Source organism: Marinobacter sp., assembly GCF_965229985.1.
Lineage (GTDB): Bacteria > Pseudomonadota > Gammaproteobacteria > Pseudomonadales > Oleiphilaceae > Marinobacter.
Window position 1 is genome coordinate 2178497 of the sequence record NZ_OZ245935.1, and the last position, 57671, is coordinate 2236167.

Sequence of the window (57671 nt, forward strand, 5' to 3'; positions counted from 1 at the left end):
CTGAAACGCAGCCAGGCAGAGTTGCACGGGTGGACGGCCATCGTCTCTATTCTGCTGATTCTGCTGTTGGTCGTTGTGATCTGGTTCGGTATCAATCTGTCCATGCGCCCTGTCGTCGAACTGAAGGCCACGCTGAAGCGACTTCAGGATGGCAAGGTCTCGCGGATTCATGTCCAAGCACCTGAGGAATTTCGACCGCTGGTCCAGCAGCTCAACCAATTGCTCGACTCGCTGGATCAACGCCTGGAACGATCAAGGGATGCGCTGGCGAATCTGTCTCACAGCGTCAAAACCCCCATTGCGGCCGTCCGGCAGATTCTTGAGGACACCAGTCGTCCGCTCTCCAACGATCTCCGCCTTCAGATGACCGCGAGACTCAATGACATCGACAAACAGCTTGAAGCCGAGATGCGCCGAAGTCGCTTTGCAGGGCCACAGGTTGGGAAAAGCGCTTACCCTCTGAAACAGGCACGGGATCTAGTCTGGATGCTGGGGCGACTATACCCGGAAAAGTCCTTTGAACTGTCGAGCTCCCTGCCGGAGGACGCCCGCTGGCCGATCGAGGAGCACGACCTGAATGAAATCATGGGCAACCTTCTGGACAATGCAGGCAAATGGTCGGAACGATGCGTGGAGCTGTCACTCGTTCAACACTCCGGAAATCTGCAGATCGGCGTAACAGACGATGGGCTCGGCGTCGCGGACGCTGAAATCGGCAATCTGGGTCGACGGGGGTTGCGGCTGGACGAGCAGACCCCAGGCCATGGCCTTGGGCTGGCGATTGTTCGAGAAATTGTCGAACGCTACAGTGGAACCCTCAACTTCTCACCTGCTCCGAAAAGTGGGTTGTCCGTGATAGTTGACCTTCCCAGGGCGGTCCCGGTGATCAATCGTTGACCCGGCCACCTGGTATGTGGTTAAGCGATCACATGTGGATAGTGTTTGTATAGAAAACTTTCCTCACCGTAATGCCTTTTTCAAGCTAGATTCAGCTTCGTCTGTTGTTATAGCGGGTCGCTTGAAGTCCGGTCTCTTAGCTAATTTTGATTTGCTCTCGAGAAGGGCGACAGCCACAATTTTCCAACATCCAGAGACGGCGCTTATAGATGAAGGTTCTAATTGTCGAAGACAACGCGGTACTCGCAGAAAAAATCTCCGTTTGGCTTGCGAAGGAAAACTTTACTGTAGATGTTGCCCAAAACGGAAAAGAGGCAAATTTCTTCGTAGAGACAAGCAGTTATCAGGCGATCATTCTGGATATAGGACTGCCCGACGAGAACGGGCTTTCTTTGATGCAAAAATGGAGAAGCAGTGGCAGAGATGAAGCTATTCTTATTTTAACTGCCCGCTCCAACTGGACAGAGAGAGTTGAGGGCTTGAATGCCGGGGCAGACGATTATCTTCCAAAACCCTTCGAATTCGATGAACTAAAAGCTCGACTTAGCGCCATAATACGAAGAAAAGACGGGCGAGCAACTGATAAGATCATCGTGGATGGTTTTCTACTTAATGCAACCTATAGAACCCTAACAACTCCCGATCATAAAGAGTTCAGACTAACCGCAACGGAGTACCGCCTTTTACAATGCTTTCTTCGCTCTCCTGACAGAGTTTTCTCACAGGACGAACTTGTTGAAGCACTCTATAATATCGAAAGGTGCCCAACCAGAAATGTCGTTCAAGTCTACATAGCCAGGCTCAGAAAGATACTCGGAAAAAAACGAATAAAAACATTGAGAGGACAAGGATATTACTTTGCAAGAGATTCTCTTCAAAAAAGGGTTGAAGCTTAAATGATTTTGCTGTGATTTAACCATTTTCCTCAAGGACCAGGGCTCGCCAGATAAATGCGCTGGCCCACAAACCGGGCCAGCTTTCTCAACGATTAACCATTTCGGTGAAAAATACCAAATAGATTAAAAAGACTTAGTCCAGCCCAGCCAAAACTTCGGGTCGTCCGAACTGACCGAACCAAGTGCGTTACTTGAATCGATATCAGCGTACTCCAGATTAACACTAAAAGCTCCAAAGCTTCCCGCATCTTTGGTGACGTTAACAGCTGCATGTCCGTAGCTCGCCTCGCCAATAGACGCCTTGCCATCATCAGTGAAATCATAATAGCCAATCAAAACACCTGTGCTGAAATCGTCTTCCAGTGGCACATCAACTGATGCGTAATAATAGATATCGCCTGGAACGAACAGCCCTTCGCCGCTTACGTCGCTGTTTGCTGTGTAAGCAACACCTATAGATACAATGCTGTAACTCAACTCTCCGTATATTTCGCCAAAATCAATAGATTCAGGAGCATCAGGGTAAGAGTAATAAATGTAGCCAACATCGTAACCGATATCCTCAATTACACCGGAGAAGCCAGCATAAAGATCAAGCTCGTAGCTCGTCCCATCGCCGAAATCCACATTGGAGCCCCAGCCGCCAACATAAAGCCCCGACGCATGTTCGTAGTCAAGCCCGCCTTGCGTCGCCGTTGAGCCATCTGTTTGTGTCACACCGCGAAATAAGTAGTTGCTTGTTATGCCCAAATTAGCACTAACACCTGCGCTGGCAATTAACGGGACCGCTTGGAGAGTTACGAGCAAACCAACACTTAGCAAACAATCTTTAGTCGAGATACGTCTTTTCATCGTTTTTACCTTCTATTTGGGCAGCTTAGTTATTTGCGCATTGAATAACGCACCTATAATGCATACACGTTTTGTGCCACCTTTTAAAAAACTTATTCTATGAGCAATTATTGTCAAATCAGGGCCGCAGTTCATAAAAATGATTAAATATTTAACAATTCAATGCAATAAGCACTCTGCTTCAAGTGTTGCATTGCTCGTCGATAGTGCGCTCATCAATAATGCGCACCAAATAGGAACAAGAATTGAAAAAACGATGACTAAAATAGAACTATTTTTAACTTGGTAATTCTAGATTAGATATGGTTTTATGAAAAATCGAGGGAGGTCTGAATTAGCCATGAATACTGCAAAATATCTTAGTTAAGAATGCAGCTTTCCAACATTTTGCGCTCTGTCTTCCTTACGAGATTCATCAATACTAAAGCGCGACTTTCGCAATTTTGGGAAAATTAACAAAATCTACCATTAAATTAATCTTGGAGCCACGTAATTGCCCGTCTGGCTCCAAGTAAACAACGATAAATGTTATTGCTTTTCCAAGAGATCCCCAATCAACTCTTTAATCAATCTATGTTCTTCCTTCAGTTTTTTGATGGTCTCGCTCTCTTCCACACGATACTGGGAGGAACGTTCATCTATGCTCTTATTAGGATAGCTTCTTGCCTCGTTGTATCTGTCCGCTTGCCCTCCTGCGTGGGCTATAGAAGCACCACTTGCCACGAAAGAAGCTACTATAATCATGGATACTTTCTTCATAAAACGGCTCCGACATTTTTTTCAATTAGACCAGCAACATTCAATGGCCTTGGGTGTTTAGTAGAACATCGAAACTTTAAACACACTTGAAAATATATGCTGATGAAACGTTTTTTTCAGCGGCTACCACAAGCTCAAAAGCCATTTAGGTCGGCTTTGATTTGATGACACTAAATCAAGTTATTCAAATGCCTAAGAACGATAAGACCAAGCCAGACCGATCTGAAGACCAGAGCGTCCCTCGCTCCGGCTCGCACCCGTTGCGGCACGCTTCGATTCCAACTATGCTTTCCGATCAGAGCACCTCTATGTGCCTTCAACTGAAGCCTTCCGCTCAATCGACAAAAGCACCTTCATGACAGCGCAGAAAAGCATCCGAAAAACTGTCCTCCAATATGGCATCGCTTTCAGCCTCTTGTATTTTTTACTAATTTTTTTCTCGCACACTTATGTAATAGAGCAGCTTTCGAACGAGTCCAGAAAACATCGCCTTGACAAGGAGGTGGAGAGTTTTCAAACCATCATTAAAAACGAAGTTCCGACGCCCGACGAGATTGGCAGCATGATTGATCGATTCCAATTGCTACTAGAGCACGCCCTCGTCGTCGAAATGAAAGACGGAAGCATCATTGCCAGTAGCAACATAGATCAAACAACGTTGCGCATGGTTTCAAGAAAGCCGGCGGGCTTTGTAGAAATATCCCAAGGTGCAGATGGCCTTCTTGGATTGAAACGAGGTTTCGGAATTGACAGCCCGCTTTCGTCAGTCACCATCCTGGAAATGGAAAGTGGACTCGCCGAGCGATCCAGTGGGGCTCACCTGACCTTGCTGGCTGCCTCCGCATTATTACTTGTTGTTCTCTTGGCTCTGGTAGGCACCACTATTTACCTCGCTTTGAAACCGATCGAACACATCAAGGAAGACATGAGGAGACTGCAATCTGGCAAACAACCTCGTTTGAATCCTGACGCACCAGAGGAGTTCAGTCCGCTGATCAAACAGTTCAATAACCTACTTGAACTAGCAAGTCGTCGCCTTGACCGCCACCGCCGCCTCAATTCCGATCTTTCTCACATGGTCAAGACCTCGATCTCTGCCAATCTCGCAATCTTGTCAGACACTGGTTCATTACCTCCGTCCCGCGACGACATAGAGTTCATGACCTCCAACCTAAAGGATCTAAGCCGGTCCTTGAACTACCGCATGAGCAAGGCAGATATCTCCGGCAGGCAGATGGGGCAAACATGTTTGCCGATTGAAATAGCGAACAACGTCATTTCTGTCATGGAAAAAATCTTTCCCGATAAGAGTTTCCGTATTAATACATCCTTGCCGAATAACTTCAGTTGGCCCATGGAGCGTCAGGACCTATCAGAGTTATTCGGTAACCTGCTCGAAAACGGCGGGAAATGGAGTCAGGCTGAGATTGACGTTTCAATAAGCCAGACCGATTCCGGGCTAACGATAGAAGTTGCAGACGACGGCCCTGGGATTACTCCAGAAGCGGCCTCAAAAGTGATTGATAGAGGTTCCCGGCTTGACGAAACCGCTTCTGGATTTGGATTGGGACTGTCCATCGTGTCCGAAATACTAGAAGACAATTTCGGACGGATGAACATTGGCCCCTCAGAAGCAGGGGGCGCCAGAATTACAGTTGTGCTTCCTTTCCCAGAGTAGAGCACAACCATAATTCCTCCGCCCCGCTATGACGGAGGGATTACCCTCCCCTGCTCGCGATCAAAACTGTGTATTTCCACCTCTCTTCTACCGTTGCATATCATCGAGTTTAGCCCTTGAGAAGCGCGTGAATAGAGCCGGCAAAACAAAAAGCGTTAGGAAAGTCGCAGTCACGAGACCACCTACAATCACGCTGGCCAATGGCTTCTGGATTTCCGCACCCACGCCCGTCGACAATAGCATCGGTATCAAACCGAGTGCCGAGGTTATTGCTGTCATCAAGACAGGACGCAAACGGGAGACGGCACCTTCAAACACCGCAGTATCCACGTTCAACCCATCCTGTATTCGCTGATTGATGCTTTCGACCATTACGACCCCGTTAAGCACCGCCACACCAAACAGTGTGATAAATCCAACGGAACTGGGCACCGAAAGATACTGGCCGGAGATCCAGAGTGAAAAGACACCACCAATAACGGCAAGCGGCACGTTGACCAGAATCAACAGCGCTTGACCAACCGAACTGAAAGCAAAGTACAGCAACAGCGCGATCAGGCCCAGAGATACAGGTACCACAATGGTCAATCGCTTCTGAGCTCGTTGCTGGTTTTCAAACTGACCACCAATATCCACCGAATAGCCGGGGGGAAGGTTCACTTCTGTCGCGATGGTATCCTGAATATCGGCAACCACACTGCCCATGTCACGACCCTGCACATTAGACTGAATGACCACACGGCGCTGAACGTCATCGCGGCGCACCTGAGGCGGGCCGGACTCAATAGATACATCGGCCACATCACCGAGTCTCACCCAGGCTCCGGACGGCGCCTGTAACCTGAAATCGGCAATGGCATCCCGGTCTTCCCGGAAACGTTTGGCCAGACGCACATAGATATCGTACCGCTCATTTCCGTTGATGATCTGGCCCGCGGCGGCACCACCCAGTCCATCCCGGACGACACTCATCACATCAGACACGGCAAGTCCGTACCGGGAGAGTGCCTGACGGTCAGGCTGAACCACCAACTGCGCTTCACCAGCAATCTGCTCCATGGCCACGTCTCGTGTTCCCTGAACTGTTCGGACCGCCGCTTCAATCTGCTGGCCTTTCTCCGCCAGTACGTCGAGATCCGGGCCAAAGAGCTTGATGGCCAACTGCGCACGAACACCTGACAACAATTCATCAACCCGAGTCGCGATAGGCTGAGAAAAGTTAAACAGTAGCCCCGGGTGCTGTTCGAGCTTCTCCTCAAACAGGGCCTGCAATTCATAGCGATTACTGGCGCTGGTCCACTCCGAAGTTGGTTTTAAGCCAATATAGATCTCTATATTGTTAACGGGCTCCGGGTCGCCACCTATTTCTGCTCGGCCAGCCCGGGAGAGAGCGTAAGTCACTTCTGGAAACTCCATCAACATGGCTTCCAATTTTGGCGCAACTTCAAGCGCCGTATCAAGGCTTGATGAAGGGGCCAGCGTAACCCGGAGGTTGATCGTTCCCTCTTCCAGCTCAGGGACAAACTCAGTGCCGAGTCGAGGCACGACCAGAGCCGCCAGCACAACAAGAACAGCAGCAGCACCGACAACAGATCTGGTGTGTTTCAGCGACCAGTCAAGGCCCTTGCGGTAGAACTTCTCAAGAGGTTTTAAAACGAAGCTTTCCCGCTCCCGAATACCCTTGCGAAACATAAACGAAGCCAACGCAGGCACAACCACCAGAGCGACGATCACAGCGGACACAATGGCCAGCATGATGCTGATCGCCATTGGCTGGAAAAGCTTGGCTTCCACACCTTCAAAACTGAACAGAGGCATGAAAACGACCAGAATAATCGCCGTCGCGAAAAAGATGGGGCGCGCCACTTCCCGGCCTGCTTCCTGCAGTCGAAGCGCAATGCCATGGTCATCGTGTGACGCGTCCAACGGATCGGGGTCGTTTTCAACCAGTTCATCCCGATGGGCGTCATGCTCAGCATCCGGATGCGTCAGATGTTTGAACATGTTCTCGACCATAACAACAGAGCCGTCCACCAGCATGCCAATTGCCACAGCAATGCCGCCCAGAGACATCAAGTTGGCCGAGAGACCGAACCAGGCCATGATCATCAGCGCAATACCGATAGAAATCGGTATAGAAAGCAGCACGAGCGTTGTTGCCCGAAGATTCATCAGAAACAGGGCAAGCACGATCGCAATAAACACAAAAGCCAACAGAAGTGCATTGGTCACCGTCTCTACGGCCTTGGTTACCAAATCCGCCTGGTTGTAATAGGGCTCAAAACGAACCCCACTCGGAAGCGCCTGATTTATGCGATCAATGCGGGCCTCGATGCCGTCGATGGTGGCTTTTGTATTGGCCCCCATTCGTTTGAGTACAATGCCAGAAACCACTTCACCCAGTTGTTCAACCTGACCGTCTTCATCCTTCCGGGTCATGGTCACCGCACCCTGGCGAATTTCAGTGCCCAGCGCTACCTGGGCGACATCGCTCACCGTCACTGTAATGCCATCACTGGTTTTAACGGGCACTTGACGGATCTGCTCCAGCCCCTGCTCGCCATTACCCAGCCAGCCCATACCGCGAATAACCAATTGCTCCTGTCCACGGCCCATATACCAGCCCCCAACATTGGAGTTGTTGTTCTCCAGGGCGTCCATGACGTCGTTCTGTGATAAGTCATAGGACAGCATTCGCGCCGGGTTCAGATTGACCTGGTACTGGCGGACCTCTCCGCCAAACGACAGAATCTCTGTTACCCCTTCAGCAGGTATCAGCAACAGCTTGACCAGCCAGTCGTGCAAGCTGCGTAATTCCATTGCGTCGTACCCCGAATCCGGGTCCGCTATCAACAAGTACTGGTAGACTTGGCCGAGACCGGACGTATTCGGGCCCATTTCAGGCACCCCGACCCCGTCCGGAATCAGCTCCCGCGCGGCCTGCAACCGCTCGAACACCAGTTGACGCGCGAAATAGATATCCGTGCCCTCTTTAAAGACCACGGTGACACCGGACAACCCGGTTTTGGAAATGGATCGAACCTCCTCAACATCCGGCAACGCATACATCACCGCTTCAATGGGATAGGTGATCAGCTGCTCGACCTCCTCAGCCGCAAGTCCGGGCGCCTCTGTGTTAACAGCGACCTGGACGTTTGTAACGTCAGGGAAGGCATCAAGATTCAGTTTTGGGATCTGAAACGCGGCCGTGGCGATAAGCACTGCTAGCGCAATAAGAACCAACAGGCGGTTCTGAACCGCCCAGTCGACAACTCGGTTGAACATAATGGCTCCCGGAATCAGTGGTTGTGTGGGTCAAAGCCGCCTTTGGCAATTTCAGAGGCCACAAAAAATGCGCCCCGCGAAACAATCCGCTGGCCTGCAGTCAGGCCGGAAATTTCACGGAGTCCGCCAATTGAGCGGCCCAGTTCCACTTCCACAGGCTCATACTCCCCTTCAGCCTCTTCCACATAGACCGTCCAGTCGCCATCGGCCCCTCGCATCAAGGCGCTCTCCGGCACCGCAAGTACCGGCTCCTTGGTTTTAAAAAGGAAATACACATCTGCAAACATTCCGGGATGAAAACGATCTTCAGGATTGTCCAGCTCCAACCGAACAATCCGCGTGCGGGTCACAGCGTCAATGGTATGAGCTTCTTGGGATACCGTTGCCACAGCTACACGACCTGCAACTCTTACTTCCGCTTCTGCTCCTTGCTTAAGGACAATGTCGGAGTTTGCTGGCAGGTGAGCCTCTACCCAAAGTTCGCTTTCATTAGCCAGAGTCACCAGCGGTTGGCCTGCCTCAACTCTTTGTCCTTGCTCAAACTCATCGGTCAGCACTGCGCCGTCCACGCGAGCCCTGAGCGTGTATTCACCGAGACTACCTACGCCGCTGGCCTTCAACGCACCAATGTCATCATCGTTTAGTCCATAAGCAAGCAGAGTCGCCCTCGCCGCTTCAATATTGGCTTTCGCGGTATTGAACCGTTGATCACCCACCACGGAACGACCCAGCCCGCTGATTCGCTCCCATTCAGGAAAAGCCTTCCTGTAATCAGCCTGCGCCTGTGCCACCGTCTCACTGAACAGGGTTACCAGCGGCTGACCTTTGGTTACGTGCTCACCCAATTCCACGTGACGTCTCAACACCACCGAGGCAACTCGGGGGGACACGTGATAGCTGGTATAGCCGTTGGTCAGCAGCTCACCGGGAGCGTAAATTTCATAGTCAACGCGCTTGCTCTCGAGGGTTGCTACTTCAATGCCGGCAAGCTCTTTTTGTTTGGCATTGATGCTTGCGGAGGTTGCTTCTTCATGACCACCATCGCTCTCCTCTTCGTGGCCATGACCTTCTTCTTCATGCTCACGTTCTTCAGCATGTCCGCCCTCATGCTCATCCTCTTCACCGGTGCCTTCTCGATGATCGTCGCCACCGGCGGCATGATCGTGGCCCGCCTCGTTATGAGCATCTTCCTCGGCCTGCACCAGTGAAGGGGGAGCTATAAACAGCGTCAAAACAAATACTGAAATCAGAGTTTTTTTCATGATGAATATCCAGTTTCCAGAATATTATTGGAAGGGGGTGATCAGTTCGCCAGACTGGCTCAAGAGCTCAATCAGGCCCAGCTGCGCCAGCTTTTCCAGTTCAATACCGGTTTTCAGACTCTCCGCGCGCTGGCCCAGCGCCTGGAGATACTCAGAGGTGGAGAGGTCGCCGACCTGCCACTGCTTCTCAAGCAAATCGGCACTTCGCTGTACACGCCCCTGGGATAGTTCTTTCCATCGACGGAGTTGCTTGTCGTATCGCTTCCAGGAAGCGCGAGCGCCTGCCAGGTCATATTGTCGTTTCCGGTAGAGCGCCTGAAACCGCGCTTCCGCCTCCAGAGCCCGTCGATTCGCAGCCCGGGTTTCAGCGCTGTAGTTATTACGGACGTTCAGAGGGATCGAGAATGTCAGGCCAACCACGTTCTCGCCGCCGTCACGCCCTCCGCTCAGCCCTACTGTCGGCGATGCTGTGGCTTTGCGTCTGGCAACCTCTGCCTCACTTTTCAGCACCTGCCACTCGGCTCGAGCGGCAGCAATTGACGGGTGTGCCAGCAGATCAGCATCACCAATCTCGGACTCCAGCGCTGACCATATATACTCGGGGATTCCCCCATCCTGAGGCCTCCAGTCCGGCAGACGTTCTCTAACTTGAGTTTCTGCTCGATCAACTGCGGCCTTTGCCTGGGCGACTTCGCTCAACTGACGGGATAGATTTAAAAACAGAAGCTCTGCGTCGGCACGCCCCAGATCACCTGCCTGCTGGCGCTGTTCAACCTGGTCCAGCAAGGCATCCAGGCGCTGCTGTTGGGATTCAGCAATTTCCTCTAACAGCGTAGTGGTGCGCCACTCGACAAGCGCAAACAATGATTCAGACGTTTGTGTCAGGACTGCTTCGCTCAAGCCAGCTTGCGCAGAAAGCCTGATCAGCTTTGCCTTCTCCTTTAATGCGCCCTGTTGATCAGACCAATCGATCGTTTGTGACAGCCCTGCCTCAAAGTTATTCTCACTGCCCGTTCTGTCTGCTCCCACGGATAACTCCGGGTTATACAGCGGTTGTTCGCTTGCCTGAGCGTCCTCTTTCCGCGCTGCCGCCTGCTCTGTCGCTGCCAGTACCTCCGGGTGCTTACTTATCTGGCCTGTGAGCCAATTCGCCCAATTGACAGTCTCCGCTTGACCTAACAGAGGAATGGACAATAGTACTGAACACAGCAACGCCCGAGGCGAGTGCTTGCTTGCCTTCATCATCGTTCTCCCGAAGCAATTAGTAGCCAAAAATTATGGGCGGTAAGAAGCCCGTGACGAGGTAGGAAGTGATCGGAATCTTAAGTGTGAACTTTGAAATGAGTTTGAATTTGCAGCCTATTTTAGAAAAATCGCCTAGGGCCTGCGCGACATAAGCTTTTGACCTGCCATGTTTTGAACCGGTTCATCGCCCGACTGGCCAGCAGGTCAACCGGGGCGCCAGGATGGCTCACGGCATAACCCTCAGACCGAGTAATCAGGGAAAGGCTGTTAACCGTTTTCAGCCTGGTGACACCTTCCCGCACCATGAGCATTGACTATTGACTCGATAGTTACAGAGCCGTAAAGTTTATAGACAGAAATGCGAATTGTTTGCACCTGCATTACCACCAGCAAATGATAACGGAGAATAACCACATGTTTAAACCTTGCCGACTATCACTGGCCGTGGCAATCAGCCTTGCCCCGGGTCTGAACTGGGCCGCCGGAGATAACCAGCCCCAGATGCTTGAACCCATGGAAATCATTGGCGATGCTTCTGCCGTCCAGACCTTGCCAGGGTCAGGCTACGTTGTTGGTGAGCAGCAGATGAAAACCGAAGTTGAGACCGACATCAACCAGGTACTGAAAACCGTTCCGGGTGTCTATGTGCGGGAAGAGGAAGGCCTGGGTCTGCGACCTAACATCGGCATCCGCGGCGCCACGGCCGAGCGCAGCAGCAATGTCACCCTGATGGAAGATGGCATTCTTATCGCACCGGCGCCCTACTCCAATCCGGCCGCCTATTATTTCCCGACGCTGAAGCGGATGTCCTCGCTGGAAGTGCTCAAGGGTGCCCCGCTGCTGCGCTATGGCCCGCAAACCACCGGTGGTGTCGTCAACCTGATTTCCACACCCATTCCCGATCAGCGGCAGGGCTATATTGAGTCCGTCACCAACGACCGCGGCTCCACCGACGTTCATGTAACCTACGGTGACACGGCCGGCGACTGGGGCTACCTGCTTGAGACCGTCCAGCGCTCCGCGAAAGGCTTCAAGGAAATTGACCGCAGCAACCGCGATACCGGCTTTGATATCGAAGACTATGTCGGCAAACTACGCTGGCAGGGAGAGCGCCAGAGCGTGACCGCCAAGCTGCAATACTCCGAGGAAACCTCCAACTCCAGTTACCTCGGCCTGACCGATGCGGACTTCAGCCAGGATCCGAACCGGCGTTACGGGTTGTCCAGCATCGACCAGATGAACAATACCCACTCCGGTATCAGCCTGACCCATCAGTTCGATTGGAGTAACACCGTAAGCAGCACGGCCACCCTCTATCGCAACGACTTCAAGCGGAACTGGTTCAAGCTCAGCGGCGGCGGAAGCATCATCGACTCGGCAAACGGCGGCGACGCCAATGCCCAGGGTATTCTGGACGGCACAGTTGATGCCAGCGGTCTGGATTACAAAAACAACGCCAGGGACTACCTGTCCGAGGGCGTGCAGGTAAACTTTGATGTCGACATGGGCAGCCACCAGTTTGATTTCGGCGCCCGCTACCACGAAGATGAAATGGATCGTTTCCAGCCAGTCGATGTTTATGACCAGGTCAACGGCTCTCTGGTGTTCCAGAACACTGTCGCCCCCACGGGCAGCAATAATCGCTTTGAGACCGGCGAGGCCCTGAGCTTCTGGGCGCTCGACACCTGGCAGGCGACGGACAAGCTCAGCGTTAACCTCGCCCTGCGCTACGAGGATGTGAAAACCGGTCGCACCCAATACGCGGATCCCGGCCGCACAACCATCGACAGCACCCGCGCCAATGAGAGTGCTGAACTCCTGCCCGGCACTTCCTTTACCTATGACCTATCCCAAAGCTGGCAGGTTCTGGGTGGCGTACACCGGGGTTTCTCACCTCTCGGGGGTGGTGCCAAGGCAAACGAAGAGCCGGAAACCAGCAAGAACTGGGAGGCCGGCCTCAGGTACTTTGGCAATGCGTTCTTCGCGGAAATGATCGGCTTCTACAGCGACTTCTCCAACAAGGCCGAAAACTGTTCCGTGGGATCGCCGTGCAGCAATGGCGCCACCTCTGGCAGTTTTGTAACCGGCGAGGCTGAAATTTCCGGTGTTGAGTTCCAGCTCCAGACCGGCACGCGGGCGGGCGAGTTCTACCTTCCGGTTAGCCTTACCTACACCTTTACCCAAGCGGAAATCAGCAAGGACAATGCTGCCTCGGGCCTGACAAAAGGTGAGCAGCTCAAAGACGTACCTGAAAACCAGATGAGCTTCCGGACAGGCATGGAACACCCAAGTGGCTGGGACAACTACCTTGTGGCCACCTACGTCGATGAAATGTGCGTCAGCGCAGGTTGCAACAACACCGCCACGAAACTGGACGAGACCGAGTCCCTGTTCCTGGTTGATTTCATCAGCCGCTACGCACTGACCGCCAGTGCGGATGTCTTCCTGAAAGTGGACAATGTGTTCGATGAGCAGCAAATTGTCTCACGTTTGCCCGATGGCGCCATGGCAAACCTACCACGCACCGCTTCATTGGGGATAAGCGTCAACTTCTGACGAACAACCGGATGGCGCCTGATTTCCGGGTGGCTTCGCGTTTACGTCACGACAGCAAAGAGCCCGAGGCTGGGGCTCAGATTGCTGATAAACCCTCGTCATTACGGCGGGGGTTTGTTGTAGTTGGAGCCTCGACTTTTTAGAGACTGACCCATTCTCAAAGCGCCGCTTCCGCCGCAACACGAACATGAAGTGGTCGGCCGGCGCAACTCGCCGCTCAATCCACGGACGATGCTAAAGTTACTGATTTATGCCTACGCCACCATTGTCTTCTCTTCGCGCAAGATCAAACAAGCAATTTGAGCTTTTCGACTCGTTGCGGGCGGCCTAGGCGAGGTCTGAAATCTTTCAGCCGGGAATGGAGCTGTGATGGCGGCTCGCGCGACCAGCACAGCCGCGATGCCACCATCCAGCTTAAATAGAACTAGCTTGAAGTGGGTTGAAGTGCGCTTTCGTTGGCCGCACCATCCTCGATGCGAACAGCCCGAACCAGGCGGGATACCAGTACCTTGCCGTCCCCCGGGTGTCCATCCCGGGTCCTGCTCGTTCGCACAATGATGTCCACAACTTCATCGGCAACAGTTTCGGTCGCTACATCTACTTCCAGCTTGACCATCTTCACTTTCTCCAGAGGCGACTCATCACCGACCAGATGGCCAAATTCGTTGAGAGACACGACGGCAATGCTTGCCACTCCTTGGACTTTTGCTAGAGCATCAACCACATGCTCCGCCATCACCTCTCTGACATAAGCCTTTATTTCGTACATAAACCTTCTCCTGCCTATCAGACTTCAACGTCACGACGTTCGGATGCAAACCACTGGTACACACTGGGCAACACCACCAGCGTCAGCAGCGTTGAGGTGATCAGACCGCCAACCACAACCGTCGCCAGCGGCCGTTGGACATTGGAACCAATACCGTCGGCCAGCAACAAGGGAATCAGCCCCAGAATAGCCACCGAGGCTGTCATCAGAACCGGCCGCAAACGGCGTTGAGCACCCAGCTTGACTGCTTCAATGACTTCGTAGCCTTCGTCCCGCAACTGATTGATGTAGCTCACCATCACCACACCGTTCAGTACGGCTACGCCAAACACAGCGATGAACCCCACCGCTGCAGGCACGGAGAGGTAAAGCCCCGTCACAAAAAGCGCGACAATGCCACCAGTAACCGCAAAGGGCACATTCATGAAGATCAGCGCCGCATAGCGCAGACTGCTGAATGCGGAGAAAAGAAGCAGGAAAATAAGCGCCAGGGTAATCGGCACAACAATCGCCAGCCGCGCCATGGCCCTTTCCTGGTTCTCAAACTGACCACCGAACTCCACGAAATACCCCGGCGGCATGTCCACTTGCTTTTCAATCCGATTGCGCAAATCCTGAACAACACTGCCCATATCGCGACCACGTACGTTCATCTGCACGTACTGTCGCCGACTGGCATTGGAGCGTGAAATTTTCTTGGGTCCCGCGTACATCTCAACATCTGCCACCCGTGAAAGCGGTATCAGCTCGCCGCTGTTGCCCCTAAGGGGAAGCTTCCTGATTTCATCGATGGACCCGCGATAGGACTCTTGCAGCCGGGCGAAAATCTCAAATCGCCGGACACCGTCGAAAACCAGCCCGGCGCTTTTACCGCCAATACCGGTTTCAACCGTACTCATCAGGTTATCGATGCTGATGCCGAACTGCGCCAGCACTTCACGGTCGGGGCGAATAACGATCTGTTTTTTACCCGCACTCTGCTGCGCGCGCACATCCGTTGCACCCGGCACATCATTCGCCAGGGCCGCTACCTCCCTGCCGATCCGGCCCAACTCGTCTAGGTCATCGCCGAAAATGCTGGCAACCAGTTGCGCCTGAACGCCTGACAGGAGTTCGTCGGTTCTGAGCTGAATCGGTTGGGACAGATTGTTGGCAAGCCCCGGGACCCGTTCATCCAAAGCCTCTGCAATCCTGCTTTGGAGATCCTCATAGCTCACGTCCTCTCGCCACTGATCCAGGGGCTTCAGATTGACAAGCGTCGCGACAACGTTCACAGGTTCAGGATCACCACCCACTTCGGCACGACCGATCCTGGCATAGGTGCCGGTGACCTCTGGAAATTCATCTACAACGGACTGAATCCGTTTGCCATATTTGATGGCGGATTCAAGACTGGCTCCAGGTGGCAGTGTCGAGCGAATCTGGAACGTGCCTTCCCTGAGCGTGGGAACGAATTCGCTTCCGAGATAGGGAAAGAGCAGAAGACTGCCTGCAAAAGCAACGACGGCCACGCCCATCACAATCTTAGGGACTTTGACGACAGTATTCACCACCGGCTTGTATAACCGGTTCAGGAACAGAACCAGCTTCGGCTCCTTATGTTGCCCACCCATTTTGAATGAGAGCGAGGCCAGAACCGGCACCAATGTCAACGCGAGTAGCAGCGCACCAATCAACGCGAAGCTGATGGTGTAGGCCATGGGCGAAAACAGCTTGCCCTCAACGCCCTGCAGGGTAAACAGCGGCAAAAAAACAATGATAATGATGCCAATCGCAAACACGATCGGACGAGCCACTTCCCGAGCGGACTCACCTACAAGCCTCAAAACGCTGACCTTTTCATCGGATCGCTCCTCAAGGTGTCGGAAGATGTTCTCTATCATCACGACAGCGCCGTCCACCATCATGCCGATGCCGATAGCCAGCCCCCCCAGACTCATCAGGTTGGCCGACAGGCCCGACATGCGCATGGCAATGAACGCAAAGAGTACAGACAACGGCAATGTCGCCACCACGATCAGTGTGGAACGAACATTTCCGAGGAACAGATAGAGAAAAACCAGTACCAGAACCGAACCTTCAAGCAGTGCTTTCTCGACAGTGCCTATAGCCTTGCCCACCAAGTCTGCCTGAGAGTAATACGCTTCAATCTTCAACCCCTCTGGGAGGGACTTGTTCAGATCGTCGATTTTCGCATTGACGTCCTCAAGCACCTGACTGGTGTTGGTGCCAATCAATTTCATCACGTAACCGCCCACGGATTCCTCACCCGAGGACACCTCTGCCCCACGGCGAATCGCTGGCCCAAGCCCAACCTCCGCCACATCCTTGACGTAAATAGGGGACTCACCCTCACTCTTGGACACAATGATGTTCTGGATGTCTTCGATGCCTTCGTAACCTGAGTCGACCCAACCGTAACCGCGAACAATGTACTCTTCACCGCCTCGCGTAATGAAAGAGGCGCCGACGTTACGATTATTCTGGGTGAGAGCGCCGCGAATATCAGACACCGTCAAGTTCCTTGCCTGAAGCTCCTGCGCATCGATATTGACCTGGTATTGTTTTACCTCGCCGCCGATGGACAGGACACCGGTTACACCCGGCACGGTTCTGAGCTGTGGCTTGACAATCCAGTCTTGGATCGTGCGGATTTCCTGCAGGCTGTACTGCTCTTTATCCTCAGTTTCCAAGGAATACATCAGGATGCGCCCAAGACCGCTTGCGATGGGCCCGAGTTCGGGTTCCCCCATCCCTTCGGGAATCTGGCGCTTGGCCTCGGATAGCCGTTCGTTAACTAGCCGCCTGGCGAAGTAGATATCGGTGCCATCTTCGAAATAGATGGTCACCCGCGAAAGTCCGAAAATCGACGTGCTCTGCACTTTTTCTAACTTGGGAATTCCATACATGCTGATCTCAACGGGATAGGAAATCAGCGTTTCGATATCAACTGGCGACAAACCAGGACTGGTAGTGAACACCTGAACCATGGTCGGTGTCGCGTCCGGAAACGCATCCACCGGCAGTTTTTGAAATGAAAATATGCCGGCAACGATCACGGCGATAGCAAAAACAAGCGTCATCAAACGATTGTTCAGCGCATAATTCACAATTGCGTTGATCATGCTCCCCCCGAGTATTAGTGTCCGTGAGCGGCGCTGCGGCCACTGGCGGTAATGGCCGACATCAGATCAAAAGCGCCCACTGAAACCACTTCCGTGTTTGCGCTGATGCCGGACTTAATCTCTATCCAGTCGTTAGCCTCCTTGCCAAGAGTGACTGGAACCGCCTTGTAGGCTCCCCTTTCATTACCCGGAACAAATACAACGGACTCGTCATCGATGGTTTGCACGGCATCGTGTGGAACCAGGGGCAGTGATGCCGCCGATTCAGTCATGATTCTGGCCGTGGCGTAGGTATTTGGACGAAGGTCGCCGTTGGGGGATTCGAGTACAACGCGAACCGGAATGGTGCGGGTTTCCTCATCAAGCTCATTTGAGATCCAAGACACTTCTCCGGTGTGAAAGCGGTCTTCAACCGACTTTGAGAAGACCTGAACTTCATCTCCGACGGATACCCTGCCAATGTCAGTTTCGGCAACTTGCAACATCACCCACACCACAGAGGTATCAGCCACGGTAAAGGGCGTATCTGAAGAGCTTAAGGTTTGGCCCAACCTGGCATCCATGCGCTCAATACGCCCCTGAATAGGAGAACGGAGCGCGTACTGTGCGAGACTGCTATCAGCGCCTGACGAATCACTGCCAAAAACCGCCAGTTGCTCACGAATTGAATCGTACTCCGCTGTAATTTCAAGATAAGCAGCCTTGGCGTCCAGGAACTCTTCTTCGCTGGTGAAGCTTTCACTCCGCAATTGCTTTTCTCGCTGATACTCCGCAGTCGCGGCTTCTTTCCGAGCTTTCAACGAGTTTAGGCGAGAACGAATGCGAGCCAACTCAACGCTGTTCAGCGCGGCCAACAACTGGCCTTTTTCAACCTGGTCCCCAAGATCAACAGCCAGTCTCGTAAGCTTTCCCTGCAGGAGCGGCCCTACCTCAGCGACGCGATCCGGAACGTAATGAACTTCAGCTGGCGCAGTCACGATATTGTCAGCTCGGCCTCGGGGCACCGTTACAGTCTGCACGGAAAGCAACTCCCTCTGCTCTGGGGTGAGATGAACTTCGCGGGCCTCACTGCCTTCAGCCGAGTGCCCAGCCTCACCCTTTTGGTGCTGCCCTCCTTCGGCTTCCTCGGCGCCGTGCGCCAGTGGCTGATAGACCAGAAAACTGATCGCGACAAACATTATCTGCATATTTCGAATCATCTAAACACCTTCGATATAAGAGAACGTTCAACCATTAATTTTCTTGCCATCAGGAACCGGATGACATTGAAAGGGCACCACCGGTGCTCACTTCCAACGCCCGGACGGCATCGATATAGTCGTGTTGCACTTGGACATATTCCTTCCTCACCGACAAAAGATTGTCCTGGGCAGCTAGGACATCGGAGGCATCGACTTTTCCCGCTTGAAGAGCTTTCTGCATCAGTTGCAGCGTTTCCTCCGAACGTTCGAGAATCGACTCGTTCATCTGGCGCAGTCTGCGTACGGCGGATTCGTACTGAGCTACAGCAGACACGACCTGGCGTTCAGTCGCCAAACGCAGCGCTTCGGCCTCAAGCTCGGAGATTTTCAACTGAGCCGAGGCCTTCCTTTTTTCACCGGAATAGTCATGAAACACGGTCAGAGGCATCGACACACCCGCACCAAAAAGGTTGGATCTTTCCTCCCGCTCGTAGAACCCGAACACTTTCAGGTTCGGAATCGTTAGACTCTTGGCCAGTTTCAGGCCGGACTCATTCGCAGCAATTCTGGCTGCTGCCGCCTTCAGATCCCCTCTCTGGCGCTGAGCCATCGCGACCAGGCGATTAGTTGGTGGCAAGTTGGCACGAGCTACATTGAGCTCTCCCAAGACCTCTACCGCATCAGAGGGGGACACCCCAAGAACTTCCGTCAGGTCAATTTTTGATTGCCTAAGCTTTTGCTCCGCTTCGGCCTTCTGGTTCTTAGCTCTTGCCAAGCCAATGACAGCGGTATTGAGGTCAATTCGGGTCTGTTTGCCCCGCTCAACGGACACCTCAACCAGCTCTTTGGTTCGCCGCATTAGCTCAACGGTGCGGCTTGCCGTTTCCAGCTCTTTCTGTGCAAGCAGAATCTTGAAGTAGGCCGACCGCACTCGGGCCTTGGTCGCCACCTTCAGGTATTCAAGTTCCTGCTGTTGAGAAGTGAGAGTGCTCTGAGCACGCGACTGACCGAGATCGCCCCGATTGCCCATCCAGACTTCCTGAGTGACCCGAACCTCGTAATTCAGTGCCTGATCCGCCTGATCTGGATTGTCACGGCCACTCAGCTCAAGCTCAGGGTTGCTGGGCGCCCAGCGGCTGGCATGATCGAGGTCAGCTTCCTGCATGGACACCGCAGCCCGCCTCAAAGCCAACACCGGGCTATTCTCAAATGCCATTACCATTGCCTCATTCAAGGAGACAGCCTGGCTGGCCTTGGCTTGCTGGTACTCCTTGAGTGAAACGCTCTCCCCGGTGGTGGCTGCCGCCGAAGGCATGACGTTCAAGACTCCGGGTACTATCAGCACCCACAACAACAGTCGTTTGTTCATTCAATATCATCCTGGCTATTTGACTGAGATACATGAATCAGCGTTTTCGCCGTAAATTCCAAGACGACCTTACAGACAAACCTTTAAATCAGTCTGAATGCCGCTCCATAAGAGCTACATTGCGACTGAACGGACATTACTAGCGAACTTTTGGATTAAATGCCGAGGGCAGGTCGAATCGACGAGACAATGGCAGGGATAACGTCGTAAAAGGAGGAGAGGTGAAAGAGCCCCTGACGGCATCGCGTGTAAGTGAACAATAACGTACGACGGGCCTACTGAGGCCCGTCGTGGGGTCCAACTATGTGAAGCAATGTAATAATGAATTAAAAGCTAAACTGCGCAGCCAACTGAAGACGGGTGTTGTCAGCTGACTCACCGTTTGCAAGTTCTTTGTTGGCGTACGACAGCTCAACCCCTACAGTCACCGGATCAGCTACTTGGTAGAAGTTGCTGAAGTAAGCGCTCTCTAGGGTTTGGAAAGAGTTTGGAAAGAGAGTCTCGTCCTGATCACCCTCTAAAAACCCATAGGCCACACTCGTGGTGAATTTTGGCGTCCACTTATGGCTCGCCGCCACGTTGAAGCCGTAAGCCTCGATAGTTTCGAGATCACCATCGGAAGTTATATATGCCTCACCGATGCCAGTCCGACTCGCAGTGCTGTCGTTGTTACTGTACGAGCTGTAAAGATAACGACCTACACCATCACCCAAAACAACTCCGGCCATGAGCGAGGTTTCTGAAGTGACGTTGAGTCGACCAGCCGCCATGACGCCATATCCAAACGCAGCGTCGTCACCTGTAGCACTGACGTCGTCGGTCTTGAGAGAACGGGCCAGGCCAGCAACCTCAAATCCACCACCAGACCCTGCCCACTTGTAACGGGCGGTAAGGTCAGGAACGGTATCACGTGAACCTTCAAACCCACTGGTTTCAGGGTTTTCAGCTGACACCGAGAACTGTCCGTCACCTATTCCCATCGTGTAACGAATCTGTGCCTGACGAATAAAGCTCACACCTACCGGCCCATTAAAGTCCAGTGTGGTCGGGTAAGCCGTAAAGTGCATAAAGTTACTCCACGTCTGACCCGCAAGCCAGCCGTTGAGCTCGCCATAGGCGTGACGAATACGAAGCCCCCGTGAATTGGAGAACAGTTCGTTGCCACCACCGCCGTAGAAGTCTGCCTCAACAACCGTCTTGGCTTCTCCAATATCGGTCGGGGTACTGGTTCCGAGACGCACTCGTGATTGACGGGCATGCGCTCTCAAAGAGCTATCACCATCCTCTACGGATGTATCGAGAACACTCGGGTCGTGCAAGTCACCGATATCCTGGTCTGTGTCGTAAATCATATCCAATTTTACGTAACCACCAATCGTAACCGAAGTGTTAGTGCCGGGCAGCAACCACCCCTTGGAATCATTGGTCCCCGCCATCTGATCCACCTGACTGCGCAAGTCATTGATCTGCTTTTGAAGTTCCGCAGTTGATTGCGCCAAAGCAGATGGGACCACCAGGCCCATGGTTGATATCGCAAGTGTTGCTCTTATCGCTAACCTGAGTTTTTTAGTTTGCATTATAAATCAGTCTCCGTGAGCTTTCGTTATAAGATCCCCTACCGGCGATCGACACCTCATAAACCAAACGCGAAGGCGCTTCGGTTACAGACCACCACCGGTAAGTTGCTGGTTATGCCGGCACTTTCGGCCAGAACAACGCATCGCCATTGATAGCAGATGAACTTGAAACGAAATTGAAAAAAATACCCCCTTAATACCTTTGTATTAACGACCCCATCGCAACCGTTCTTACACCCGTGTCCTCTTTTCATGATTTAATTTTATTTTTTCAAGCTGAGTTAAAGTTCATTTGGTTCCATCAGGGTGCACATCATTCAACTTAAAGGTGACTCTATGAGGAACTATCTCTGGCTCACATCGTTAGCATTAGCCTTGGCGGCAGGAAACCTCCATGCCACTGAGGCCAAGGACGATAAGTTAGCACAAGGCATGCTCTCCAAAAGCAGCATTCAGGATATGAAGAGACAACATAAGGTAATGACACAGGCGGCGTTATCTGAAGTGGGCATGGAGGCACGCCGAAAATTGATGTTATCGACTAAGGACGATATCTATCACGAGATGATCAAATCGGGAGATATCAATCTATCTCAATTGGACCAATTTTCAAAAGATCAGTTTATTCATTAGAAATAATGTCGCATTAATAGAATTTTTGATTGAACAATAGAAACTTGTCGACAAAGATCGTTTTAAAACCAGTTGCATCGTGAATGGTCTCCACCATTCCGTCTTGCCGCACTACTTTTGTAGTGCGGCTTTTTTAGGCCTAGATTTAGTCGATAGCAACTTCCAATTACCTGCTTGGCAGACCACATGCCCAGAAAAAAACAACGCCCTTCAATAAAACGGAAACTGCTTACTTTCCTGACACTAACGGGTTTCGCGTGTACCGGGGTAATATTCTTCTCACACACCCTTTTAATCGACTATATCCATGACGAGCTTCACAGGCAGCAGCTAGAGGCTGCAGCTAACCGGCTCTCAAAGACACTAACAAATGATAAAGAAGAAATTACAAAATCTTCTCTCAGAGATTTTTCATTGTCCCAATATTCTGTTCACATCGAAGACAGTCAAGGTCGGAGTTTTACAAGCGAGAACATTGAACCGAAATTACAGGTGGTAGAATCGTTCAGAAATCCTGGAATTTTTCACATATCGTATAATGATCGATCAATCCTTGGATACTACAAAATATTTAATAACAGACAAGATAAGCTAAGCGTTACTATAATTGAAAAAAGCTCCTACTCCCCAAACACTCTTGACAAAATCCACGGTCTTATATGGATCATATCATTTACAATTCTCGTTACGATATCAATGATCATATTTATTGGGGTAACTATCGCACTAAAACCTTTAAAAATGATGAGCTCCCAATTAACGTCGCTTAAAAATGGTGAGCGTAATAGACTGGATGAGAACGTACCTGAAGAATTCACTGAACTTGTCAAACATCTTAATCGTCTATTAGAGTCGTACGACAAAAAACTTTCCCGTTCACGCCACCTAGCCGCAGATATTTCTCATAGCTTAAAAACCCCCCTTGCCGTCATAAACTCCATGATCAATGACGAAGCCATTCCCACCACAATCGCGAGTCAAATTAAGTCTCAACTGTCTGAAATGCACGAGCTGATCGACACTCAAATGAGAAAAACCGAAATGTCCGGTCAGTACATTGGAAAGGCGACACCGATCATTGAGAGAACTCTGGCACTGGTGGACGTAGTCAGTCGAATCTATCCTTACAAACAGATCCATCTTCAAGAAACATTACCCAGAGAGCTTGTCTGGCCAATTGATGAGCGTGATTTTAATGAGATCTTGGGTAATGTCCTTGATAACGCAAGCAAATGGTGCTCTCAGGAAGTTCATCTACACTTGAAACTTCACGATGACACTTTGACCATTCTTGTTGAAGATGACGGCCCCGGAGTAGCGTCACACCAGCTTGCCGATCTTACCAGGCGCCAGAAAAGACTGGACGAAAAAACTCCTGGCTATGGCCTTGGCCTATCAATCGTTGAGGAAATCACCAATGACTACGGTGGCGCCATGCATTTTTCTATATCACCCAAAGGTGGTCTGCGGGTTCTAATCGAGCTTCCCAGAAGCATTTGACGACTACAAGGGCAACTTATCCAGCTTTAGTCAGCGACCAGCAGGCATAGCAGCCCGATACACCAACGTCTCAACATCAAAACTGTTGCTTTGAACTGAGTTCTCATCAGGCGACATAAAGAACAACCCTGTATTACCTGATACGGGCGACACCGGAGCCGACGTTAGAAGACTTGTTGACTGCGTTTGGGGAGATTTCCCGGATCTCAGCGTCAACCAATCAACTCGCGTATCATAAACACCTATCATATCTTCGGCTGCACTGGATTTCTGTGGAATCCCGATATTAACTGGGTCCTCACCGGAGCGTACGAGCAGGTTCGGCAAAAATAGTGTTTGCCTCGGACTAAACACCAGCTCAGGCGACACGTCGTAAGTCATACTCGTGCCTGCCACCCGGTTTCCAATTTCATAGTCCAGCTGTGGGCCCTCAGTGCCAGCAGGGAAAAATGAAACCTTCCCTTGGGAGACGGTCACCATATTCAAAGGTCCCGGTTTGCTCTGAACAACAGCACCGATTACCCGAAACACTGACGTGTATCGACTTAACTTTTCATGATCGGCCTTATAGAGGTCAGGCCCGTTCGGTGAGATTAATATCTCATAAATCTCTGAACCAAACCCCTGCTCTGAGTAGAAAGACTGCCCGAGAATAGTTTCCCGGCGTCCGTCAGCATCCAAATCCTGCAACCCCAAAATTAAGGGAATGAAACCGATGGCTTCGGCCTCCCCCTCGGCCAACTGGATCAAAGAACTTGAAACGCGACGGCCATTCCACTGATTTAAAATGAGGTAGTATGAGTTCTCTGAAACGTACCAGTCCATTCGGATGACTTTCTCCCGACGGGGCACCTCAATGGACGCCAGGCTCTGAACAGCCCCACTGGAATTAACATGGAAAAAGCTGAGTTTGTTTCCATGCTCCGCCGCAAAATAGTAATCGCTGCCAGAACGAAACGCGGACAACGACTTTGCGTTGATGGGCAGTCTGGCAAATGGAGACGCTAAAGCCTCCTCCTCAACCGGACCTACCCGACCTTCTTCAGCATTGGTCTGTACGATGCCGACCAACCAGGTGTTATTGTAAGTCGCAACGGCTTGACCTCTCCCGGTAACCTGAAAACGCACCAATGGCACATCGTTTGACGCCTCTGGCTCGTCCCGCCACAAAAGATCAGGAAATCGGGCTTTCAACGCCGGCGTTACCGCCCTGGGGTCGCCGGCTCTATCAGTAAACACCGCCGGGATACCGTAAAAGCGTTTCGATACAGCGCCAACGGAGGGCATCGTTCCAAACAGCAATTTCCCTACCGCCTGATCCTTTCCGATACTCTCGATACCGATGACTGCAAGGTTTTGCTCCAGGATGCCTGCATGATCAGGCTCCCACAACACAACAAATAAATCACCTACCTCAACAGTGGCATCGTCGACTGTGAGGGAAAGCACTTTTTGATCACGATCTACCTGAGTGACCTTTGCCTTTGCTGGATGCTCACGCTCAACCGCCTGTACCGCACCAGCTAGTAGTAGCATCAGGAACACAAATACTGCAGAACGAGTCATCATAGGAAAAAGTCACTTAATGCGGATTCATTTTGTATAACAAAAGCGGGGTGGCGCTCCCACCACCCCGTTCTTGTTAGAACTTGTACCTTACCCGACCGGCAACATGAACAATGTCCTGATCGCTTTTGCCGTCCTGCAAGGCAGTTTCTTCCAGCGCATCCATAGCATCGCCTGATGCCAGGTATGCAGCTTCTGCCGACAGCTCAAGCGAAGGGTATGGGAAGTACGAGACCTTGGAGCCAAATTCCAGTCCGAGATCTTTTGAGGACGATCCATCGGCAAGTGCAATGTCCTCAGCCAAGCGGTTGTAGACAATCATTCCGCTGACCGTAATATTGGCCGCTACTTTATGATCGAGCTGTAGCTTGTTCATGAAATACCCTTTGTCGAGGATATAGGGTGTTTCGGCGAAGTAGTCATCGCTCGTCATGTTTTCCTGAAAAATCATACTGTCGCTGAAGTCGACATCCGTGGCGATGAAGGCGTCGAAGTCCCCGTCTTGCTCATTGCCATCGCCCGATGCGTAGAGCACGGTGTACGTCAGTTGGTTTGGTCCAAATTGCAGCCCGAGCTCGCCGCGTCCCAGAAAGGTCGAAAGGTCATAGTTCGTATTGGGATTCGTAGCACCATTCAATGGGACGAAATTTACACCTTCTATTGTTCCGCTTTGGCCAATCACCGTACCCTTCACGAACATGCGGCCTAGCGACGTCTCTTGACCGTAATCCATCTCCACCCCAAAGCTGGAAACGGAATATTTGGAGTTATCAGCGATACTCTTCAGTTCATACTCCCTGCTATTTACCGTACCTATTCCCTCAGCAATTTGATCATTCATCTGATAGAGATAGAAGAGGCCCGCGCTCAGGTTCGGTGAGTAACGCTTGTTCAGGTTGATCGCAAAGTTGTCCGCGCCATCCCAGCCTTCGTCCTGTTCTGAGTCGACGCCGCTCTCATTGGAAGAGTCACCTCGCCCCCATAACAACTGATAGTCAAATCCAGAGCCCAGTGAGCCTTTCCAAACAGCGGCTGTGGCGGTTTCAGTCCAGACATGTCGGTTCACTGACACCGGCTGCAAGCCCAGCGATACGCGCTGGTCTAGCGTGTTGGGCACCAAAAAATCCACATAAGCCCACCGTGTTTCGATGTTCACACCATCACCGGAATAGTCGCCACCCGAACCCTCACCGTAGCGGATGCCTCCAATCTCCGTCGCGAATACACCGGTAACGTTTTTGTCGTCGGAAGTTGCCTTCGCCCAGAAGCGATATTTGACCTCGCCGAAGCTCTCGGTCGGCTCGTCATCTTTCAGCGTACCGCCACCTGAGTTACCACCAGAAAACCAGTCTCTTTGATTGGTGTAAGCCTGAAAGCGGTTATCCATATCACCGTGGAATTCAATCTCCGCTGCCGTCGCGGCCCAACTTCCCGACAGTGTTGTCATCCCCGCAATCGCAGTGGCCAGAATGTTGCGTTTCAACGTAGTCTCCTCCAGTTTCTTTCTTGATTGTTTGTGATGTTCGATTCGTACGGATAGTGGCGTAAATCTTAAAACCAGCTAGAACACCGGACGAAAGACCAAAAAAAAGGCGGGAATGAAGCATTCCCGCCATTAAATAACCTTAGTTAACTCGCAAGTAGGCTCTCACACGAACCTTAAATGAACTTGAAATCCGGAAAATATTTTAGATACGTCGGTCTCGCCATATTCAGCGATCACGCTCGACCCTACATGGAAAACTTATGCTCGAAGCCCATACCAAATGTGGAGTCCTCAGAGTCAGCCAGGTCCGCCTCCACCTGAGACACGTAAGCATAAACCTTACTCTTGCTTGCCAGTTTATAATCGAACCCCAAGGCCAACAGGGTTAGCTCCTCGTTTGTTGTCTCGGCTTCTGTCAGTCCGTACTGAGCCTTGATCTTCCAACGCTCAAGGTTAACGGCACCGCCAACCAGATAAGACGTATCTTCTCCAGGGCCATCGCTTTCTTCTGCCAACTGGTAAACTGCGCCGATCTCGAAGTTGCTTAATCGGACCTTCCCTACGGTTCGCAGGATATTGAGACGACTATCGCCACTTGAATCGGCTTCCAGTGAATCGTCGATATCAGAATCGTAGGCAATACTTCCGTAGAAACGATCATTCTCAAACGTAAAAGAGCTGGAAACTGCATCCGCAGGTCCGTCGTTCTCTGCACCAGCTGACTGCTCTTCACCCGGGATGACGGCAACACTGACGCCCACAGCATCGAACAGACGTGGGGAACTGTATTGAACAATGTTGCTGGTCCGATTTTCACCAGCCATGATATTTTTTATATCCGCCTGTAGGTCGTTGAACTGGTCAACCTTGCCCTGCGCTGACTTTAAAGGTGTGTCAAATTTTCCCGCAATCAGTGCACCGAGGTTCGCCTGTTTGAAGCCGCCGTATATATTACGCTGCGAGAAGGTTTGGCCATCTTTATCTCCATCATCAATCGATATTTCAAATTCCGCCTTGTATATCGCCTCCAGGCCTGCGAGGTCGGTATCGAACGCCCCTTTTACACCAAGACGGGAAGCATTGCTCTGAAGCTTCCAAGTATCGCTATTACCGTCGTCCTGGTTTTCATACGAAACATTGGCTTTGCCGTACAGGATAGGACCGTCCGCCGCGAGTGCATTTATTGAAGTAACGACAAATCCACCAAACACGAACATCGATAGACACTTTTTCATGGACACCTCTTCAGATTAGATAGATTCAAAATGACACTTGAAGTCTTTCAAATGCTGAGAAGATGGTGCTTTGTATCTGTTGCAAAATTATTACATTGAAATATTTTTTCTTTTATTTTCAACAATATAAAATTAAAACCTTCTATTATATCCTTTGACACTGAATTGAACTTGAATATAAGCAGCCGTTTTCGTACATCGCGTTGTGAGCATGAAAGCGATTCCCATCTGACCCCAGATTCATCCCCGGAACCTTCCAAAAGCGACTCACAATGAATCGCGGCAGGGATTGCGGTTGCGCGATAAAGATCATGATGGCCAATTGATACTCGGCGCGATGCGCGGTCACCTCGGCTCTCGGCAGTCAATTCAAGGCCGAATGGCTTGTTAGTGAAGCGTTTAAGAGCTGAATAAAATGCGCGCTGGCGTGACTTGAAGGAAAAGCAGCCAAGCATTCCCGTTCTCTCAAATGTCATCAGCACATCGGTAACCGGGTTGAGACCGGCGTGATAGAAGCTGAAGCATTCCAGTGATAGCTCCTGCGGTAAGCCATGAAGTTCATCCAGAAAAACCGGAACACAGATGCTGCTTCCCAACCCGCCTTCGAACCTTCTATAACGGACGTCCCAAAAACGGGACTGTGTCCATCCGCCATTATACTTCCACCCCTGGCGATCAGCGGCACTCAGGATGTCGGCAACACCGCCCCAGCCTATGTCGGTGGATCGATAACGCCCATACATCTGAATATCCTTCACTGTCCCCGGAGAGGCCTGACAAAGCCATCGAGCCAGCCACCCGGGCAGCCCCGGATCAGCACCTGCATCCAGTACAAATCGGCTGTCGCTGGTCTCGATGAGTGTCCGCATGCCTTGGAATACCTCAAGCTTGCGCGGATTTGGAGTGATATCGATGTAGTCGGCTCGATTCGCGATACAACCGTGAACCAGATTCTCAAGAGCAGACACGGAAAGGTCACATGCCACAATAACGACATCTTGCTCATGCGAGCATTGCCTGGCCTGTGCAGCGTCAGCCACATCAATTGATCTGGCGTTGAAACGACCTGTGACACCGGCTTCGCGATCTAACTGTTCCGCTCGTTTACGCCCTTTTTCCAGTGAACGCCCTGCCAAGACAATATTGCCGTCGATCCGTTGCCCCAAGAAAGTCGCAGTAGCGGTCCCGGCAGCTCCGTAGCCACCAAGGACAAGTACGCTCTTGTCGCCCTGTCTCATCGTTTCTCAAGCTCCCTTTTGACGTACTCCAACTCAACCCGGGTGTGTTGCGCAGCGTCTGACTCGATGCCCATAAAGGCTGACATGAACCAACTCAAGGCTCTGCCTTTAAAGGAATCGGGGAAGACACCGTATACCCGGTGAGAGAGACGCCATCCTTTCTCAGAGTTGGTCTTTTCAATTCGTAAATCTCCCCCCTCGAACACGTCAACGATATCGATCCCCAAAAGGCTGTAGGTAGTTTCGGCTGACCATCTGTAGCGTGTTGGCGGAAAGACGTCGTACACACGCCCGTCCAGAACCCCTTTTATTCCACCAACCGTTTCAACCTGGAGAAATCTAAGCCCGTCAACAAATCCCGTACCGGGTCGGCTCGTTATCTCAGTCAAAATATGAGCGTCATTTGCTCGGTGAAAGATGCCTTCGAAATCCGTCACTGCCCCCCAAATCTCCGTGCGGGGCGCATCAACAACAACGCTCTCGGTAACATCCACTTTCCGAAGATCAAAGCCTGCAAAGATCAAGAGTCCGACGAGCATAAAAGTTGCGCAAGCCATTATCATGCGGTTCATACCAAGCCCTCTTTTTCTTCAGATCAGACATCCCTAAACCCTTTAGCAACTACAGGGTCAAATAGAGATCTAACGCAGAAAGTTCGATCAAGAGCTTAGATTGTTCGGAGCGATTGAACGCGTTCGCCATAGCTGATGAAGAGCATTCTGTGCTGAATGGGCGAGAGCGCACTTTAAATAATTGGACGCTTTGCCTGACCGGGGATAAAGAATCTAGCAACTGATGCAAGGTTCGAAACAGTAATTCATATAGAGATGTTCAGTCCCCCAATTCAGCCACACGCTTGGTGGTCGAGTTGGGGGCGAGTGCCACGTCAAATCACTGCACGTTCAAATTTTTCTGGTGTTGCAACATCTGCTCCATCATCAGCTGCATTTGATCCATGCGCTCTTGCATCATCTGAATTTGTTGCTCGTTAGACAGACTACCACCATTTTTTGATTTACCGCCGCCGTTCATCAGGTGCTGACCTCCCATCATGTCGTTTTGTCCACGCATCATGCCAGGTCCCATCATGCCGCGATGCATATAATCCATTTGTTCTTGCATCGCCTCCCTGTGTTCTCGCATCAATCGTTGCCGCTCTTGCGGTGATGCTTCATCAGGTATGCGTTGCATCAGCTGGTTCATGTGAGACCAGTTCTGGTGCATCTGCTGCATTTGCTCCTGATCCATCATCATGCCGGGACCATGCCCTTGCCAGGGGCCTTGGTCACCATGCGCTATTACCAATGCTGGAAAAACCAATAGCGCAGCGGTTGCAGCAAGCCCTTTAGATGAAATCATAAAGTTATCCCCCAAAAATGAGATGCCCACTCCATTTCACTTATCATTGTAGATCTTTATCCAGATAAACGCCGATCTTAACGACTAGAGTAAATTAGTCATTGACCCTGTAGTAACTACAGGGTTTTAAATTGCATCATTTGTACGAGAACCGGAGCCGAGAAAATGAGCAACACCTGTGACGGACAGTGTGGCAGTGAGGAAGCTGGCACAGATAATTACACTCGGAACCCCGTTATCACCACACATGGAGCCCAGATCAGCACCTACAAAGTGCCAAAAATGGACTGTCCTTCGGAAGAGCGAATGATTCGAATGGCGCTCAATGGCTTTGACAACATTCGGTCACTCTCATTCGACCTATCGAATCGAAATCTGGAAATTATTCATCAAGGCGAAGCCGGACCTATTACGAGCAAGCTGGAAACCCTGGGGCTGGGCGCTTCCTTGCAGAAGTCAGAAGAGGCCAGCGCTGAATCCGTCAGATCGGCTGAGTCGTCTAATGCCAACGAAACCGAGGAATCCGGCACTTTATGGATACTGCTGGCAATCAACGGTCTGATGTTTCTGGTCGAAATGACGATGGGCCTGATCGCCCAGTCCGCTGGCCTGATTGCTGACTCGCTAGACATGCTTGCCGACGCTGCCGTCTACGGTCTTGCGCTTTACGCCGTCGGGCATGGCATCAAAATGCAGGTCAGAGCGGCCCATGTTGCTGGCATTCTCCAGCTCATCCTTGCCGTCGGTGTACTAGTTGAGGTTGGCAGGCGTTTTCTGTTCGGCAGTGATCCGCAGTCGCTGATGATGATGGCCGTCGCATCTGTGGCCCTTATTGCCAACGTCAGTTGCCTGCTCCTGATCGCCAAACACCGTGAAGGCGGTGCTCACATGAAAGCCAGCTGGATATTTTCGGCCAACGACGTGGTCATCAATCTAGGGGTTATCCTCGCAGGGCTTCTTGTCGCCTGGACCGGCTCCAACTACCCGGATCTGGTTATTGGCGGCATTGTGGGAGGCATTGTACTCATCGGTGCCAAGCGCATACTTGCACTAAAAGGATAATTCGATGTCTGGAGACCGTTCTCGCTTTTTTACGCTGAACTTTCTCGGCTTTTCCACGCTGATAGCGTTGGCTGACCAGGCCATTAAATGGCTGGTCCAGCAATCCATGGCTTACGGGCAATCGGTTGAGATCACTTCTTTCTTTAATTGGGTGCACGTATGGAATAAAGGCGCTGCCTTTAGTCTCTTCGCCGATGGCGGGGGCTGGCAGCGATACTTTTTTATCGCAATAGCCGTTGTCGTCTCAGCTGTTCTGGTCAAATTGATTCGGGACAGCCATCAACGAACAGAAGCCCTAGCTTACGCCATGGTTCTTGGAGGCGCACTGGGAAATGTCATCGACCGAGTTTTTCGAGGCCACGTTGTCGATTACCTGGATTTCCATTGGCAATCCTGGCATTGGCCGGCGTTCAACCTTGCCGACGTGTTCATCGTCCTGGGCGTGATCATGATTTTGGTCACGGGCTTCACAGCCGAGAAAGGTGTTGGGAACAACACGAAAAATCGCCAGAATGGCTAGTTTTCGCGCGGTCGCATCACTCGCTAAGCCCTCTGAGTCCGGCTTAGCGAGTGTTGCGACTACGTTTAATTGAACAGCAACGACCAAGGAGAAAACAATGGGCCACGAGCATGTTCACATGTCACCGGATACTAAGGATAAGAGAGTTGCAGTAGCTATCTGGGCGAACGGTATCCTAACCTTGGCTCAGATCGCTGGAGGGATCTTCGCTGGCAGCTTGGCGCTGATAGCCGACGCTATACACAACTTTTCGGATATGGCGTCACTATTTATTGCATTTGCGGCGCGGAAGATTGCACGCCGCCCGGCCGACTCGAAGATGACCTTTGGCTACGGGAGAATTGAGATTGTTGCGGCACTTATAAATTACACCACTTTGATTATGATCGGGGCATATTTAATCTACGAAGGTGGCATGCGATTCCTAGATCCCCCGGAAATCAAGGGCTGGTGGGTAGTTTGGCTTGGCATTATCGCATTGGTAGTGGATGGTTTGACCGCGTTGCTCACTTACTCCATGCAAAAGGACAGCGTCAACATCCGTGCGCTGTTTCTACACAACTTGTCTGATGCGTTTGCGTCAATTGCAGTCGTTGTAGGCGGCGCCCTGATTCTCCTGTACGACATGCGTTGGGTTGATCCCGCGATCACAATTGGTATCGCAAGCTATATTCTCTACCTGGGCTTAACGGAAATCGGCGGAACCATCCGGACACTCATGCTGGGTAGCCCAGTGGATATCGACACAGATTCTGTCATCGAGGCTTTATCAAACGTAGAAGGCGTTTTAGACCTTCACCACGTACATTTCTGGCAGATGGGTGAGCATGATGCCTCCCTCGACGCCCATGTGGTGGTCGAAATAAGTGCATGGAATGAACTTGAAAAAGTCAAGGGTGGGATAAAACGAACTTTGGAAAACGAGTTCGGCATCACTCATTCAACATTGGAGTTTGAACATCCTGATCACAGTCACAAAGATGCCCATACTTATGGCCATGGCTAGCAGGGCTGCTGAAAAGGGTACCGTGTGGCAGATATGCTGCGAATGGCCGACATTCCACTCGGTTACGAGCACGCCATGCGAGACGTAATTGAACGCCACCAGGTCTGGGCCTACCTCATCGCTGTTGTTTTCGGACTGTCTGTGGATTGGACATCGTCCCTCGGTGACAGTGTGCCGGATTACTTAATCTGGGGGTTGCTCGGAGTTCTGCTCTACGCCACATTTACTCAAACACCGTTGACCCACCTGTCTGATATGTTCCGGGACCGTCGGTTCATGGGTGCCTTGCTCACCGGAAATTTTCTGGTCATGCCGGCGATCACTGCCTTGCTGATATTGGCGCTGCCGGACAATGACGCGCTGAAGTTGGGAGTGCTTCTGGTATTGCTGATGCCCTGTACCGACTGGTTTGTCACCTTCACTCACCTAGGCAAGGGGGACAGCACCCGAGCCATTGCGGCAACACCGGTTCTGCTGATTGCTCAACTGGGTCTTCTTCCACTTTACCTCTGGCTTTTCATGGGTAATCAGTTCGACGTGAATCTTGAGCTTGGGCGGCACCTCCTGCCGGCCTTTGGCGGGCTGATTATTGTCCCGCTTATCCTGGCATTTCTGACTGAAAAATGGGCCGAAAACTCCAGAAAAGCCATCGGGTTCATTCGCTTCATGGGTCTGATGCCGGTCCCTCTGCTGACAGTCGTACTGTTCATCATCTCAATGACACAGGTCAGCCAGATCGACAGTACCGGCTCACTTATCTGGCCCTTGATGATTCTGTTTCCGGCCTATCTTCTAGCTGCGGCTCTGGTTGGAAAGGCTCTGCGCCGGGTCTTTCGATTACCGGTAGAAACCGGTCGCACCGTCATCTTCAGCCTAGGAACACGCAACTCCTTCGTGGTTTTACCTTTGGCACTGTCAATGCCAGAGGCCTGGGCTGTGGCCGTCGTGGTGATTGTCGTCCAGTCTTTGTTGGAACTGTTTGGAATGATGCTTTATCTGCGGTGGGTGCCTAGTCGGCTGCTACCGGACACCTGAATAATCTGAAACCCGTAAACTCATTTAAAATAGGAAGATCTCCCGTGCAAACCCGAACCCTGGTCATCAGTCTCCTTCTTTTTTGTCTGGTTGTCTTTGCTGGTGCTTTTGTTATTTACGATCGCTCCCAGGGCACTAATGAACCCGCCGTTGTTGAAAAAACGCCACTGGTGAGGGATTACTCTCCCGTTATTGGCCCTGAGGACGCGCCGGTAACCATTGTCGAGTTCTTCGACCCATCCTGCGAAGGTTGTCGCGCCATGCATCCCTATGTGAAACAGATTCAGGCTGCCTACCCGGACAACGTGCGTCTGGTACTGCGCTACGTATTGTTTCACAAAGGCTCGGAAGAGGCCGTCAGAATCCTGGAAACCGCCCGTGAACAGGGGGTCTATGAGCCGGTACTGGACGCTGTTATGGAAGCACAACCGAAATGGCACGATGATCCAAAGGTCGCCGCAGCATGGGATGCGGCGGAGTCAGCCGGACTTGATGTCGAAGCCGCTCGGGCCGGTATGAACTCACCCGAGATTGACGGCATTATTCAACAGGATGCTGCGGACGTTAAGGCGGTTGGAATTTCCGGAACCCCAACATTCTACGTTAACGGAGACACCTTGAGCCGCCTGGGGCCTCAGGAACTGTACGACCTGGTGACATCCAAGGTAGGGTCACTGAAATAACAACAAAACAACCGGCAACGCTATGTCACTGCTTGACTACCTTTTACCCTACGATTTCTCGCCGCTGACCATACTCAGCTACATGCTCGTGATGGGATTCTATGGCGTCGGGCTAATTCGGATGCCGGAACAGGACCGGCCAGGCTCACTGCGGATCTTTGCGTTCACCCTGGGGGTACTGATCTGTTATGCGGTGATGCAGACCCGCTTCGATTACTACGCACAATACATGTTCTTCGTCCATCGGGGTCAGCACCTGATTCTTCATCATATCGGTCCGATCCTGATCGCCCTGTCCAACCCTTTACCGGTCATGCGGTTCTGGTTCGCAAAAATCAGCCCGGGCTGGAGGCATACATTGAGGCCTCTGGGCTGGGTCTATAACGTTCTGCAACAGCCTTTTATCGCCCTTTTCCTGTTTGTCGGGCTTATCTATTTCTGGCTGTGGCCATCAATCCATTTTGACGCCATGCTCAGCCGGGATCTGTATTGGGTCATGAACTGGAGCATGTTGCTGGATGGCCTGCTGTTCTGGTGGTTGATCTTTGATCCAAGACCGCCGGCGATCACCTCATCGCTGGGGTATGGCAGACGCATGTTGGTTCTGGCCGCCGCAGGTGTGCTTCAGATGTTTCTTGGGGCGTGGATCGTGTTTTCACGTGACATGGTCTATGACGTTTACGAAGTCTGTGGCAGGGCCTGGCCGCTGGACCCGGAAGTCGACCAGCTACTGGGAGGCATGCTGACCTATATTCCTCCGGCCATGATGAGCATTCTTGGCATTCTTCTGATGCTCCGGCGAGCCATGCATCAGGACGGAAAATATACCAACCAATCCAAACAACTTGAGGAAACAGCGTCATGAGAACTCGCTTCTGGCGACAGCGCACCAACATCATATCGGCGACCTTAACGCTGATAGCATCCCTATTGCTGACTGGTTGCTTTGGCAATGACGAGGAAGACTGGAACGGTAAAAACATCAGTGGCTTGATGCCTGAGCTGGAATTCGACCTGATCAATAGCCAGGGCAAGTCTGTATCTGGCGATGATTACAGTGGCCGCGTGAGAATGCTGTTTTTCGGGTTCACCTCTTGCCCCGATGTTTGCCCGACCGCCCTGCAAAAGCTCAATCAGGCAACCAGTGGCCTGGACCCCGAGCTTCAGGATGAAGTACTCACTTTGTTCGTGAGTGTCGATCCGAAACGTGACACGCCCGAGCGCCTCGCGGAATACGTGGATTTCTTCGGCGACAATATTGTAGGACTCACTGGAAAAGAACCCCAGCTTCGTGAACTGGCAAAACGATATAGAACAACCTTCGGTTATGACGAACCTGGCCCCGATGGAAATTATGCGGTGTCACACAGCAGCGCGATTTATGTATTTGATCGCGAAGGCAACCCTCGCCTTTTAATGCGGCCCGATTTGAGCGGGGAAGAAATTCGGCATGACCTCGTTGCTCTTATTCAGGAGGATTCCTGAGTTAACGAAGCTTGCCATTGGAAAGTAATACTTAGCTGCTGCGGAATACGGCAGCAGCCCGTGACTCAAGATTTGATTGTCGGACGCTTATGTTCATCTTTTGCCGGGCTTCACATATCCAGTTTTTTTGGCCTTTGGAAAGCTGGGGGCAGGTCAATCGGGGTAAACATCGGCTTAGCCCATTATCGCTAACTCTATACCGGAATTAGTTGGCACCTGAAAGTTGCTCCATCAACCATGATGAATCAAAGGCCAATGACGAGCTTGGAACCTTCGGGGGGGAGAAGGAAGGCCTGACTCGAATGTTCGCTTTTGTTTAAGGTACGGACTGAAGCCGTCTGAGCGGGAATCACAGTGGCTCAGCACCTTTGTGAGTAGTTGCCGCTCGTAACTAGCGGCCAAGCGCGATGATGAGCCCCCATAAAAGTGCCGAGACTCAAGGTGAGCTTGGCTTGTATCTCAGCCCGCGCTTTATAACGCAATACATTTCCCGACCCGATAAGTGCCCGAGGCAGAACTATCCGCATAGCCCCAGGTAGTGCTGACAACGGAATGAGTCATCGAGGTAACGCACTGAGTTGGCATTGTATTATTAATTGCACCTTTGAAATCGACTGGAACCTGGCCTCAGGGGACAGAGGAAAGCGGCTTTTAACCTAACCACTGTTTCGCTCTCTCCGCTCAGGACACGCACCTTTCCGATCGATGGTGTTCTTCCCGTCGTTTCTGTGGCAACGTAACACCACAGAAACGAATGGCTTTTTGAGGAGCCTACCCAGTCAGTGATGAGTCCTACATCCGAACAAAAAACACTCCAACAACGTCAGGCGGGCCTGAAGGCGGCGTATCGGATCATGAAGGGCTGGGGGGTCGAAGACTCAGATCAAAGCCGCATCCTCGACGTTGACCAAAACACTTTTGACTCAACTGAGGAACTCAAGGCGTTGACAGAGCGCCAGTTGGTGACGATTTCTTATCTTCTGAATATTCACGCGTCTCTCAGAGAGGTCTTTCAGAACCCGGAGAATCACCTCGGCTTTATGACCGCGGCTAACCAGAATTCCCCGTATTTTGGTCGGCGGCCTCTCGATTTCGTTTTGACCGGTGAGATTGATTCCCTAAAAAAAGTCTATGAGAGCCTGGAGCAATTGAAAAATGGACTCTGGTAAAGACCTAAGCATCCAGGATATAGCGGAGCAGCTAGGTGTCTGCAGAGAGGAGCTGCCGGAAAATGCCCTTCTAGCGAACTGTCCGCGGGAGGACGTTTGCATATTGTTTAAAGCGCTCTACCATCGAATGCACGCCGTCATCGGGAACGATCGAGACAACCTGGCTCACTGGTTGAGAACGCCCAATGAAGCATTCAAATGCAGACCGATTGATCGCTTGAGTTCGATTGAGGGCTTTCGGGAGGTTCTACGCTACCTCGAGTTCTTTTCTCAATAACCAAAGGGAAGGGATTGATTGAATTTCGTAGTCTTCAGCGGCCTGGACGATGGCATCCTGCACTTTTTGCTGCGGCACAGGAGCAACAGCATGGTGACGAGCCTTACGACCGCCTTCAGGCGCCTAATCATATGGGCAGTCAGGGCTCCCCCATTCCAACCCGACGGGGCCACCTACAGCGCCTTGTAGCTTTCGGTACTTAATCCATTTGATCGCGATTTCATCCAAGACCTCGGATGGGATCTCCACAGTTAGGCGTTCGATGATTTGGTCCTTGAACGTCTCCTTTGAAACCTCATAAGAGGGAGGCTTCTCTAGGGCCAGAAACACTGACCGGGGTTCCGCTGACAGGAGCTCTTCGTTGTAAAGATGAAAATTATCGCCTGAAGCGATCGACGCCTTGGTACTCACCTGCCATCTCCCAGTGTCGACTTATTGGCTGTCGTTTTGCAGACTCCTAAAACAACGAGAAGATGCGAGCTGTCTTTTCACCCCTTCTCGGCATTTACCCGACCGCTCCTCAGGAAAGGCGTCGAATAATAGCCTCGGGATTTGCACGCCAAATCAGACCACCTGTCGCGCTCATTGAACGACGCTTTTTTTTGTTGGCTGAAGCCGAGTTCAGTCAGGTCTGGGTGTTCTCCTACCCCATTCCAAATAGCATCTGCATCGTCGCAGGCTAGGAACCTTAACCCACTTTCAAGCGCCATTCTGGCCAAAAAAAAGAAAGACACCAGTGAACCGTCCATCCCGTGCAACCATCCGACTGATTACCAAAGAATCTTCCAACCAGGAACAGTCGCCTCTGCTTGCCTTCTATTCGCGAAGCTCAAGATGTGATAGAAATCCCTCCCCGATATATCTCAGTAGGTTCTCCCAAACAGCGATTTCGCCGGCGCAGCCCAAATTTTCCAAAAAGAATCTTAGCCGTTCAGCCGTTCGTTGGATTGAGGTTTCACGTAGGTCGATAGCCTCGCAGATCGATATTGAAATATTTGCCTCCGATCCACAGGTGGCGCTGAACTGGTCGAAACAGCGTCAGTGATCATGATGAACCACTTTAATTCGAAGCATTATATATGTCGAGTGATCTATGCATGGTCTACCTCGCCAAATCTACGAGATGTCATTTAAAGAGCTTTATCTCGACTGAAATATATTATCTTTCTATGAAAGGCAACTTTTAAAATTAAAATCGTTTAAATGATCGAGACAGGTTAAAATACGTTAGAAATTACCGACCGCCATGACTTAAGGAGTGTTATGAATTACATCACTGAGACAATTATGGAGTGTTATAAGACTAAGTTTCCTGAAAGCTCAACGTATTTGCAGGAGAAGAGAGAAAAATTGTCGCAAGTGAAATCGATCTGGGACAGCATTGGCCATCTGGAAAGCCTAGATTCCAGTGGCCGTCGCGACTTCAGTCACCTGACAGGTATCCAGCCGGAAGACATTGAGGCGTTAATCAGAGTTTACCAAACGCTTTACCTAAAAGCTTGAAAGCTCTACTGACCTCATTTTTGAGTATCGGAAGCTAGGCTATGAAACCCGATGACTTGGAGGATATAAAAAGAATATACTTCGGGAACGATGACTTGATTTTTGAACAGTGTTTAGGCCATCCAGTGAAAGCTCTGGAACATAAAACGCCAAGAGAACTCCTAACTACGGTTGACGGATGCACGAAAGTAAAACTATATCTTTCACAGGTCAAGTACGGTGACTATTCTTAACGAGAAAATTGGCTTTCGTTCTACTTTGAAGCATCTTCCCCGTTGTTCAAACCCACTCGCGCAAGATTGACCTGGAGTTTTGGGAAGTGCCGACATCGTCTCCGGATGGGTCTTTAAATTCACCGCCCGTAATCCCTTAGCAGCGAACTATTCCAAAGTCTTTAGGTCTCGGTCTCTAGTCTAAAGCCAGTAAGTCGAAAGCGTACGGCGTGCATCATGGCCCTCGGTGAATTTGTGGCTCTATCATTGAGCACCAGTCAGGTTCTTCTAGAGCTGTGGTGATTTTCTGTGTCTATATATGAGCAGATCTACACAACCTATATTTTTCAAGCAGTTGGTGAATTTTGAGGCTATATACGAGCTAAGCAGGGTGGCGGGTTGCGATACATGGTGAAAAGCTCAGTCTATATGTGAGCAGATGTAACCCAGCCCCCGACCGGACAAAGTGTTGAAACCGGATCGTGAATTTCTGCGTCTGTACATGAGCAGACTGAAAACTCTATTTTTCAGTGACTTGCAAAACCTTGCTATGGATTTTGCTTGCTACTGCGCCCTACAAGTGCACGAGGTGGTTACCAGGAAGGAAGTGTGCCCATCCTTCTGCTTACACCACAGAACCTCCTGAAAACAGAGGCTTCTGGGATATGTGGCGGGTAGATCGTTCTGCTTACACCATTGTGAGCAGGGCTCGACGATGCTTGCACCGCACTCAGGTAGGTAATCTACGCTGATTACTCTGTGAATGCTTTGATCGTCTCGGAGCTGTAAGCGCCAAATGCAAGTCATTGAGCTATCGTGATCAGCTTACAAGTCGTTAATTTGATTGTCTTCCGACGGTCAAGGTGGTCAAACAGGACAAGAGGCCGCTTACGTCATTTCCGAGCTAATTTTCTGCAGCTATTCGTGACCAATACTAGCCATTTAACGCAACCGCTACTCGTGTCGACCTCAACGCAGAAGGATTCCAATATGTGCTCGATCAAATGTCAATTACCTTAACCCATTCGGGCGCAAGAACTGAATGCGAACGACCACATGCGTAAAGTGAAGTCACTGTACGAACGATTGAATTCATTTGCGGGTGTCGCATGCGCTTGACTGGCATTGATCCAACACCGTTCCACTCCCTTCCTTACTGGACAAGTGCCCCCAGCAGAATGCCATGTAAGAGAGAGCTGCCATTTTTCCATGCCAAAGCTGAATGGCTTCCAAACGACATTGGATGTTTGGTTTTGATGTCGGACCTTCAGGGCCGGGAATATCTATCCGATCGGTTAGAAGGCACCGAAAGGCTGCTCGGCGAAGCAGTTGCGGAAGAGCTTTCTCTGCTCGTGGGCCTCGGCGAAATCCCACCAATCAGTACGGTAATGATATGCGGAGATCTATACGAATATCCTGACTGCCGAAAACCCGGGGGTACAGGCCCAGTTGAAGCGGTATTTCTATCGCTCTCGCGGGTCTCTGAAGAAGTGATTGCCGTTCTTGGAAATCACGACTCTTTGGCTTCCACAACTAAACTCCCCGCGAAAATCGTAGTTTTGAACGGAAACGTGGTCAAAACTAACTTTGGACTCCGGGTCGGGGGGCTCGGTGGAATCATTGGTGATCCGAAACGCCACAACCGTTGGGGCGAGGATGCATTTGTCCGCCACATGGAGCTGTGTATCCAAAAGCGCCCCATACTCTTATGTTACATGAGGGTCCCGAAGACACAGACGGAAGCCGGGAGGGCAATCCTGTTATTACCCAATCTCTGGAAAAGGGATTTTCAGGCCTCACATTATTCGGTCACAAGCACTGGCCTGACTCACCATTGATCGATATCGGGAATGGCCAAGCACTTAATCTCGACGCTAGAGTGGTGGTCGTTGCTCCAGACGTTGATGCAAACAGTGCGACCATCAAATGTCCGCTATAAGAACCGAGCGGCCACTTTACGCTTTCAACACCAACAAATTTTTCATCAGATCCCTGTCGTTGGTGAGTGGCTTTCATCGCCTGTCACTGATAGGCATTCTAGTGTCGGTTGCAGATCCAAAAAAGTGTTGTTGATTGGTGGGAATTCCCAAACAGAATCCCTAAGAAAATTGTTGCAGAAAAAATGTTTCCCACTGAGATTTCTAAACTTCTGTTTCTCATGTGCTGCTTCCTCATTTAGCAACGTAAATCGCATATTTCTTATTGGTATAAACTGGTTACGCCACCATGGAGCAATACCCGCTGAGCTGGGTTTTCTACATCACCTTTATTTTCCTGACTGCGTTTGTTTTCCTGAACATGATGATCGGGGCAATCCTGGAGGTCATGAGCGAGGAGCAGAACGCCAAGCAGGCCCAGAAAGCCCACGATGAGCGGGATGAGATCGCCCGCCAGCTCCAGGCCGTTCAAGTGCAACTGGCGGAGCTGACGAAGCAGATCAGCGATAAGCGCTGACTCAGAATGGCTTGGCCATGGCCAGATGCAGGATGGCGCTCACCTGCACCAGAGCGAGCACCGCTGCGGAAATCCGAACGGGCTTTCCGAGGGTGGTTTTCAGGGCGAATACGCCGGCGATGATGTAGCCGAACAGCAAGACAATTTTGGCAATCAGCCACCCGGGCATGGCCGAAGCGTACCCGGCCACAAAAACCAGTGAGATCGCCGCCACCAGCAGAATGGTGTCGTTGATGTGGGGGATAAACCGCAGCGGTGTCTGGCGCCAGCCCGGTCTCCCGACGGCGTCCAGGAGCAGACGCAGGGCAAACAGGGTGATGGTCAGGTACGCGGTGGTCATGTGCAGGTGCTTCAGAATCGTGTACGACGTCATGGAATTTCCTTTGTGACTGAATGGCTTGCGGCCATTGTACGCAATCTACCCCCAAGCAGGTATGGTTAACGAAGGCGGCAGGGTTTAACATATACTAAGAATACATGTATATGGGAGACATCTATGCAGGCCATTCCAACATCCCCTGAACAGGCGTCTGCCAGCGTCGGTCAGTTATTTTCCTATCCTTTCCGGATTTTCTTTCTGTCCATGACCATTCTGGCTCTTGCCGCTATTCCCCTGTGGGTGATGCAGGTAAACGGTGTTATCAGCCTGCCCCTGGCTATGCCCGGTTTGTTCTGGCATCAGCACGAGATGCTGTTCGGGTTTTTGTCGGCGGCAATCGCGGGGTTCCTGCTAACCGCAGTGTGCGTCTGGACCCAGACAGAACGCACCCACGGATTCAGATTGGTGCTGCTCTGGGGTGTCTGGCTGGCTGGCCGTTTGCTGCTGGCAACCGGTGCTGAACTTCCTTACTGGCTGGTTCAGGGCGTGAATCTGGCATTCCTGCCCCTGGTGATGGTGGACGCCGGCTGGCGAATCTGGCATGCGCGGCAAAAGCGGCAACTGATGATTATGGTGGTACTCGGCCTGCTCTGGCTGATGCAGATCGGCTTTGTAACCCGGCTCGACATGGCCTTCAGCTATGGCGCTCTGATCATGGCCATGGCACTGATCAGCATTATCGGTGGCCGTATCACGCCGGCGTTTTCCACCGGCTGGTTGCGCCAGCGAGGACTCGACAGCAATGCTGTAAAGACGATTCCCGCGCTGGATATGGCAACTGTATTCAGCCTGATTCTGCTTATGGCGTCCCTGGTGACTGGCTGGCAATCCATTACCGGTGCGCTGGCGGTACTGTCTGGCGCTCTTATGCTGGTGCGTCTCGCAGGCTGGAAGGGCTGGCTAGTTCGCGAGGAACCACTGCTCTGGATCCTACACCTGTCCATCCTTTGGGTGCCGGTGTCCCTGTTCCTGCTGGCAGGCACACTGTTCGCGGGCTGGCCGTCCAACGCCTGGAGTCATGCCGCCGGAACCGGCGCGGTCGCGTGCCTGATTCTCGGGGTCATTGCCAGGGTCGCCCTCGGACACAGCGGCAGACCACTGGTGCTGCCCAAAGGCATGGTGCTGGCGTTCGTTGCAATTCATCTGGCCGCACTGATACGGGTGCTTACAGCCTTCGAAATCATTCCCTGGCACCCCGGCATTGGCAGCAGCACCCTGCTCTGGCTGTTTGCCTTCGGTATGTTCCTGTACCGCTACACCGGCATCCTGGCCAGCCCACGACCCGATGGCCGCGAAGGCTGAACCGCTGGTCAGGCAGCCAACTCCTGCCTGACCAGCAACTCGAACCTTGCCCTTGCCTGGCGGAACCGGCTGGCCGGGAAGTGAATACTGATCCCCTCCAATGCCGCCAGCAGCATCTCAAGGTGAGCATCCCAGCCCGCGCAGGCAATGGGCACCACTTCATCATCTGGCAGTAACAAGGTCAGTGACAGGCGGGTTCCCTCGTCGATGGGATCAAGCTCCCACACCAAGGGTCGCTCGGGGGAGTCACCAGAACTCCAGGAATAGGCCAGGCGACGATTGGGCTGGCAATCTGTGACTCGGCAATCGATCGGCATACCACTGTTACCGAAATCCAGCTGAACCCGACCGCCTGGCCTGGCGTCCAGCGTTCCGGGAGCCAGCCACTCGGCCAGATACACCGAGTCTGTCAGCATTTCCCAGACTCTTTCCGGCAAATGCCCGGTCTCTCTTTCCAGACGCACCATAACCCGGTCACCCTTGCGCCGGACCTTGCCTTCGATGGTTTCCTCATTCCCGGACATACGCCCTCCTTGCCGGTTTCGAATCTCCGGATTTCACAAACGGACTCCTGGTGATTGTATTCGCGGTGCCCGGCGACCACCTTGATGACCATCAAACGGGGTAAACAGACAAAATCAGGGAACTTCAAACCGGCAATCATCCACTAAAGGTCAATAGCTCCTCGCGAAATTCGAGCTAAAGTATGAGGAAATCATTTTGTAACAGAGATACTGGCACTATGAATCCGGATCATTTTGATAAAGAAGACCTGATCAAATGCGGCCACGGTGAGCTCTTCCCTGGCTCCATGCGTTTGCCGATCAATGAAATGCTGATGTTTGACCGCGTCACGCATATCGCAGACGACGACGGCCTCTACGGCAAGGGCAGCCTGGTAGCGGAGCTCGACATCAATCCGGACCTGTGGTTCTTCAAGGTGCACTTTGTTGATGATCCCGTGATGCCGGGCTGTCTTGGCCTGGATGCCATGTGGCAGCTGGTAGGTTTCTTCCTGGCCTGGGGTGGCGGTGAAGGCAAGGGTCGCGCCCTGGGCGCTGGTGAAGTGAAGTTTACCGGTCAGGTATTGCCCACAGCCAAGAAGGTCACTTACCGCCTGGATCTCAAGCGCGTGATCAGGCGCAAGCTGACCATGGCAATCGCTGATGGCCGGATGGAAGTAGACGGCCGGGAAATCTACACTGCCAAAGACCTGCGAGTTGGCATGTTCACCTCGACCGATGATTTTTAGGAGTTAACAGGATGCGTCGTGTTGTAATCACCGGTATGGGCATTGTTTCCAGCCTTGGTACCAACCAGAAGGAAGTCGCCCAGTCACTCAGAGAATCCCGTTCTGGCATCGGCTTCAGCGAAGAAGCTCGGGATAACGGTCTGCGCAGCCACATCTGCGGCCAGATCAACCTGAACCTGCCCGAATTGATTGACCGGAAACTGTGGCGCTTCATGTGCCCGGCTTCTGGCTACACCTATCTGGCAATGCTCGAAGCCATCGAGCAGGCCGGGCTGACCGATGAGCACATCAAGGCCGATACCACCGGTATTATCTTTGGCCAGGGTGGCGCCTCGACGGTTGAATTACTCGATTCCATCGATACCCATCGAGACCGCGGCATCCGCCGGGTTGGCCCTTATCGTGTGCCCCGCACCATGGGCAGTGCCATTAACGCGTCACTGGCAACCGGTTTTGGCATTCGCGGCATCAACTACGGCATCACCTCTGCCTGCGCTACCAGCGCGCATTCGATCGGCCATGCCGCCGATCTGATCGCTCTCGGGCGCCAGGATGTCATGTTTGCCGGCGGTGGCGAAGATATCCACTGGACCCTGAGCCTGCTGTTCGATGCCATGGGCGCCCTGTCGACGAAATACAACGACACGCCTGAACTGGCGTCACGCACCTATGACGCAAACCGGGACGGCTTCGTGATTTCTGGTGGTGGCGGTGTGTTGGCCCTTGAAGCGCTGGAGCACGCAGAAGCGCGGGGCGCAAACATCCTGGCAGAGCTCGTCGGCTTCGGTGCAACTTCCGATGGCGCCGACATGGTTGCCCCGAGTGGCGAGGGTGCGGTGCGCTGCATGAAGCAGGCAATGAAGAACCTGGATGGCGAAATCAGCTACGTGAATACTCACGGCACCAGCACCCCGGCCGGAGACATCACCGAGCTGAAAGCACTGAAAGAGACGTTCGGCGACAAAATCCCGCCGCTGAGCTCCACCAAACCCCTCTGCGGCCACGCTCTTGGCGCGGCGGGCGTACATGAGGCTATTTACAGCCTGATCATGCTGCGTGAAGGCTTTATTGCTCCATCGGCAAATATCCAGGACCTTGATGAAGGGGCCGAAGGCTACCCGATCGTTCGGGAACGCATGGATAACCAGAAACTGGACCTGGTGATGAGCAACAGCTTTGGCTTTGGCGGCACCAATGCCTCTCTGGTGTTCAAAAAGGTCTGATCCGGATCAGGAAAGCCTGACAGAGCGGTATTCAGCCGGGGATGTCCCCATCCAGCGCTTGAAAGCCCGGCTGAATGCGCTCAACTCAGAAAAACCGAGCTGCTCGGCAATCTCCACCAGCGGTTTGGTCCTGTCCTGCATGTAGGTCAGCGCCTGCCTGCGGCGAACATCCTCCAGCAAACGGGCGAATGTCAGCCCTTCACGCTTCAGTTTCTTGTGCAACGTGTAGCGGCTCATATGCAGCTGCGACGCCACGACTTCCACACCAACTTTGCCACGAGCAAGCTGAACACTGATCAGGGAACTGACCCTGACACTCAGCGAAGCCCGCGCCACCTCTGGCGTCAGAGGCTTTGATGCCATCTGGAACTCCTCCTTTGCAACGCTTCGGCCCGAAAAGCCCGAACCGTGAGCGTACACATGTTAGCCGAAAACAATCAATACGACCTTTGAGCAGGATCAAGGGAACATACGTCCGCTTTCGGCAAAATGCCCCGCTCCCAGAATCGCCCGGAGCCACTATGAATACCCCGGAACTGCTAGCCCCCGCAGGCACCCCCGAACACCTGGAAACCGCCTTTGCCTATGGCGCCGATGCGGTCTACGCCGGCCAGCCTCGCTACTCGCTGAGAGTAAGAAACAACAGTTTCAAAGACGTTGCAGCGCTAGGCGCGGGCATTGAACGGGCCCACGAACTGGGTAAACAGTTCTACCTTGTCTCCAACATAGCACCTCACAACGACAAGGTGCGGTCCTATCTCAGGGATCTGGCACCAGTACTGGAACAAAAACCCGATGCCCTGATCATGTCCGACCCTGGCCTGATCATGCTGGTGCGGGAGAAATGGCCAGACCAACCCATCCATCTCTCGGTACAGGCCAACGCGGTGAACTGGGCAACCGTCGAGTTCTGGCGCCGTCAGGGCATCAGCCGGGTCATCCTGTCCCGGGAACTGGCCCTGAATGAAATTCGCGAGATCCGCGACCGGGTCCCGGAGATGGAACTGGAAGTCTTCGTACACGGCGCCCTGTGCATGGCCTACTCAGGCCGCTGCCTGCTCTCGGGCTACATGAACCACCGGGATGCCAACCAGGGCGCCTGCACCAACGCCTGCCGCTGGAACTACAAGCAGGTAGAACACGGTCACGACCAGACCGGCGACCTGATCGCCACCTGTGGCAGCGGCGACGTACAGGAAGTGGCTCCAAAGGAAATCCTGCTGGAAGAGCCCAACCGCCCCGGCGGATTCATTCCCGCCTACGAAGACGAGCACGGCACCTACATCATGAACTCAAAGGATTTGAGAGCCGTCCAGCACGTCGCTGAACTGGCAAAGATGGGCGTTCATTCCCTGAAAATCGAAGGTCGCACCAAAAGCACCTATTACGTGGCCCGCACCACCCAGGTCTACCGCCGAGCCATCGACGAAGCCATGCAGGGCAAGCCCTTCGACATGGGCCTGATGGACGAACTGGAAGCCCTCTCCAACCGGGGCTACACCGAAGGCTTCCTCCGCCGCCACCTGCCCCGCGAGTACCAGACCTACGAACAGGGCTCCTCATTCCTCGGCACCCAGCAGGTTGTCGGCACTATCACCGATGCGAATGACCAGTGGCTCACCATCGACGTGAAAAACAAATTCGCACCCGGCGATCAGCTGGAACTGGTAAACCCGGCCGGCAACATCCGGTTCTCGGCAAATATCATGGAAAACCGAAACGGCCAGGCCATGGACTATGCGCCTGGGAGCGGGCATATCGTTCGAATTCCGAAACCGGCTGATCTCCCACAGGGTCTGGAGCACAGCTACCTCACCAGAATCCTGACCACCGGCGACTAGCAATTAGTATGAAGCGCCAGGGGGGACTGCCTCCCAAAACCGTGCATTGCCAGGGATGGCAATGCCGAGCCCCCATGGATGGGTTCACGGCGTGTTTTGGGAGGCAGTCCCCCCTGGCGCCAACCTCGAACCCACAGTCCTGCAATAACCAGACTATCAGCCTCATTGCCTACCCCTTAGTGCCCCAAAGGCCGATTAAGGTATAATCACCCCACGCAAAAATTAATACCTGACTATTTTACTCTGGTATTGTATAATCGCTCGCCATAAGCGATGGATCAAAGCTAGCTAATCTGCTTAGTTTTCAATACCAGCTTTGGAAATCCGTCATCCAAAAAGCGATTGCAGGGCGTACTCACGGGATGAGCGACCACTGCAACACCCAAACTGATGACATCCGATCGACAGCCCATCTTTGACGCTGTCGGCGACACTAAGGGCGCAAGCCCGCGATGAGAGAATACGGAGCGACGATCATGGCGACCACCGACACCGAGGTGAACGAGCTGATCAAACGGGAATACGAGTACGGATTTGTAACAGACATTGAATCCGACACGTTCGAACCCGGCCTTAATGAAGACGTTATCGCCCGCCTGTCCGGCCTCAAGAAAGAACCGGAATGGATGCTGGAGTGGCGTCTGAAAGCCTACCGTCGCTGGCTCGAGATGGACGAGCCCGACTGGGCCCACGTGGGCTACCCGAAAATCGACTACAACTCGATTTCGTACTATTCCGCGCCCAAGCGTCCGGAAGACATGCCCCAGAGCCTGGACGAAGTGGACCCGGAGCTGCTGAAAACCTACGAAAAGCTGGGCATCCCCCTGCACGAGCGCGAAAAGCTCGCGGGCGTGGCGGTAGATGCGGTTTTTGATTCCGTCTCCGTGGCAACCACATTCAAGGAACCGCTGGCCAAAGCCGGCGTGATCTTCTGCTCTATCTCCGAAGCGATTCAGGACTACCCGGAGCTGGTCAAAAAATACCTGGGCTCGGTAGTGCCTGCCGGTGACAACTTCTTCGCCGGCCTGAACTCTGCAGTCTTCTCCGATGGTACCTTTGTGTACGTACCAAAGGGCGTTCGTTGCCCCATGGAGTTGTCTACCTACTTCCGCATCAACGCGGCCAACACCGGCCAGTTCGAGCGTACTCTCATTATTGCCGAAGACAGCAGCTACGTGAGCTACCTCGAAGGTTGCACCGCTCCCATGCGGGACGAGAACCAGCTGCACGCTGCGGTTGTTGAACTGGTGGCTCTGGACGACGCCCAAATCAAGTACTCCACCGTTCAGAACTGGTACCCGGGCGACGAAGAAGGCAAAGGCGGCATCTTCAACTTTGTCACCAAGCGTGGCGCCGCCATCGGCAAGAATTCCAAGATCTCCTGGACCCAGGTCGAAACCGGCTCCGCGGTTACCTGGAAGTACCCGAGCTGCGTCCTGCGGGGCGAGAACAGCGTTGGCGAGTTCTATTCCGTAGCACTCACCAACAACTACCAGCAGGCCGATACCGGCACCAAGATGATTCACCTGGGCAAGAACACCTCCAGCACGATCATCTCGAAGGGTATTTCCGCCGGCAAGAGCTCCAATGCCTACCGCGGCCTGGTGAAATTCGGCCCCGGAGCGGAGGGGGCGCGTAACTTCACCCAGTGTGACTCGCTGCTGATCGGCGATCGCTGCGGTGCGCACACCTTCCCGTACATCGAAAGCAAGAACAAGTCGGCCATCGTCGAGCACGAGGCAACCACCTCGAAGGTCAGCGACGAGCAGATGTTCCTTTGCCGCCAGCGCGGTATCGACCCGGAACAGGCGGTCTCCATGATCGTGAACGGCTTCTGTAAGGAAGTCTTCAAGGAGCTGCCCATGGAGTTCGCTGTCGAAGCCGGCAAACTGCTCGAGGTAAGCCTCGAAGGGTCCGTTGGTTAATAGGACGGCTGACTCCCCCGAGTTAGGGGCACGCAACAGAATTCAGACGGTTAAATGAGAGAGACGCTACAAATGCTGAGCATCAAGAACCTGCACGCATCCGTTGAGGGCAAAGAAATCCTCAAGGGCATCAACCTGGAAATCAAGGCCGGGGAAGTTCACGCCATCATGGGCCCCAACGGCTCCGGTAAGAGCACCCTGTCGCAGGTGCTTGCAGGCAACGAAGCATTTGAAGTCACCGAGGGTGAAATTACCCTGAATGGCGACAACCTGCTGGAACTTGAAACCGAAGAACGTGCCCGTGAAGGCATCTTCCTGGCATTCCAGTACCCGGTGGAAATTCCCGGGGTTAGCAACCTTCAGTTCCTGCGCACTGCCGTGAACGCCATGCGCCAGCACAAGGGCCACGACGAGATGAACGCGGCCGAGTTCATGAAGCTCGCCAAAGAGATCTCCAAACAGGTGGATCTGGACCCGGCGTTCCTCAAGCGGGGTGTTAACGAAGGCTTCTCCGGTGGTGAGAAAAAGCGCAACGAGATCATGCAGGCACTGCTGCTGCAGCCGAAGCTGGCGATTCTTGATGAGACCGATTCCGGGCTTGATATCGACGCACTGAAGGTTGTTTCTGACGGCGTAAACGCTCTGCGCGCTGAAGACCGCGCCATCCTGATGGTGACCCACTACCAGCGCCTGCTGAACCACATCGTGCCGGATTACGTGCACGTGCTGGCCGGCGGTAAGATCATCAAATCCGGCGGCCGCGAGCTGGCCCTGGAGCTGGAAGAACGCGGCTACGGCTGGCTGGGCATCAAGGACGAAGAAACTGCCGACAGTTCAGCCAACTAAGGAGATCGCGGAATGAAACCAGCACCCACGCTTTCCACCGCGTTCCTGCATCCAGCCGGTCAGTCACTGCCGGAGCCCCTGCTCGCCCTGCGCAAGCAACGGGGAACCGCATTGGTCGACATGCCATTGCCGACCCGGAAAACCGAAAACTGGAAGTACTCCAGCAAGTACCTGAAGCTGACCGACGACATGGCCATTTCCCTGCCGGCTGAAGGCAAGACCGGCAGCAGCCTGGCGGTACCCGGCTACAAGGTTGCGTTTCTCAATGGCGTGATGATGCCGGAAGCCTGCGAGTACCCGGATCTCGACGGCATCAGCATTCAGAGCTTCAGTGATTTGAGCGACGAGGAAGCCAGTGACCTGGCGGACCGTCTGGACAGCAGCCTGGACAACAAGGCGGTCCAGATGGCCCGGCTGAACTCCGCGCGGTTTGAAGACGGCCTTCTGATTCGCCTCAAGCCGGAAGCCGTACTCGACCAGCCGCTGTTCATTGTTCACGAAGTAACGGCCGAGGCCAGCGGCTCCGCCTTCCCGCGTATTTTCGTGGATGCCGGCCGACACAGCCAGATTACCCTCGTTGAAGAATATATCTCCAGTGGCGCGGCCCAGGTGATGGTCAACACCGTTACCGAGTTCAATGTGGCCGAGAGCGCCAACATCACCAGCATCCGCCTCAATATGGAAGGCGAAAACGTCCAGCACATTGGCTCCACCGGTGTGCTGCAGCAGCGCAGCTCACGCTTTGAAAGCCATACGGTTGGCTTTGGTGGCCCCCTGCGCCGGCACGATCTGCAGGTTCGACTGGAGGGCGAAGGCGCCGAGTGCAAGCTCAACGGCGTGGTTGTTACCCAGGGCAAGCAGCACTACGACAACCACACCACCATTGAGCACGTGGCTGCCCACTGCAACAGCGAGGAGACCTATCGCAACATTGCAGCAGACCAGTCCCATGCGGTTTTCAATGGCCGGATTCATATCCATCAGGACGCCCAGAAGTCCAATGCGGATATGAACAACAAGAACCTGCTGCTGTCCAACGGGGCAGAAATCGATACCAAGCCGGAACTTGAAATCTACGCCGATGATGTGAAGTGTGCCCACGGCGCAACAATTGGCCAGCTTGATGAGACCTCACTGTTTTACCTGGTTTCACGGGGTATCGGGCGGCGTGAGGCGAACGTCCTGCTCACCATGGCCTTTATCAACGAGCTGGTCGAGCAGATTCCGGTTGAAGCAGTGCGGGAAACGGTCCAAGGCCGGCTGAACCACTTCTTCGAACAGACATTCCAGGAGGCGTAAGCGGTTATGACCGATCTGTCCGTGGCAAGCACAGCCAAGCGCACCACCTTTGATGTGGACGCCGTTCGCCGGGATTTCCCGATCCTGTCTCAGCAGGTGAACGGCAAGCCCCTGGTGTATCTGGATAATGGTGCCTCGGCCCAGAAGCCAGAGGCCGTGCTGAACGCCATGGATCGGTATTACCGTGAGATGCACTCCAACGTCCATCGTGGCGCCCACACGCTCGGAGACCGGGCCACAGCAGCTTTCGAAGGTGCCCGTGAGACGGTCCGCAACTTCCTGAATGCGGAAAGTACCCGGGAGATCATCTGGACCCGTGGTACCACCGAGGCCATCAACCTCGTTGCCAACGGCCTGGCCCCTCGCCTGAAGGCGGGCGACGAGATTCTGGTGAGCCACATGGAGCACCACGCCAACATTGTGCCCTGGCAGATGATTGCCGAGCGCACGGGTGCGAAAGTGATTCCTGTTCAGGTCACACCGGATGGCGAGCTGGACCTGGAGTCCTTTACCAGCCTGCTCAATGAAAAAACCCGGGTGCTGGCAATTACCCACGTTTCCAACGTGCTTGGCACGGTGAACCCGGTGGCGGCCCTGGTTGAACAGGCCAAGGCCCACGGCATCATTACCCTGGTGGACGGCGCCCAGGCGGTACCGCATTACCAGCCGGATGTTCAGGCCCTGGGCTGTGACTTCTACGTGTTCTCCTCACATAAGCTGTTTGGCCCGACCGGTATTGGCGTACTCTACGGCAAGGCCCAGTTGCTGGAGGAAATGCCTCCCTATCAGGGCGGCGGCGAGATGATCGAGCGGGTATCGTTCGAGCGCACCACCTGGAACACCCTGCCCTACAAATTTGAAGCCGGCACCCCGGCCATTGCCGAGGCAGTTGGGCTGGGAGCGGCCATCGATTACCTGAATAGCCTGGACCGTCCCGCCATGGAAGCGGCCGAGGCCGCGCTGCTTGAGCGGGCCAACCAGTTGGTGGAAACGATCCCCGGCATGGAAATCATCGGCACAGCAAAGCAGAAAGTGCCGGTCATGTCCTTTAAAATCGCTGGCCTGCACCCAAGTGATATAGGCACGCTGCTGGATCAACAGGGTATTGCGATCCGCACTGGCCACCATTGCGCCATGCCGTTGATGGATTTCTATGGAGTTCCCGGTACAGCCCGGGCGTCATTCGCGTTCTACAATACACTGGACGAGGTGGATACATTGTTTACCGCCCTGCAAAAAGTCCAGCGTCTGTTTGCCTGATGGAGGTGGAATCATGACAGCCGAAGTCTTCACCCCGACCGTTGCCGTCACCATGACGCCAAGCGCGGTCAAGCACGTGCGCAAACAGCTGGAGAAAAAGCCGGAGGCCAAGGGCATTCGGCTGGCCATCAAGAAAAGTGGCTGCTCCGGCTTCAAATACGAAACCCAATGGGTGGAAGAGGTCGCAACGGACGACAAGGTTTTCCACATTGATGGAGTCGACGTCTTCGTCAAAGAGGAGCACCTGCCTCTGGTGAACGGCATTGAGATCGACTTTATCACCGAGGGTGTGAACTCAATGTTCCACTTCCGCAATCCAAACGCCACGGCAGAATGCGGATGCGGCGAGAGCTTTACCGTAGCGTAATCCCTCACGGAACATGTAGGTCGGATTAGCGTAGCGTAATCCGACACCAGAGATTGAAAAAAAGCGAGGCCCGAACAGGCATGCAAGAACGGGAAGTGGTCCTGACCAAACGCGAGGTGGAAGCCCGCCTTGTTCCTTCCGGAACCGAAATCATGATTCCGTCGGACACCTTTGTGACCATCACACAATCACTGGGTGGCACCTTCACGGTCGCCGTCAACGGCAATCTTGCCCGGATTGAAGGCCACAATGCCGATGCGCTCGGCAAGAAGCCCCTGGAAAGCAGTTTCGAGACTCCTGAAGACGGCACGGTGAATGAAAACCAGGTCTGGGAAGCCATGCAGAACTGCTACGATCCGGAAATTCCGGTGAATGTGGTCGACTTGGGCCTGATTTATGAGTGCAAGATTGAAAATGGCACCGAAGACGGCAACCATGTCTACGTCCTGATGACCCTGACCGCCGCCGGCTGTGGCATGGGCCCGGTGATTACCGAGGATGTGAAGACCAAGCTGGAGCACGTGCCCAACGTGGACAAGGTGACCGTTGAGCTGACCTTCGATCCGCCCTGGAGCAACGACATGCTCACCGACGAAGCCAAACTCGAACTGGGAATGCTGTAAATGACTGCCAGTGAACAGATCTTTCTGAACAACCCCCTGGGCAAAGACACCACCCTAGAAGACGTTCTGGATGGCTTCGAGCTGCTGGACGACTGGGAAGAGCGCTACGCCTTTATCATTGATCTGGGCAAACAGCTTCCCGCCTTCCCGGAGGAATCCAGGGTTGAAGAAAACTACGTTCACGGCTGCCAGAGCCAGGTCTGGCTGATTCACTACTATGACGAAGACAGTGGCCGGTTGTACCTGCTGATTGATTCGGACGCCATGATCGTTCGTGGACTGGCCGCCATCATCCTGGTCGCCCTCAACGGCAAAACGCCCAGGGACCTGCTGGCCACAGACATCGATGAGTTGTTCGAGCAGCTGGACCTGTTCCGGCACATTTCCCCGACCCGCGGCAACGGGCTCAGGGCGATGGTTGGCAAGATCCGCGACATTGCGGCCGCCGAGGTGGCCAACGCCAGCAATTGATGCCCGTCAGCCCTACCAGATAATCGCTATATCATCTCTCTGGATATTCACGATGCCGCCCAGTTGCGGCATGGCACCCCGGCTGAAATGCGGCTGAACTTTTTCGAGCGTCACTGACAAGTCGCTGTCCTGTAACTCTGGTGAGTCATCTGGTGATTCCAGGTAGCGCTTGCTGCGATAGATCTTTAACTCATCACCCGGTCTGAGGCCTGCTGTAGCCCCGGATTCCAGCGTTACAGAAAAGTCGTCTACCCGCGCAATTCTGGTCATGAAGGGCTGACACGCCAATGCATCCGTTACTGCCATCGCCATGTCTGCGATAACATCCTCGACAGCCTGACCGTAGGCGGTTTTCTGGAAGCCGGCAGAGCCGAACCCGGCTGAACTGCCAGGCCCGGCATCCCAATCGGCTGCGGCTTCAAATCTCTGACGATAGACCGGCGCGCCACTGAAGCCGTCGAAGATAACGAGATCAGCCGCAAACCGGCGCCGTTGATCCACCGCCCCGATGCCCCGCTGCATTTTATCCAGCACGGAGGTGCCCCACGCTGACGGATCCGCAACACCAAGATCCCGAATTACGCCTGTCACTACGAACTGAACGCCCATTTCACGGGCCAGTTCCAGCACGTTGGTCAATCGATTGTCGCCCTGTTGTACCGTAGGCGCGTTCAGCAGATCCGTGAACATCCGTGAGGTTGTCGCACCAAAGACCTGCAATCCGCCCTGAGCCACCAAACGCTGCTGGAGCTGTTGCGGCAAGATTTCGCCGGCATCATCAATACGCCCTACTCTGGCCTGGTCCGGATACAGCATCGGGAAGCCGGTCACTGCGACCCGCTTCTTCAGACGGCCAGCATCTCCCGCACCGCACTGACTGCGGCTCTCGCTGATATCTCCGCGAACAATCACCCTTAACAGGTTGCCGCTCTGGTACTCATCAATGATCCGTACGTTCCTGGCTCTGGCGCTTGACGCCAGATCCATCCGGGACTCGGTGATAACACCGTTTTCCATGGTGTCGTGCGTGCTAACCCTGGCTTCATACTGCAGGGAAAGGTCCCGTATTGCGGCCTTGCGGGCCTCGGCCCGGGCGGCTTCCAGGTTGCCATTGTGGATATTGGCATGGCCCACGCCTTCCAGAACCACCGCATGGGCGGCAGAAACCACGAAGAGCGCCAGAGCTCCGAGCACAGCCAGTGACAGCAAGCGTTTCATAATTCTCGATACTCCCTACACTCTCTATACTCTCGATCAATCAAGGTAATACAGGGAATCCACGCCTTTGCTCTGCACATCGCCCACGCTGTCATTTTCCTGCGGCATGGGAATCGGGCAGAGATCCTGCACCTGATCATCAGCAACCTTGGCCACACAGGCCCGGAAACGTGGCTCGAGCTTCAGTTCCATCACCGTTTCGAAGACACCGTCGCTGTGCTCGTTGACCGCGACCAACTTCGCGCCGCGAATGTAGCTGTCCACATAGGTTCTGAAGGTGTCGTTGCGCAGCACAAAATCATTAACGGTGGAACTGCCGTACACGACAGTGCCGTAGACCCGTTCAACGAGATTCCGGTAGGCGTCCAGCTGGGAGGCCCGCCGGGCCATCAGACGTTTGCGGGTATTTGAACGGTCGGCCGCAACATCCTCATAGGTCCCCAGACCGCTCACCCGCACAGTAATTGGCTCCAGCATCGTATCCTGGCGGGACTGGTTGCCGTTATCCCCCTGATAACTGCCAACCGGCGCACAAGCAGCCACCGTTGTTGCCAGCAGAGGCATAAGTATCCAGCGAAGGTTCATTGCGTGTCTCCAGAAAACGTCATTTCCGGTTTCCCATGAAAAAACTACGCCAGTTTTTCTAACTGCCTGATATTCCGATCAACAACTCCCAACCGTATTGTTTTGCAATCCCTATGCGGCAAAAAACTGCCTCTGTTTACACATCAAAAACAAACCGTTACCCCATGCGTCATGAGCTGGATAAGGTTCTGCCTTACCCTTTCAGGTACGTAACATCTATTTTGCCTTTTTACCTGACAGGATTCTTCATGACCGGATATCGCCTGACCAAACTTTCTCTGGCTATTGGTCTTTCCATTGCCACCAGTTCTGCACTGGCCAGCCCGCAGTCGTTTATGTCTGCCCGCTCTTTTGCCATGGGTGGCACTGGCGTCGCTGTAGCAACGCCATCATCAGCGCCGATGGATAACCCGGCGATGATGGCCTCCGATCACCACAGCTGGAACGATGATTTTGGGTTGATGCTGCCCTCGGTAAATGCTCGCGCAGCGGATGAGGAAGAAACAGTTGACCAGGTGGATGATATCCAGGATGTAATCACTGATCTTGAATCGCTGGTTTCCGGTTTTGATCCCAATACCGACGACCCACAAAGTATTCAGGACGGCGCCGCCGATCTCAGCGACCGTTTGACCGAATTCGACAGGGACACCATGCGAGTGAACGCCGGTCTGGGGCTGGGCCTGGCTGTGCCGGGACAATCTCTGGCTGTCGGAGTGTTTACCAATGCAAACCTGACAGCAACCGTTCGTGGTGACGTGTCCGATCAGGATATTACCGCACTAAATGCGATTGCCACTGCAGCAACGGCCCAGGACGTTCAGAATGCCGTCGACCAGATCAGTACGAATGGCACCCTGAACCTGACTTCACAAGGAAAAATACTGGCATCCGCCGTCGGGGAAGTTGGCATCAGCTTCGCACGGGCTTTTGAGCTACAGGATGGCAACAGCTTCCAGCTTGGCCTGTCGCCGAAATACGTGGAGCTGCGCACCTTCCAGTACACGGAAGCGGTTTCCGGTTTCGAAGATGACGAATTCGACGATGACCAGTATCAGACTGAAAAGAGCGGCTTCAACCTCGACGTGGGCGCAGCCTACAGCTTTGGTGATTCCAACCAGTGGAACACCGGAATTGTCGTTAAAAACCTGATCCCCATGGAGCTCGACTCCGCTGCGAGCCGGCCTTTGCTCGGAGAGGAAGTTC

The 57671-nt window shown here is 53.0% G+C and carries 51 protein-coding genes (2 of these 51 running past the window's edge); 30 read left to right on the top strand and 21 right to left on the bottom strand.

The annotated features are described in order from the left end of the window. Positions 1-897, top strand: partial view of a sensor histidine kinase gene (locus tag ACO06L_RS10025; protein WP_202348519.1) — the 3' portion only. The gene continues 459 nt to the left of window position 1, outside the view; the window shows 897 of its 1356 coding nt (coding positions 460-1356); its start codon lies off the left edge, out of view; it ends in the stop codon at positions 895-897. Positions 898-1106: 209 nt separating this feature from the next. Further along, positions 1107-1793 carry a response regulator transcription factor gene (locus tag ACO06L_RS10030; RefSeq protein WP_004581714.1) on the top strand — a complete coding sequence of 229 codons (687 nt, stop codon included), beginning with the start codon at positions 1107-1109 and terminating at the stop codon, positions 1791-1793. Between the two features lie 123 nt (positions 1794-1916). Here ACO06L_RS10030 and ACO06L_RS10035 read toward each other — a convergent pair whose 3' ends face one another. Continuing rightward, complete coding sequence (locus ACO06L_RS10035) at positions 1917-2645, bottom strand: TorF family putative porin (RefSeq protein WP_004581713.1); 729 nt, start codon at positions 2643-2645, stop codon at positions 1917-1919. 528 nt (positions 2646-3173) lie between these two features. Then, positions 3174-3404 carry a hypothetical protein gene (locus tag ACO06L_RS10040; RefSeq protein ID WP_004581712.1) on the bottom strand — a complete coding sequence of 77 codons (231 nt, stop codon included), beginning with the start codon at positions 3402-3404 and terminating at the stop codon, positions 3174-3176. 310 nt (positions 3405-3714) lie between these two features. Here ACO06L_RS10040 and ACO06L_RS10045 point away from each other — a divergent pair, with 310 nt between their 5' ends. After that, entirely contained in the window at positions 3715-5082 is a 1368-nt protein-coding gene (locus tag ACO06L_RS10045; protein ID WP_320407651.1) for a sensor histidine kinase, read from the top strand. A gap of 87 nt (positions 5083-5169) precedes the next feature. Here ACO06L_RS10045 and ACO06L_RS10050 read toward each other — a convergent pair whose 3' ends face one another. Genes ACO06L_RS10050 through ACO06L_RS10060 form a run of 3 tightly spaced genes read right to left on the bottom strand, consistent with a single transcriptional unit; the run spans position 5170 to position 10874 of the window. Next, entirely contained in the window at positions 5170-8367 is a 3198-nt protein-coding gene (locus tag ACO06L_RS10050) for an efflux RND transporter permease subunit (protein WP_202348520.1), read from the bottom strand. Between the two features lie 14 nt (positions 8368-8381). After that, the gene (locus ACO06L_RS10055; RefSeq protein ID WP_014575745.1) at positions 8382-9629 is read right to left on the bottom strand and encodes an efflux RND transporter periplasmic adaptor subunit; all 1248 of its coding nucleotides are present in this window, start codon (positions 9627-9629) and stop codon (positions 8382-8384) included. A gap of 24 nt (positions 9630-9653) precedes the next feature. After that, complete coding sequence (locus ACO06L_RS10060) at positions 9654-10874, bottom strand: TolC family protein (RefSeq protein ID WP_014575744.1); 1221 nt, start codon at positions 10872-10874, stop codon at positions 9654-9656. A gap of 414 nt (positions 10875-11288) precedes the next feature. On the opposite strand from ACO06L_RS10060, the gene ACO06L_RS10065 reads away from it, so the two are divergent. Beyond that, the gene (locus tag ACO06L_RS10065; RefSeq protein WP_041644863.1) at positions 11289-13430 is read left to right on the top strand and encodes a TonB-dependent receptor family protein; all 2142 of its coding nucleotides are present in this window, start codon (positions 11289-11291) and stop codon (positions 13428-13430) included. Between the two features lie 424 nt (positions 13431-13854). Here the strand turns inward: ACO06L_RS10065 and ACO06L_RS10070 are convergent, their stop codons facing one another. The 5 genes from ACO06L_RS10070 to ACO06L_RS10090 form a co-directional block, all read right to left on the bottom strand. Then, entirely contained in the window at positions 13855-14199 is a 345-nt protein-coding gene (locus ACO06L_RS10070) for a P-II family nitrogen regulator (RefSeq protein ID WP_014575742.1), read from the bottom strand. A 17-nt stretch (positions 14200-14216) separates the two neighbouring features. Beyond that, positions 14217-17324 carry an efflux RND transporter permease subunit gene (locus tag ACO06L_RS10075; protein WP_014575741.1) on the bottom strand — a complete coding sequence of 1036 codons (3108 nt, stop codon included), beginning with the start codon at positions 17322-17324 and terminating at the stop codon, positions 14217-14219. A gap of 14 nt (positions 17325-17338) precedes the next feature. After that, positions 17339-18523, bottom strand: a complete 1185-nt coding sequence (locus ACO06L_RS10080; RefSeq protein WP_014575740.1) for an efflux RND transporter periplasmic adaptor subunit — start codon at positions 18521-18523, stop codon at positions 17339-17341. Between the two features lie 49 nt (positions 18524-18572). Then, positions 18573-19874 carry a TolC family protein gene (locus tag ACO06L_RS10085; protein WP_041644862.1) on the bottom strand — a complete coding sequence of 434 codons (1302 nt, stop codon included), beginning with the start codon at positions 19872-19874 and terminating at the stop codon, positions 18573-18575. Positions 19875-20200: 326 nt separating this feature from the next. Beyond that, positions 20201-21451 (bottom strand): DcaP family trimeric outer membrane transporter, encoded by a 1251-nt coding sequence (locus ACO06L_RS10090; protein WP_014575737.1) that lies wholly within the window; start codon positions 21449-21451, stop codon positions 20201-20203. 336 nt (positions 21452-21787) lie between these two features. Here ACO06L_RS10090 and ACO06L_RS10095 point away from each other — a divergent pair, with 336 nt between their 5' ends. Then, positions 21788-22084: a hypothetical protein gene (locus ACO06L_RS10095; RefSeq protein ID WP_041644860.1), complete on the top strand. Its 297-nt coding sequence runs from the start codon at positions 21788-21790 to the stop codon at positions 22082-22084. A gap of 186 nt (positions 22085-22270) precedes the next feature. Continuing rightward, complete coding sequence (locus ACO06L_RS10100) at positions 22271-23584, top strand: ATP-binding protein (RefSeq protein WP_014575735.1); 1314 nt, start codon at positions 22271-22273, stop codon at positions 23582-23584. A 30-nt stretch (positions 23585-23614) separates the two neighbouring features. Here the strand turns inward: ACO06L_RS10100 and ACO06L_RS10105 are convergent, their stop codons facing one another. From ACO06L_RS10105 to ACO06L_RS10130, 6 genes are all read right to left on the bottom strand, one after another. Next, entirely contained in the window at positions 23615-25153 is a 1539-nt protein-coding gene (locus tag ACO06L_RS10105) for a hypothetical protein (protein ID WP_014575734.1), read from the bottom strand. Positions 25154-25226: 73 nt separating this feature from the next. Continuing rightward, complete coding sequence (locus ACO06L_RS10110) at positions 25227-26633, bottom strand: hypothetical protein (RefSeq protein ID WP_014575733.1); 1407 nt, start codon at positions 26631-26633, stop codon at positions 25227-25229. 248 nt (positions 26634-26881) lie between these two features. Further along, positions 26882-27871: a porin gene (locus ACO06L_RS10115; protein WP_227499677.1), complete on the bottom strand. Its 990-nt coding sequence runs from the start codon at positions 27869-27871 to the stop codon at positions 26882-26884. 47 nt (positions 27872-27918) lie between these two features. Beyond that, positions 27919-29109: a saccharopine dehydrogenase NADP-binding domain-containing protein gene (locus ACO06L_RS10120; protein ID WP_227510567.1), complete on the bottom strand. Its 1191-nt coding sequence runs from the start codon at positions 29107-29109 to the stop codon at positions 27919-27921. After that, on the bottom strand, positions 29106-29681 hold the full coding sequence (locus tag ACO06L_RS10125; RefSeq protein WP_041644859.1) for a hypothetical protein: 576 nt from the start codon (positions 29679-29681) through the stop codon (positions 29106-29108). Before ACO06L_RS10125 ends, ACO06L_RS10120 begins: the two co-directional genes overlap by 4 nt. A 319-nt stretch (positions 29682-30000) precedes the next feature. Next, positions 30001-30468 (bottom strand): hypothetical protein, encoded by a 468-nt coding sequence (locus ACO06L_RS10130; RefSeq protein WP_041644857.1) that lies wholly within the window; start codon positions 30466-30468, stop codon positions 30001-30003. 165 nt (positions 30469-30633) lie between these two features. Between ACO06L_RS10130 and ACO06L_RS10135 the strand changes: the two genes are divergently transcribed. From ACO06L_RS10135 to ACO06L_RS10190, 12 genes are all read left to right on the top strand, one after another. Beyond that, a complete protein-coding gene (locus tag ACO06L_RS10135) occupies positions 30634-31530 on the top strand; it encodes a cation transporter (RefSeq protein WP_014575728.1) in 897 nt (298 codons plus the stop codon). A gap of 4 nt (positions 31531-31534) precedes the next feature. Continuing rightward, positions 31535-32050 (top strand): signal peptidase II, encoded by a 516-nt coding sequence (gene lspA / locus ACO06L_RS10140; protein WP_014575727.1) that lies wholly within the window; start codon positions 31535-31537, stop codon positions 32048-32050. A 97-nt stretch (positions 32051-32147) separates the two neighbouring features. Continuing rightward, positions 32148-33056 carry a cation diffusion facilitator family transporter gene (locus ACO06L_RS10145; protein WP_421845636.1) on the top strand — a complete coding sequence of 303 codons (909 nt, stop codon included), beginning with the start codon at positions 32148-32150 and terminating at the stop codon, positions 33054-33056. A gap of 33 nt (positions 33057-33089) precedes the next feature. Continuing rightward, positions 33090-34091, top strand: a complete 1002-nt coding sequence (locus tag ACO06L_RS10150) for an arsenic resistance protein (RefSeq protein ID WP_206769037.1) — start codon at positions 33090-33092, stop codon at positions 34089-34091. Positions 34092-34135: 44 nt separating this feature from the next. Continuing rightward, entirely contained in the window at positions 34136-34774 is a 639-nt protein-coding gene (locus ACO06L_RS10155; protein WP_058091791.1) for a DsbA family protein, read from the top strand. 22 nt (positions 34775-34796) lie between these two features. After that, positions 34797-35639, top strand: a complete 843-nt coding sequence (locus ACO06L_RS10160) for a cytochrome c oxidase assembly protein (RefSeq protein ID WP_023010648.1) — start codon at positions 34797-34799, stop codon at positions 35637-35639. After that, a complete protein-coding gene (locus ACO06L_RS10165) occupies positions 35636-36259 on the top strand; it encodes an SCO family protein (RefSeq protein ID WP_202348531.1) in 624 nt (207 codons plus the stop codon). Before ACO06L_RS10160 ends, ACO06L_RS10165 begins: the two co-directional genes overlap by 4 nt. Positions 36260-37044: 785 nt before the next feature. Continuing rightward, a complete protein-coding gene (locus tag ACO06L_RS10170) occupies positions 37045-37428 on the top strand; it encodes a hypothetical protein (RefSeq protein ID WP_202348566.1) in 384 nt (127 codons plus the stop codon). 127 nt (positions 37429-37555) lie between these two features. Further along, a complete protein-coding gene (locus ACO06L_RS10175; RefSeq protein WP_227497861.1) occupies positions 37556-37705 on the top strand; it encodes an MbcA/ParS/Xre antitoxin family protein in 150 nt (49 codons plus the stop codon). 1263 nt (positions 37706-38968) lie between these two features. Continuing rightward, positions 38969-39208, top strand: a complete 240-nt coding sequence (locus ACO06L_RS10180) for a hypothetical protein (RefSeq protein ID WP_202348532.1) — start codon at positions 38969-38971, stop codon at positions 39206-39208. Between the two features lie 1468 nt (positions 39209-40676). Next, the gene (locus tag ACO06L_RS10185; RefSeq protein WP_227716149.1) at positions 40677-41258 is read left to right on the top strand and encodes a metallophosphoesterase family protein; all 582 of its coding nucleotides are present in this window, start codon (positions 40677-40679) and stop codon (positions 41256-41258) included. 388 nt (positions 41259-41646) lie between these two features. After that, on the top strand, positions 41647-41874 hold the full coding sequence (locus ACO06L_RS10190) for a hypothetical protein (RefSeq protein WP_008169362.1): 228 nt from the start codon (positions 41647-41649) through the stop codon (positions 41872-41874). Position 41875: 1 nt separating this feature from the next. Here the strand turns inward: ACO06L_RS10190 and ACO06L_RS10195 are convergent, their stop codons facing one another. Next, entirely contained in the window at positions 41876-42247 is a 372-nt protein-coding gene (locus tag ACO06L_RS10195) for a SirB2 family protein (RefSeq protein WP_202348534.1), read from the bottom strand. Between the two features lie 123 nt (positions 42248-42370). On the opposite strand from ACO06L_RS10195, the gene ACO06L_RS10200 reads away from it, so the two are divergent. Further along, positions 42371-43555, top strand: coding sequence for an NnrS family protein (locus tag ACO06L_RS10200; RefSeq protein ID WP_202348535.1), 1185 nt, complete (start codon positions 42371-42373; stop codon positions 43553-43555). Between the two features lie 8 nt (positions 43556-43563). Here the strand turns inward: ACO06L_RS10200 and ACO06L_RS10205 are convergent, their stop codons facing one another. After that, entirely contained in the window at positions 43564-44079 is a 516-nt protein-coding gene (locus ACO06L_RS10205; protein WP_138103048.1) for an SRPBCC family protein, read from the bottom strand. 218 nt (positions 44080-44297) lie between these two features. On the opposite strand from ACO06L_RS10205, the gene fabA reads away from it, so the two are divergent. Both fabA and fabB read left to right on the top strand, forming a co-directional pair. Continuing rightward, positions 44298-44807, top strand: a complete 510-nt coding sequence (gene fabA / locus ACO06L_RS10210; RefSeq protein ID WP_008169354.1) for a bifunctional 3-hydroxydecanoyl-ACP dehydratase/trans-2-decenoyl-ACP isomerase — start codon at positions 44298-44300, stop codon at positions 44805-44807. Between the two features lie 11 nt (positions 44808-44818). Next, positions 44819-46030 (top strand): beta-ketoacyl-ACP synthase I, encoded by a 1212-nt coding sequence (gene fabB / locus ACO06L_RS10215; protein WP_008169352.1) that lies wholly within the window; start codon positions 44819-44821, stop codon positions 46028-46030. Positions 46031-46036: 6 nt separating this feature from the next. On the opposite strand, the gene ACO06L_RS10220 is transcribed toward fabB, so the two are convergent. Then, positions 46037-46393 (bottom strand): helix-turn-helix transcriptional regulator, encoded by a 357-nt coding sequence (locus ACO06L_RS10220; protein ID WP_014578227.1) that lies wholly within the window; start codon positions 46391-46393, stop codon positions 46037-46039. Between the two features lie 158 nt (positions 46394-46551). On the opposite strand from ACO06L_RS10220, the gene yegQ reads away from it, so the two are divergent. The 8 genes from yegQ to ACO06L_RS10260 all read left to right on the top strand — a co-directional run bounded on the left by yegQ (position 46552) and on the right by ACO06L_RS10260 (position 54662). Continuing rightward, a complete protein-coding gene (gene yegQ, locus ACO06L_RS10225; RefSeq protein WP_202348536.1) occupies positions 46552-47871 on the top strand; it encodes a tRNA 5-hydroxyuridine modification protein YegQ in 1320 nt (439 codons plus the stop codon). Between the two features lie 476 nt (positions 47872-48347). Next, positions 48348-49796, top strand: coding sequence for a Fe-S cluster assembly protein SufB (gene sufB / locus ACO06L_RS10230; protein WP_008169346.1), 1449 nt, complete (start codon positions 48348-48350; stop codon positions 49794-49796). A gap of 72 nt (positions 49797-49868) precedes the next feature. After that, the gene (gene sufC, locus ACO06L_RS10235) at positions 49869-50642 is read left to right on the top strand and encodes a Fe-S cluster assembly ATPase SufC (protein ID WP_202348537.1); all 774 of its coding nucleotides are present in this window, start codon (positions 49869-49871) and stop codon (positions 50640-50642) included. Between the two features lie 12 nt (positions 50643-50654). Further along, on the top strand, positions 50655-51941 hold the full coding sequence (sufD, locus tag ACO06L_RS10240) for a Fe-S cluster assembly protein SufD (protein WP_202348538.1): 1287 nt from the start codon (positions 50655-50657) through the stop codon (positions 51939-51941). Between the two features lie 6 nt (positions 51942-51947). Beyond that, on the top strand, positions 51948-53201 hold the full coding sequence (locus tag ACO06L_RS10245; protein WP_202348539.1) for an aminotransferase class V-fold PLP-dependent enzyme: 1254 nt from the start codon (positions 51948-51950) through the stop codon (positions 53199-53201). Between the two features lie 13 nt (positions 53202-53214). Next, positions 53215-53568, top strand: coding sequence for a HesB/IscA family protein (locus ACO06L_RS10250; protein WP_064227553.1), 354 nt, complete (start codon positions 53215-53217; stop codon positions 53566-53568). A gap of 80 nt (positions 53569-53648) precedes the next feature. Then, the gene (sufT, locus tag ACO06L_RS10255; RefSeq protein WP_088827054.1) at positions 53649-54191 is read left to right on the top strand and encodes a putative Fe-S cluster assembly protein SufT; all 543 of its coding nucleotides are present in this window, start codon (positions 53649-53651) and stop codon (positions 54189-54191) included. Further along, positions 54192-54662 carry a SufE family protein gene (locus ACO06L_RS10260; protein WP_202348540.1) on the top strand — a complete coding sequence of 157 codons (471 nt, stop codon included), beginning with the start codon at positions 54192-54194 and terminating at the stop codon, positions 54660-54662. A gap of 12 nt (positions 54663-54674) precedes the next feature. Here ACO06L_RS10260 and ACO06L_RS10265 read toward each other — a convergent pair whose 3' ends face one another. Then, a complete protein-coding gene (locus ACO06L_RS10265; RefSeq protein WP_202348541.1) occupies positions 54675-55880 on the bottom strand; it encodes a flagellar assembly protein T N-terminal domain-containing protein in 1206 nt (401 codons plus the stop codon). Positions 55881-55916: 36 nt separating this feature from the next. Further along, positions 55917-56465, bottom strand: coding sequence for an LPP20 family lipoprotein (locus ACO06L_RS10270; RefSeq protein ID WP_062781091.1), 549 nt, complete (start codon positions 56463-56465; stop codon positions 55917-55919). 248 nt (positions 56466-56713) lie between these two features. Between ACO06L_RS10270 and traF the strand changes: the two genes are divergently transcribed. Further along, positions 56714-57671, top strand: partial view of a conjugal transfer protein TraF gene (gene traF, locus ACO06L_RS10275; RefSeq protein ID WP_202348542.1) — the 5' portion only. The gene runs 344 nt beyond the window's last position; 958 of the gene's 1302 nt are visible here — the first part of the coding sequence; the start codon lies at positions 56714-56716; the stop codon falls past the right edge of the window.

Coding starts and splice junctions, on each gene's coding strand:
- ACO06L_RS10030 (WP_004581714.1), top strand. CDS start 1,107: ATGAAGGTTCTAATTGTCGAAGACAACGCGGTACTCGCAGAAAAAATC.
- ACO06L_RS10035 (WP_004581713.1), bottom strand. CDS start 2,645: ATGAAAAGACGTATCTCGACTAAAGATTGTTTGCTAAGTGTTGGTTTG.
- ACO06L_RS10040 (WP_004581712.1), bottom strand. CDS start 3,404: ATGAAGAAAGTATCCATGATTATAGTAGCTTCTTTCGTGGCAAGTGGT.
- ACO06L_RS10050 (WP_202348520.1), bottom strand. CDS start 8,367: ATGTTCAACCGAGTTGTCGACTGGGCGGTTCAGAACCGCCTGTTGGTT.
- ACO06L_RS10055 (WP_014575745.1), bottom strand. CDS start 9,629: ATGAAAAAAACTCTGATTTCAGTATTTGTTTTGACGCTGTTTATAGCT.
- ACO06L_RS10060 (WP_014575744.1), bottom strand. CDS start 10,874: ATGATGAAGGCAAGCAAGCACTCGCCTCGGGCGTTGCTGTGTTCAGTA.
- ACO06L_RS10065 (WP_041644863.1), top strand. CDS start 11,289: ATGTTTAAACCTTGCCGACTATCACTGGCCGTGGCAATCAGCCTTGCC.
- ACO06L_RS10070 (WP_014575742.1), bottom strand. CDS start 14,199: ATGTACGAAATAAAGGCTTATGTCAGAGAGGTGATGGCGGAGCATGTG.
- ACO06L_RS10075 (WP_014575741.1), bottom strand. CDS start 17,324: ATGATCAACGCAATTGTGAATTATGCGCTGAACAATCGTTTGATGACG.
- ACO06L_RS10080 (WP_014575740.1), bottom strand. CDS start 18,523: ATGATTCGAAATATGCAGATAATGTTTGTCGCGATCAGTTTTCTGGTC.
- ACO06L_RS10085 (WP_041644862.1), bottom strand. CDS start 19,874: ATGAACAAACGACTGTTGTTGTGGGTGCTGATAGTACCCGGAGTCTTG.
- ACO06L_RS10090 (WP_014575737.1), bottom strand. CDS start 21,451: ATGCAAACTAAAAAACTCAGGTTAGCGATAAGAGCAACACTTGCGATA.
- ACO06L_RS10095 (WP_041644860.1), top strand. CDS start 21,788: ATGAGGAACTATCTCTGGCTCACATCGTTAGCATTAGCCTTGGCGGCA.
- ACO06L_RS10100 (WP_014575735.1), top strand. CDS start 22,271: ATGCCCAGAAAAAAACAACGCCCTTCAATAAAACGGAAACTGCTTACT.
- ACO06L_RS10105 (WP_014575734.1), bottom strand. CDS start 25,153: ATGATGACTCGTTCTGCAGTATTTGTGTTCCTGATGCTACTACTAGCT.
- ACO06L_RS10115 (WP_227499677.1), bottom strand. CDS start 27,871: ATGAAAAAGTGTCTATCGATGTTCGTGTTTGGTGGATTTGTCGTTACT.
- ACO06L_RS10120 (WP_227510567.1), bottom strand. CDS start 29,109: ATGAGACAGGGCGACAAGAGCGTACTTGTCCTTGGTGGCTACGGAGCT.
- ACO06L_RS10125 (WP_041644859.1), bottom strand. CDS start 29,681: ATGAACCGCATGATAATGGCTTGCGCAACTTTTATGCTCGTCGGACTC.
- ACO06L_RS10130 (WP_041644857.1), bottom strand. CDS start 30,468: ATGATTTCATCTAAAGGGCTTGCTGCAACCGCTGCGCTATTGGTTTTT.
- ACO06L_RS10135 (WP_014575728.1), top strand. CDS start 30,634: ATGAGCAACACCTGTGACGGACAGTGTGGCAGTGAGGAAGCTGGCACA.
- lspA (WP_014575727.1), top strand. CDS start 31,535: ATGTCTGGAGACCGTTCTCGCTTTTTTACGCTGAACTTTCTCGGCTTT.
- ACO06L_RS10145 (WP_421845636.1), top strand. CDS start 32,148: ATGGGCCACGAGCATGTTCACATGTCACCGGATACTAAGGATAAGAGA.
- ACO06L_RS10150 (WP_206769037.1), top strand. CDS start 33,090: ATGCTGCGAATGGCCGACATTCCACTCGGTTACGAGCACGCCATGCGA.
- ACO06L_RS10160 (WP_023010648.1), top strand. CDS start 34,797: ATGTCACTGCTTGACTACCTTTTACCCTACGATTTCTCGCCGCTGACC.
- ACO06L_RS10165 (WP_202348531.1), top strand. CDS start 35,636: ATGAGAACTCGCTTCTGGCGACAGCGCACCAACATCATATCGGCGACC.
- ACO06L_RS10170 (WP_202348566.1), top strand. CDS start 37,045: ATGAGTCCTACATCCGAACAAAAAACACTCCAACAACGTCAGGCGGGC.
- ACO06L_RS10175 (WP_227497861.1), top strand. CDS start 37,556: ATGCACGCCGTCATCGGGAACGATCGAGACAACCTGGCTCACTGGTTG.
- ACO06L_RS10180 (WP_202348532.1), top strand. CDS start 38,969: ATGAATTACATCACTGAGACAATTATGGAGTGTTATAAGACTAAGTTT.
- ACO06L_RS10185 (WP_227716149.1), top strand. CDS start 40,677: ATGTCGGACCTTCAGGGCCGGGAATATCTATCCGATCGGTTAGAAGGC.
- ACO06L_RS10190 (WP_008169362.1), top strand. CDS start 41,647: ATGGAGCAATACCCGCTGAGCTGGGTTTTCTACATCACCTTTATTTTC.
- ACO06L_RS10195 (WP_202348534.1), bottom strand. CDS start 42,247: ATGACGTCGTACACGATTCTGAAGCACCTGCACATGACCACCGCGTAC.
- ACO06L_RS10200 (WP_202348535.1), top strand. CDS start 42,371: ATGCAGGCCATTCCAACATCCCCTGAACAGGCGTCTGCCAGCGTCGGT.
- ACO06L_RS10205 (WP_138103048.1), bottom strand. CDS start 44,079: ATGTCCGGGAATGAGGAAACCATCGAAGGCAAGGTCCGGCGCAAGGGT.
- fabA (WP_008169354.1), top strand. CDS start 44,298: ATGAATCCGGATCATTTTGATAAAGAAGACCTGATCAAATGCGGCCAC.
- fabB (WP_008169352.1), top strand. CDS start 44,819: ATGCGTCGTGTTGTAATCACCGGTATGGGCATTGTTTCCAGCCTTGGT.
- ACO06L_RS10220 (WP_014578227.1), bottom strand. CDS start 46,393: ATGGCATCAAAGCCTCTGACGCCAGAGGTGGCGCGGGCTTCGCTGAGT.
- yegQ (WP_202348536.1), top strand. CDS start 46,552: ATGAATACCCCGGAACTGCTAGCCCCCGCAGGCACCCCCGAACACCTG.
- sufB (WP_008169346.1), top strand. CDS start 48,348: ATGGCGACCACCGACACCGAGGTGAACGAGCTGATCAAACGGGAATAC.
- sufC (WP_202348537.1), top strand. CDS start 49,869: ATGCTGAGCATCAAGAACCTGCACGCATCCGTTGAGGGCAAAGAAATC.
- sufD (WP_202348538.1), top strand. CDS start 50,655: ATGAAACCAGCACCCACGCTTTCCACCGCGTTCCTGCATCCAGCCGGT.
- ACO06L_RS10245 (WP_202348539.1), top strand. CDS start 51,948: ATGACCGATCTGTCCGTGGCAAGCACAGCCAAGCGCACCACCTTTGAT.
- ACO06L_RS10250 (WP_064227553.1), top strand. CDS start 53,215: ATGACAGCCGAAGTCTTCACCCCGACCGTTGCCGTCACCATGACGCCA.
- sufT (WP_088827054.1), top strand. CDS start 53,649: ATGCAAGAACGGGAAGTGGTCCTGACCAAACGCGAGGTGGAAGCCCGC.
- ACO06L_RS10260 (WP_202348540.1), top strand. CDS start 54,192: ATGACTGCCAGTGAACAGATCTTTCTGAACAACCCCCTGGGCAAAGAC.
- ACO06L_RS10265 (WP_202348541.1), bottom strand. CDS start 55,880: ATGAAACGCTTGCTGTCACTGGCTGTGCTCGGAGCTCTGGCGCTCTTC.
- ACO06L_RS10270 (WP_062781091.1), bottom strand. CDS start 56,465: ATGAACCTTCGCTGGATACTTATGCCTCTGCTGGCAACAACGGTGGCT.